Here is a 43,799-nt window from a genome sequence, read left to right on the forward strand (position 1 = left end):
GGCACCTGCGTCGCCTTCACCAGCAGCGCGGCAAAGCCAAGGCCGCAACCCGCCGCAATCGTGCCGTCCAGCAGAATCTGCTTCAGCGGCCGGTGATCCGACGGCGTCAGGTTGAGCCGCGTCATGACCAGCGTCAGGATGACGACCGACAGGGTTTCAACCATGAACTGGGTGAAAGACAGATCCGGCGCGCCGAACAGCAGGAACATCACCGCCAGCGAGAAGCCCTGAATACCCAGTGAGACGATCGCCGTCAGCCGGTTATGGGCCAGGATGACAGCCGCCAGACCGACAACGGCAATCAGGAAGATCGCCCAGTCACGCAGGCGGTAGATATGCGGCAGTTCCGGAATATGCGGCCACTCGCCAAAGGCAATCAGCGGCACCAGAAGCGCAATCGCAATCGCGATGAAGGTCGCTGTCAGATAAAATTCCAGCCGCCCCGGCTGTATCATGACGCTGACGCGATGCGACAGGCGCACAAGCCCGCGCATCAGGCTGTCAAACCAGGTGTCGGGGCCAGGGCCAAGAATGCCAAGCAACCGGCTCATCAGCGCACGTTCCGTATCCAGGCGCCAGTAGAACAGGAGCGCCAGCACGATGGTCAGTACCGAAAGCGCCAGCGGCACGGAAATATGCGGAATGAGCGAGATGTGAACGGCAACCGCCTCGCCTTCGATGGCGCTGGCCATCGGGCTTGAGATCAGGCTGTTGAAAACCGGGGAAAACAGCGCAGAGATGAGCGCAGTGGCGCCAAGCATGATCGGCCCCAGCCACATCAGGGCCGGTGCCTCATGGGCGTGTTTTGGCGTTTCCTTCGCCGCCCCGATAAAGGGCTTGAGACCAACGGCAAAGCCGATGACGAACATCAGCGCATTGCAGATAACAGTGAAGGCCAGGAAGACCAGCGAGCGCGTATCCATATGCGCCAGAGAATCATAGATCTCCTCCTTCGACATGAAGCCAAGGAAGGGCGGCAGGCCACCCATGGAAATCGCCCCGGCAAGCCCCGCGGCAAAGGTGATCGGCATGGCCTTCGCCAGCCCGCCGAGGCGGGTGATATCACGGGTACCGGTCGCGTGATCGATAATGCCGGCCACCATGAAGAGGCCGCCCTTGAACAGCGCATGCGCCACCAGGTAAAGCACTGCGGCTTCGACGGCGTGGTCAACGCCAAAGCCGGTCATCATCACCATCAGACCGAGCGAGGAAACGGTCGTATAGGCCAGCATCTGTTTCAGATCGGTCTGCTTGATGGCAAGAAACGAACCGACAACCAGGGTCACGCCACCGAAAAGCGGCAGAACCGTCTCCCACAGAGCCGTATCCCCCATGACCGGGTTCAGCCGCATCAAGAGGTAGACGCCCGCCTTGACCATGGTGGCCGAATGCAGAAAGGCGGAAACCGGTGTTGGCGCCTCCATGGCGTTTGGAAGCCAGAAATGAAACGGAAACTGCGCCGACTTGGTGAAGGCGCCGAGCAGAACCAGAACCAGAACCACCGTATAAAGCGGATTGTCGCGCAACACATCGCCGCCATGGATCAATGCCGAAAGGCTGTTCATGCCAGTGATATTCTGGATCATCAGCACACCAGCCAGAAGCGCCAGGCCACCACCGCCCGTCACCACCAGCGCCTGCAAGGCCGCACGCCGCGAGGCTTCACGCTCATTGTCGAAGCCGATCAGCAGGAAGGAGGTGATGGAGGTCAGCTCCCAGAAAACGAACAGCATCAAAAGACCGTCCGAAATCACAACGCCAAGCATCGATCCCATGAAAAGGAAGATGAAGCTCATGAAACGGGCCTGAAGCGGATGCCCCTTCATATAGCCACCGGCATAAAGCACGATCAGCGTGCCGATACCGGAGATCAGCAGCGCAAAGGTCAGCGACAGGCCGTCCAGCATGAAGGAAAAGCGCAGCCCCAGCGAGGGGATCCAGTCATAACCGCCGGTCAGAACCTTGCCGGAGGAAATCAGCGGCAAAAACCGCAGGAAATTCAAAAAGGCCGCCAGAGGCAGGATCGCCAGCAACCAAGCCGCATTGTGCTTGAGGAGACGATAGACCGTCGGTGAAAGAACCGCCCCCAGAAAGGGTAAACACAGGGCCAGGAAAGTTAAGGCCGTTTGACTTGCGGTCATGACGTCTCCACAAATTCACTGATTCAGTGCGGATCGATTGCCCGCTCGTTACCCAATTACGTCAAAGAAACCGGCCCCTCAAGTCTCGCGGCACGCTTTTTGCGCAAATGCGAAAGCCAGATCTTGCCCGGCGGCAATACAGCCTGCGGACACATTGCAATTTGTCATGTGACAACGCATCTATGGCCTGCGATGCATCCGTTTCCTGCATCATTCGCCGAGGAGAACGACATTGACAGACGATAACAAGCAAAAAAAAATTCTGAGCGACGCACAATGGCGTGATGAACTGACCCCTGAGCAATTTCATATCCTGCGCCAACACGGCACCGAACGCCCCTTTACCGGCCCCTACTGGAACAGTTTTGAAACCGGAATCTATCACTGCGCGGGCTGTGATACGGCCCTTTTCGAATCAGATACCAAGTTTGACGCTGGCTGTGGCTGGCCATCCTTTTTCAAGGCGGTAAGCCCGGATGCCGTCATCGAGATCGAAGACAGGTCGCACGGCATGCTGCGCACCGAAATTCGCTGTGCGACCTGCGGCGGCCATCTTGGCCATGTCTTCCCCGACGGACCGCCCCCCACTGGCCTGCGCTATTGCATGAACGGCTATGCCATGCATTTCGTGCCTCATACGCATGAAAGCTGACCTTTGACAGGAAGACCAAGGCTGAGCCACGTAACACAAATTACATTGCATCTGCGTCTTCGCCAGACAAAAGCCGGTTGCCTCAAGTTCCAACGATGTTGAGATAGCGACAAGAGGGGCCGGCCAGCAGAATCGTAAGGCACGAGGACCCCTGCGATCTGCCAGCCGGCCAACCCCACGATCCAGGAGATGCGGCGGACCTGAACATCATGGGGCAAACCATTATATGTTTACGTTACAATTGAAGCACAAGACCACAATAATCAACTGTTTAACAAAGAATAGGACCGATTCTGTCGTTTTTATGGTTAACTTGAGAACCGGTTTCTGACATCCTCAAGCATCCGCCTGCTGGCCGAGCGAGTATTTCAGCAAATCCATAAGTAACGTATCGCCGTGCCGTCCCTCAGGCTGCAGGCTCACCCTCAGCCCGTGAATTTGTGCTGCGCGATATCCTTGACAACGACCCGAACATCCAGCACAGGCAGATCGTGACGCCGGGACGCGGCCTGACCGGCAAAATAACGCCCCTTGAGTGATTGGAAGCCCTGCAGCATATCCTGCTTCATTGCCTCCACCAGTGCCTGTGCCTCCTGGGGTTTGCGATCCGGCATCAGCACTGCAAAAATCCCCTCATCCAGACGGCTGGCAACATCGCGCCCGGCAAGATGCGTCCTGATTGCCGCAACCGTCCGCTCGACGCTGGCATGATCAAACATGCCGGAAAGCTGAAACAGGCCGAGATGCAGCGGCTCCTCGACACGCTGCACGTAACGCTGGGCGCGCTGCAGCAGATGCGCAAACGCAACCCGGTCCGACAAGCCCGTCTCGGGATCGAGCGCCTGCCCGCTTGGCACGACCTCAGACACCGAACGCTCAAGGGCGGTGAGAAAGCGCTTGCGACGCGCCTGCAGCAGCACGCGCAGCGTCAGTTCCTCGCTGCTTGCCGGCCAGATCAGGCAATCATCTGCCGTACGGCAGCTCATACGCTCGCTGAGCGGCCATGCATCACGCTCAAACAGAGCCAGAAGCGGGACAAATCGATTGGCTGGAACACAGCGCAATTGCCCGCATAGCCTGAAGGCTGCATCGGCATTGGCACCGCCATGAACAATAATCAGATCGTGATCAACGCGCGCAGCCCTGAACAGAACATCCTGAGGATTATCCGTGGCCGTTGTCGTGGCGACGGCCTGCAGGATCTGCAACAGGCTCTTTCGCGCACTGGCCTCCTCGGCAAAGATCAGCACATGCAGAGCCTCGTCCGCCCCGGTCTCGCCAAGCTGGTTCGGCGCCACCTCATCCTGCAGGACCTTGAGCCGTAAAAGCGCTGCCGTGCGGGCGCCGATCACCGCATCATCATCATCCAGCGAGAAAACATCGTCGGCACCAGCCCGCAGGGATAGCAGCCGCAAGGCACGATCCGGCATCCCTTTTGTCACAATGGCGACTGGCAATCCCGCCGTCGACGGACCGTCTTTCAACGTCGCACAGCAGGCCAGCGCCGCTTCGGCGCTGCCATCAACGGCAACCAGAATGGCACCGACTGATTCGGGAAACACGGTCGCCGCCAGCCAGTCCTCGGATGCAAACTGTTCGAATTCTTCCGCCCAGCCATCAAGAATGGCAGACAAGGCGAGGCCATCCTGCTCGCTGCCGCCAATCAGAACCACTCTGTTCAGTGCCGTTGCGCTCACGCCTTGCCAGTTCCTTTTAACCATCACCCAGATAGGATTTCACGGTTGCAATGAATTTGGGTACCGAGATCGGCTTGGACATATAGGCGTCGCAGCCTGCCTCGCGAATGCGCTCTTCATCGCCGCGCATGGCAAAGGCGGTGACCGCGACGATGGGGATCGCGGCAAGCTCGGCATCTGCCTTCAACGAACGGGCGATATCAATGCCGGAAAGCTCAGGCAGCTGGATATCCATCAGAATCAGTTCCGGGCGGAAAGCCCGCGCCAGCGTCACCGCATCACCGCCCGTTCGCGATTCGACAACTTCATAGCCGCATGATTCGATCAGATCCCGAAAAAGCTTCAGGTTCAAATCATTATCCTCGACCACCAAGACCCGCTTTGGCATAGACTGCCGCCCCTCTCGGCCGACTTGAAACCCGCTGGCCAGACGTTAAAATCTCTGAACGAGCCGCGACGCGGCATACAGGATGCCCACTCTAGGACAATTTGGTTAAGAAACGGAAATTCACTTGGCAGATTTTCTGAAAGCGTCACAAAAGACGCGCAAACATCACCCCGCCCCCGAAGAACTGGCCGTGGAAATCCTTCTCTACCTCGCCGCCGAGCCGGAGCTGCTCTCACGTTTTTCAGCCCTGACGGGCATTATGCCGCAGCAATTGCGGGCCTTTAGCGCAGAGCCGGGCTTTAGCCGCGCCATGGTCGGCTTTCTCGCCGGCCATGAACCGACACTCATCGCATTCTGTCAGGCGACCGGCACCGATCCAGACGCCGTGCTTGGCTGCTGGCAGGATCTCGAACGCCAGGACGGCGGATCAGCGGAATGAGCGTTACCGTCATTGACGCGGAAGCCGGCCTTGACGCCCTCTGCACGAAGATCGGCGCGCGGCCGCTCATCGTCTGTGATGTCGACGAGGTCGTGCTGCGCTTCGTGCTCCCATTCAAGGCCTATCTTCTCGCCAACGACCACGAATTGCGGCTTGAAAGCTTCAGCCTCAACGGCAATGTCACCTGCCTTTCCACCGGCGTGAAAGTGCCGGATGGCACTGTCGATCGCCTGCTTTCGGGCTTTTACGACCACCAGGAAGACTGGCAGGTCCCTTTCGATGATGCGCGCGACACGCTGGACCGGCTTAAAGCCTTTGCCGATGTGGTGCTGCTGACGGCAATGCCGCCCTGCCATGCCGAAATGCGCCGCCGCCTGCTTGAGCGTTTCGGCTTTGCCCTGCCGATGATCGCAACGGAGAGATCCAAGGGTGAGGTTGTCCGCCGCCTTGCCGAGGCGGGGGTGCCCGACATCGTCTTCATTGATGACATGCTCTATAACTGCCGCTCTGTCAGCGGTGCCGTGCCGCAAGCACTTGCCATCAATCTGCTGATCGACAGCGACTATCGCGCGATTGCCCCGAAAACGGCCGAGCCGGCGGTTCTGGCCACTGGCTGGCCGGATGCCGAACGTCTCGTGCGCGACCGGTTGTCCGACGGAGGCTGAAACCCGGCCCGAGCGCATCGGGCCGGAGATCGGGCGGTTGCGAAGGCCTGACGCCCCTAAAACCGAGGAATATCACGGCAGGCCGGATGGGATATTGCCCGCAACCGGGCGCAACGCTATTGTCGGCTGTTCAATTTTTGTTCCGGGTTTTCATGATCGATCAGCAGCTTGAAACCGGCTTTTGCCGGGATTGTCTTTCCGGCTTTGCCCGCCGGCCGGCGCGCTGCGCGCATTGCGGCAGCCCGCGCCTCCTCAGCCATGACGAGCTTTTCTCCCTGACGATTGCCCATATCGATTGTGATGCCTTCTACGCCTCGATCGAAAAGCGTGACGACCCGTCGCTGGCCGACAAGCCCGTCATTATCGGCGGCGGCAAGCGGGGCGTCGTGTCAACCGCCTGCTATATTGCCCGCATTCACGGCGTCCGCTCTGCCATGCCAATGTTCAAGGCACTGGAGGCCTGTCCCGAGGCCGTCGTGATTCGGCCCAATATGGAGAAATATTCAGCCGTCGGCCGCCAGGTCCGTGAAATGATGCTGGCGCTGACGCCACTGGTCGAGCCACTCTCGATTGACGAGGCCTTCCTCGATCTTTCCGGCACCGAAAGGCTGCACAAGGCGCCACCGGCCCGCATCCTTGCCGACTTTGCCAGACGCGTCGAACGCGAGGTCGGCATCACCGTTTCCGTGGGCCTGTCCTATTGCAAGTTCCTTGCCAAGATCGCCTCCGATCTCAATAAGCCAAAAGGCTTTTCGGTGATCGGACAGGCGGAGGCAACACGTTTTCTCGCCGATAAGCCGGTCGGCATGATCTGGGGTGTGGGCAAGGCCTTCGAGGCAACGCTCGCCCGCGACGGCATCACCACAATCGGCCAGATCCAGACCATGGAACAGGCCGATCTGATGCGGCGTTACGGCGTTATCGGCCAGCGGCTCTTCCATCTGGCGCGGGGCGAGGATCGCCGCCAGGTCTCGCCGTCCGGTGAGGCCAAGAGCATCTCCAATGAAACCACCTTCATGTCGGATTTTTCCGATCTGGAGCCGTTGAGTACGCATCTGCGCCGCCTGAGCGAAAAGACAGCGGCGCGCGCGAAGAAGGCAGGTGTTGCCGGTCAGACGGTCGTCCTGAAACTGAAAACCGCCGATTTCAGGATCAAGACGCGAAACCGGCGGCTTGACGATCCAACCCAGCTTGCCGACCGGATCTTTCGCACCGGGCTTTCGCTGCTCGAAAAGGAGATTGACGGGAGCAAATACCGCCTGATCGGCATCGGCATTTCAGATCTCTGTGATCCGGCAACGGCCGATCCGCCCGATCTCGTTGATCCGGCGGCAACCCGCAGAGCCGCCGCCGAAAATGCCATTGACAGCCTCAGGGCAAAATTCGGCTCATCCGCCGTGGAGACCGGATATACATTCCGGCCGGTGAGCGACAGGGACCGGAAAAGCTGAACAGGCAGCCCGGATATGGCGGGTGAGGCTGCCTCGCCTCATCAGGCGCCGGCTGACGGCGCAATATAGGATCCATGCACCCAGCCGCGCAGATCCCCTTCCCGGCCACTGCGATCTTCCGGCGCCACATAGGCCCAGCCGCGATCGCGCTTCAGGATTTTCACCCGCGTTCCCTTCAGCAGCGAACCCGGCGGTACAATCTTCTCGTAGGATGTCCCCGGTCCGCCACGCAGATTGAGCCGGCCGGCGGTCACCACCTGGCTCTCCTCCCGGTCGCTTACCTCCCCCAGCAAAGAGCGGAATCGGTCAAAGGGAAAGGCGGGTCCCGGATCAGTCTTCCAGCCACGCGTATCGATTTCTTCATGCGAAACGATGGCGCGAATCGGATAGGCCGCAATCAGTGACTGGACGATCGCGAGACCCATTTCGACCTGTGCTTCGGGAAACAGCGGCCAGGCATAGGTGCCGCCGCCGACACGCGCATGCGGGCTGAGCAGATAGCCGCCGGCCGCCTCAAGCTTTTTACGGGTCATCCGGCGCCCATAGGGATCGACGAAATCACCGAGCCCGTTTGGCTTGAGCCATCCGGGATTGACGAATTCGATCCCGACAGAAACATGGTTCAACCCCTCAATCTCGCCATAGCGCGATGGACCGGCATGCCAGGCGGTGCGATTGAACCCGGCGATCTGCCAGGCCGTGCCGTCGCGATCAATGACAACATGGGCACTGGAATTCCGGTTTTCGCTGCCACCGGCTGCCCCCATCAGCCAGTCACGGCTGGCCTTGCCGTTCCAGCCCGTCGTGTAATGCAGCACGATGACAATCGGCGGTTTCTCCCGCTCCGCACCGATATTGCTGCTCTGGCGATACCAGATCGCCGGCATTTTGTGGTTGCTGATCTTCATGCGGATCGCTCCTGTGATCGAATTAAGGAATTTAATCCTAATTCCATGTGGAGCGACGGGGATGAAAAAACGCCGATGGAAGGCTCCACCGGCGTTTTCATGTCAAAAATGATCAGGCAGATCAGGCCGTCAGCTTGGCCGCAATCTTGGCAACGTGGGCGCCCTGAAAGCGTGCACCTTCGAGTTCCACTTCGGAAGGCTGGCGCGAGCCGTCACCCTCGGTGATCGTGGAAGCGCCATAGGGCGTGCCGCCCTTTACAGCTTCAATGCCCATCTGGCCGGCAAAGGCATAGGGCAGACCAACGACGGCCATGCCGTGATGCAGAAGGGTCGGAATGAAGCCGAGAATGGTCGATTCCTGGCCGCCATGCTGGGTCGCCGACGAGGTGAAGGCCGAGCCGACCTTGCCAACCAGCTTGCCCTGGGCCCACAGACCGCCGGTCTGATCCCAGAAATTGCGCATCTGTGAAGCCATGGTGCCGAAGCGTGTGCCGGCGCCAACGATAATGGCATCATATTCTTCCAGCTCGGCCGGCGTTGCGATCGGAGCGTCCTGATCCATCTTGAAGTAGGATGCCTTGGCAACATCTTCGGGAACCAGTTCCGGGACGCGCTTGATGGTTACTTCTGCGCCAGCGGACTTCGCGCCTTCAGCAACGGCCTTGGCCATGCTTTCGATGTGGCCATAGGATGAATAGTAAAGAACCAGTACTTTTGCCATTTCCATATCTCCGGGGTTTGAGATGTTATTTGTTGGCGCCCAATATCGGCGCTTTTTAGCCCACGTCCAGACAGATAGATCGCGACGCTGCGTTCACTAATATTGAACACCAAAACCGCAAACGTTCATGAAGTTGTCAAAAATCAAGGATTCCCGGCGCTTTCAGGGCCGTAAGCCGCCATCAGTGCATCAACGAAGCTGCGCACTTTCACCGTCGGCCGCCGGGCTGCCGGATAGAGCACATGCATTGGCCGTGACATGCCCTCATAAGCTTCAAGAACCCGGACAAGCCTGCCAGCGGCAATTTCAGGCTTCAGCACATCCTCAGGCCCCAGCGTCACGCCGTAGCCCTCGATGGCGGCGTGCAGCAGCGCCTTCCAGTCATTGCTGCGCAACCGCCCCTTGACCCCGACATCTTCCGTCCGTCCGGCGCGCTCAAACATCCAGCGGCAGGACAGCGCCGTTGTGCCAATGCCGTGAACCAGGCAATCATGACGGGCCAGATCCGCCAGTGTCTGCGGCATGCCACGTTCTGCAACATAGGACGGCGCCGCACAGACGATCAACCGGTAGGGTCTGAGCGGCTGACCGGCAAGAAAGCCTTCGCTAAAGCCGCCGATGCGAATGATCACCTCATAGCCCTCCTCAAGCGGATCGACGATCCCGTCATTCAGTGTCAGATCGATCTGCATTTCGGGATAGCGGGCAAGATAGCGGGTCACGAAAGGTGCCAGACTGACCGAGCCGAATGTCACCGGCGCATTGACGCGTAGAATGCCTTTTGGTTCGGCCTTCATCTCCATGGCCACGGAATCGGCCGCTTCAGCTTCGGCCAGCACCACCCGGCAGCGCTCATAATAGGCGCGCCCGAGTTCCGAAAGGCTTTGCCGCCGGGTCGTCCGGTTCAGCAGTGTCGCCCCGAGACGCGCTTCCAGATAGGCAACATGCTTGGCAACCATTTGCGGCGACATGTTCAGAGCCTGGGCAGCTGCGGCAAAGGAGCCAGTTTCCGCCGCTCTGATAAAAACCGCCATGCTGGTCAGCCGGTCCATCATTCACCCCTATATGTTGTTACTGATCGTTTCAGAGAAGAATTTATCGCCTGTTAGTATTCAATTAAAGCCTTATCCCGAAACAACTGATCTTTTCCAACCAAGGAGACTGCCATGAAAATCGGGATTATCGGCGCCGGCTTTGTCGGGCGAACCATTGCCAAACGCGCTGTCGCCAAGGGGCATGAGGTCATGCTCAGCAATTCGCGCGGCCCCCAGTCCTTGTTCAGCCTGCCCATCATGCTTGGATGCAGCGTCGGCACGGCTGAGGAGGCAGCCCGTTTCGGTGACCTCGTCATTGTCGCCGTGCCGATGACGGCGATCGACCAGCTGCCAGTCGCAGCGCTTGAGGGCAAATTGGTGATCGACGCCAACAATTACTATCATGAACGCGATGGCCGGATATCAGCACTCGATGAAAACCGGACCACCACCAGCGAAATGCTGGCGGCGGCACTTGGCCACCGCCGCGTCGTCAAGGCCTTCAATGCCATTCCCATGACTGAACTTGAGACCGATGGCCGCCCGGATGGCGGTGCCGAACGCCGCGCCCTTCCGCTTGCCGGTGATGCTCCTGACGACAAGGCGCGGGTCGCAGCCCTTTACAATGACTTCGGCTTCACGCCGGTCGATGCGGGTGCACTGGCCGAGGGCTGGCGTTTTGAACGCGACCGCCCGGCCTATTGCAAGCGCATGGATGCCGCGACGCTGAAACGGGTCCTGTCCGAGACCAGACGCGAAGGCGGCATTGCCCCCTGATCGCCGATCGCAAAGCCTGATCCTTCGCCGCAAAGATTGCCGGGCAAAAGGTGCCAAAGGTCAAATTCGGTTTACCGGCCGGCCTGATGCGCACTAGTTTAGCCCGGCAACATTGAAGGCGACTCACCATGACCGAACCCAAAACCGTCACCGCCGCCATGCTCGCCATTGGCGACGAGCTGTTATCCGGGCGCACCAAGGACAAGAATATCGGCTTTCTGGCCGAAAACCTCACTTTGGCTGGCATCGACCTGAAACAGGTCCGGATCGTGCCGGATGAGGAGGAAGAGATTGTCGCAGCGCTCAATGCATTGCGCGCCCGCTACACCTATGTCTTCACCTCAGGCGGCATCGGCCCGACCCATGACGACATCACAGCCGATTCCATATCCGCCGCGTTCGGCCGAAAATGCATCCATAATGATGAGGCCATGGCCCGGCTTTCCGCCATGTACGCGCGCCGTGGTGTCGAATTCACCGAAGCCCGCAAGCGCATGGCCCGCATGCCCGAGGGCGCTGATCTGATCGACAATCCGGTATCGACGGCACCGGGCTTCATCGTTGAGAATGTCTATGTGATGGCAGGCGTGCCAAGTGTATTCGAAGCCATGGTCGGCAATGTTCTGCCAACGCTTGAAGGCGGCACACCGGTGGTCTCCCGCGCAATCGAATGCAGCTTCGGCGAAGGCGATATCGCCACCCCGCTCGGCGACATTCAAAAAGCCCACCCGGACACCTCGATCGGTTCTTATCCGCATTTTGCCGGGGCCGGATTTTCGACACAGCTGGTGGTGCGCGGGCGCAGTGAGAGCGCGGTCGAAAAGGCCGCTGCCGACATTGCCGCCATGCTCACATCTCTTGCAGCATCGAAAGTTTAACCCCATCTTTATTAGGGCGAAAGGCGACCTTGCCACAGCTGCATTTTGGGGCAAAACTTTACCCCGGTGACTGTGGCGTCAGGACATGCGAACAGCTGCCTCAAGCCCTGCGCGGGCAAAGAAATCTGCGCGAGAGGAGAATAAAATGACCTATAAAACAATCCTGTCCGTGATGGAAACCGCCGATCAGTCAGCCGGTTTCCTGGATCATACGATGCATTTGGCGCATCTTTTCGAAGCCCATGTCATTGGCCTCCACGCCGAATCGGTCACGGCAACACCGATCGTCGCGCCGATGGAAATCCCCGACCCGGTTTCAATCCAGGCCTTGCAGGATGCCGCAGAAAAGCGCAGCGAAACCCTCGGCGCCCTGTTTGAGGAACGCGCCCGCAAGGAAGCAATCTCCTATGAATGGCGCAAGATCATTACCTCTGTCGGCTATGCCGGTGCCTCGGTGATCGACAGTGCACGCTGTGCCGATCTGATCGTTGCCCCGCAGGCAAGCCCCGATGTCTCAGCCGATGCCAAGGCAGATTTCGAAAGCTTCCTGTTTGAAAGCGGCCGCCCGGTGCTTTTGATCCCGCATACGGCCAAAGCTGCCATGCCGTTCAAGAAGGTGCTGATTGCCTGGAACGGCTCACGCGAGGCGGCCCGCGCCACCTTTGATGCCCTGCCCTTCCTGCAGCGCGCCGACGAGGTCGAGATCTTCTCCGTCAACCCGCCCGATACGACGACTGTTTCCAGCGAGATGACCGGTGGCGAGATTGCCACGACGCTTGCCCGCCACGGCATCAACGTCACGGCCGTCAACGCCCATGCCGACAAGGCACGGGCTGCAACCCTGATCGAAAACCGCATGTCAGACAGTTCCGTCGACCTGCTGGTCATGGGGGCCTACACCCATTCCCGCCTGTGGCAGCTGTTGTTTGGCGGCGTTACCCGCACATTGCTGGAATCGATGACGGCGGCGACGTTGATGGCCCGCTGAACCCGGCCTGCAGGTAAACCATTGCGGAAAACCTGAGAAAAACCTGCCGGCGGGGGCTCATTCGTCCGGCAGGACTTGCCATATTCGCGCGAATGCGGCTAATAGCGATGGCCAACGACACCACCTGTCGGGGGCAGAGAGATTTTTCGCCGTAAGTCGCTTGCGGCGGATTTTTGATTGGCCCTTTGGCCGATCCCGAAGGTTGTGCGTCGATGCTGCTGCAAAAACCTTAGCAGCGCGAATGACCAATATGTTGACCACTGCCTTCGGAGCCCGGACATGTCTACTCTCCCTGAAAAAGCCTTTCCCGTTTCCTGGGATCAGTTCCACCGCGATGCCCGTGCGCTCGCCTGGCGTCTTGCCGGCCTCGACAAGACCTTCCACGCCATCGTCTGCGTCACCCGCGGTGGCCTTGTTCCGACCGCCATCATCTCGCGCGAATTGAACATCCGCCTGATCGAAACCGTCTGCATCGCCTCTTACCATGACTATACGACCCAGGGCGAAACCTCGCTGCTGAAAGGCATCACCGCCGATCTGCTCAAGGATGGCGGCGAAGGCGTGCTGATCGTCGACGATCTCACCGACACTGGCAACACCGCCCGTGAGGTCCGTGAAATGCTGCCCAAGGCGCATCTGGCCTGTGTCTACGCCAAACCGCAGGGTGTCCCTTGCGTCGATACTTTCATCACCGAGGTTTCGCAGGATACCTGGATCTACTTCCCGTGGGATATGGGTTTTGCCTATCAGGAGCCGATCGCCAAGGCACCGAAAGCATAAGGCATCTAATCCGGAAAACCCCGCGGGACTGGGCGGGGTTCAGACTGCTGACAAACCTTACACCTTTTTCTGAGGTCATGCCTGTGCTTGTCACAGGCATCCAGCCGACGCGCGTCCGCGCGGCGAAAGAACCCGTCTATTCAGTATTTTATGATTCTGGATCCCCGTGACAAGCACGGGGATGACGACGGAGGGAGGGGCTATTCCAGCCCGAACAGGTAATCTGAACGACGTTGTCGACAGCCTGAACCCCGCCCTACCCGGCGGGGTTTTCTTTTGGAGTTCCCCTCATTTGCCGGCCCGGACTTTTCCACAATTCAGTCCCGCGCCGACACCGATTCTCGTAGAAAATTATAGCGCCTTAAAAACACTGCATTTTTCAGACTGCCGAAACGGCAGATGACGGTCTGAGGATGTTCGACACCATGTCAGCTTTTGGTCACAAGTCACTGATCTGCAAGGCCCTCCCTCAACACGCATGACGATCGTCAAGAGGCCTGTTGCAGCCTTGATGCGGCACAGGGTCGCTTGACCGAGAGGGTCGATTCGACCGATATTCGACGGCGGTCGCAGCCGTGACCGGAGCGGTTTTGTAACGCGCCCGCCCCCACTGTTTTGATGTGCAATCCCACTTTGGCGGTGTCCTGACGGACATTGCCGAAGCAGATTTTCGTGCGCCTCGAAACGGCGGGCGCGACACAGATGCGGAATTGAATTGCAGCGCCGTTAATACTATATTTAGTGGCTCTGATTATGATAAGCACAACATATTCCGACGCGGCTCACAAACCGACCGGCGGCGGTCAAGCCAGAGAAGCGGATCGCCGAACAAGATCAATGCCTGAATACGGGCGCACATTTTTTACGAGGACGACAAGATGCGCATCGAACGTCATTTCACCACGGCTGGACAATCGGCTTATGCCGAAGTCGCATTTCGCAAGGCCAAGAGTGAGATCCGCAATCCGGACGGCTCGATCGTATTCCTGCTCGACAACATTGATGTGCCTGAACAGTTCAGCCAGGTTGCGGCCGATATTCTGGCGCAGAAATATTTCCGCAAGGCCGGCGTTCCGGCGAGGCTGAAGAAGGTTGAGGAAACCAGCGTCCCCTCCTTCCTGTGGCGTTCCGTGCCAGATGAAAAAGCGCTCGCCAAACTTCCCGAAGACGAGCGGTTCGGCTCTGAGACCGATGCGCGACAGGTCTTCGACCGGCTTGCCGGCGCCTGGACCTATTGGGGCTGGAAGGGCGGCTATTTCTCCTCGGAAGAGGATGCATCTGCCTTCCGGGACGAGCTTGCCTATATGCTGGCCACCCAGCGCGCTGCACCGAACTCGCCGCAATGGTTCAATACCGGCCTTCACTGGGCCTATGGCATTGATGGCCCCGGCCAGGGGCATTTCTACGTCGATCCCTTCACCGGCAAGCTGACGCGCTCGAAATCGGCCTATGAGCACCCGCAGCCGCATGCCTGCTTCATCCAGTCCGTCGGTGACGACCTCGTCAATGAGGGCGGCATCATGGATTTGTGGGTGCGGGAGGCGCGCCTGTTCAAATATGGCTCCGGCACCGGCTCCAATTTCTCGAATGTCCGTGCAGAGGGCGAACGTCTGTCGGGCGGCGGCAAGTCTTCCGGCCTGATGAGCTTTCTCAAGATCGGCGACCGGGCGGCCGGCGCGATCAAATCCGGCGGCACCACGCGCCGCGCCGCCAAGATGGTGGTGGTCGATATCGACCACCCGGATATCGAGGCCTATATCAACTGGAAGGTCAAGGAGGAGCAGAAGGTTGCCGCCCTCGTCACCGGCTCGAAAATCGTTGCGAAACATCTGACCGCGATCATGAAGGCCTGCGTCAACTGCACGGCCGATAATGATGCCTGTTTCGATCCGCATGAAAACCCGGCCCTGAAGCGCGAGATCCGCGCCGCCAAGAAGGATCAGGTGCCGGAAAACTACATCAAACGGGTGATCCAGTTCGCGCGTCAGGGCTATAAGGACATCACCTTCACCACCTATGACACTGACTGGGATTCGGAGGCCTATCTCACCGTTTCCGGGCAGAATTCCAATAATTCGGTGTCGATCACCGATGATTTCTTCAAGGCGGTGGAAGAGGATGCCGACTGGAACCTGACGGCGCGCATTGATGGCCGGGTGATGAAAACGCTGAAGGCGGCAGATCTGTGGGAACAGATTTCGCATGCCGCATGGGCGTCGGCCGATCCGGGCCTGCATTTCAACTCCACGATGAATGCCTGGCACACCTGCCCGGCTGAAGGCCGCATTACCGGCTCCAATCCGTGCTCGGAATATATGTTTCTCGATGACACGGCCTGCAACCTGGCTTCGCTGAACCTGATGCAGTTCAAGGATCCGCAAACCGGTCGCATCGACATCAAGGCCTATGAACACGCCGTGCGGCTCTGGACCGTGGTTCTGGAAATCTCGGTGATGATGGCGCAGTTCCCGTCCGAACGCATCGCCGAGCGCTCCTACAAATACCGCACACTCGGCCTCGGCTATGCCAATATTGGCGGGCTGCTGATGTCGTCGGGCATTCCGTACGATTCAGACGCCGCCCGCGCGCTTGCCGGCAGTCTGACGGCAATCATGACCGGTATTTCCTATGCCACCTCGGCAGAAATGGCGTCCGAACTCGGCGCCTTTGCCGGCTATGATGACAATGCCGACAATATGCTGCGGGTGATCCGCAATCACCGCCGTGCCGCCCATGGCGAGGCGACAGGCTATGAGGGCCTGACGACGCCACCGGTAGCGCTGATCCACGGCGATTGCCCGGATGACGATCTTGTGGCGCATGCCACGTCCGCCTGGGACAAGGCGCTGGAACTGGGGGAAGCCCATGGCTACCGCAATGCTCAGGTTTCGGTGATCGCGCCGACGGGTACGATCGGCCTCGTCATGGATTGTGACACGACCGGCATCGAGCCCGATTTCGCACTGGTGAAGTTCAAGAAGCTCGCCGGTGGCGGCTATTTCAAGATCATCAACCGCGCCGTGCCGGAAGCGCTCAGAACGCTCGGCTACAGCGAAAGCCAGATTGCCGAGATCGAGGCCTATGCCGTCGGCCACGGCAATCTCAACCAGGCGCCGGCGATCAACCCGTCGCGGCTGAAGGCCAAGGGCTTCACCGATGAGAAGGTCGAGGCCGTCAACGCGGCGCTCAAAAGCGCCTTCGACATCAAGTTCGCCTTCAACCAGTGGACGCTCGGCGCTGACTTCCTCAAGGACGTGCTGCAGGTTTCCGACGCCGATCTCAATGATATGAGCTTCAGCCTGCTGGAACATATCGGCTTCAGCAGGAAGGAGATCGAGGCCGCCAACACCCATATCTGCGGTGCCATGACGCTGGAAGGTGCACCGCATCTGAAAGCCGAACACCTGCCGGTCTTCGACTGCGCCAATCCCTGCGGCCGGCTCGGCAGACGCTATCTCTCCGCTGAAAGCCATATCCGCATGATGGCTGCTGCCCAGCCCTTCATTTCCGGTGCGATCTCCAAGACCATCAACATGCCGAATGATGCGACGGTCGAGGATTGCAAACACGCCTATATGCTGTCGTGGAAACTCGGACTGAAGGCCAATGCGCTTTATCGCGACGGTTCGAAACTCTCCCAGCCGCTCAACTCCGCCCTCATTGAAGATGAGGACGACGAGGAGGATCGGGTCGAGGAACTGGTGCTCGCACCGGCAACGACGCAGGCGGTGAAGGTGACCGAGAAGATCATCGAGCGCGTGGTCGAAAAGATCGTCCGCGAGCGCGAGAAACTGCCGAACCGGCGTCAGGGCTATACCCAGAAGGCGGCGATCGGCGGTCACAAGGTCTATCTCAGGACCGGCGAATATGGTGACGGCCGTCTCGGCGAGATTTTCATCGACATGCACAAGGAAGGTGCTGCCTTCCGGGCGATGATGAATAATTTCGCCATCGCGATTTCACTCGGCCTGCAATATGGCGTGCCGCTGGAAGAATATGTCGAGGCCTTCACCTTCACCAAGTTCGAGCCCGCCGGCATGGTACAGGGCAATGACGCGATCAAGAACGCGACCTCGATCCTCGATTATGTGTTCCGTGAACTGGCCGTCTCCTATCTCGGCCGCAACGATCTCGCCCATGTCGACACGTCGGATTTTTCCAACACCGCGCTCGGCAAGGGCATCAGCGAGGGCAAGACCAACCTTCTGTCGACCGGCTGGACCCGCGGCCATGGCAAGGAACTGGCAACCGCCCGGTTCAAGGCATCCGACGCCAAGGGCATGGCAGGCGAGGCCGGCAGGCCGACGCCGATTGCCGCTGTTGGCTCGGCGCTGAAGAAGGCCGAGCCCTCGGAAATCGTCTCCTTCCGTCGCGATTATGAGGAGCGTGCCGAGGAACTGGCAGAAGAAATCGCCGAGGAAGCCGATTCCGAGGCCACCGAACTCTTCTCCGACAAGGCCGCCGCCGATGCCGCAACCGCCAAGGCCGAGGCCAGGAAGCTGGAACATGAACGCCGCGCCCGCGCGATCGTTCAGGGCTATACCGGCAATATGTGCTCCGAATGCCAGAACTTCACCATGGTGAGAAACGGCACCTGCGAGAAATGCGACACCTGCGGCGCGACAAGCGGCTGCAGCTGAGGCGGGTAGCGCCGTTTTTTTTCAGCCATCCTTGCCTGCTTCCCACGTATCCGGCGCGCTTCACTGCGCGCCGCTTTACATAGGCATCCTGCCTGTCATTCGCTCCCCCCTCCATCGTCATCCCTGTGCTTGTCACAGGGATCCAGCATTGTCTGCAGGCACCGCAGGGACCCGGCTTTGCTTTACGCTCCAGCTGGATGCCTGTGACGAGCACAGGCATGACGAGGAGAGTGTTGCGATGGAAGAGACAGCGTGACCTTCAGCCGGTCTATGATAGATTGTGCCAAGGACGAAAAACAATCTTCGGGGGTAATCTGTGCGTGGCGGCTATGTCTATATTCTCGCTTCCCGCAAAAACGGTACACTCTATGTCGGGGTGACCAACGACCTTGCCCGGCGACTTCAGGAGCATCAGCTGGAAATCCACCAGAGTTTCACCAGCAGGTATGGGGTCAAGACACTCGTCTGGTTTGAGCAATTCGAGGAAATCTCGCGTGCCATCGTCCGAGAAAAGACGATCAAGAAATGGCGCCGAGCCTGGAAGATAAACCTCATCGAAGGCACAAATCCGGAATGGGCAGATATCTCACACTGGCTCCTCTAGCGTTCCTTCATGCAAAACCGCCCGGTCTTCCCATCAAGAAGACCGGGCGGCTTTCTTCAGCGCTGCCGAGGGGGAGCTAGCGCCGGCGGGGGAGCGGTCGGATACGGGGGGTAAACAGGCGGGTCAGCATGGGAAGCGCCACCCAGGCGACCAGCAGCATGAGCGGCAGCAGGAGAACCTTGGCGTTGTCCAGCACCGGGAAAGCGGTGATCACTGTTGCGGCGAGAAGAAAACCCGCGCCTTCGATCATCAGCGCGATCAATCGTGCATAGGGGGGTACGTCCTGCATAACGTTCTCCTTCGGGTTCGTGCATGGTTAACGCCCGATGAGACGCGTTGTTCCGCAATATATTGAAATCAGCTGTTGCGCTCACGCCTGAGCTTGTCCCACCAGGCGAGCCGTTTGTTGATCTCGCGTTCAAATCCGCGCTCGGGCGGCTGGTAGAATTTCTGCCGGCCCATTTCCGTCGGGAAATAATTCTGGCCCGAAAACGCATCAGGCTCATCGTGATCATAACGATAACCCTGATTATAGCCCTCTTCCTTCATCAGCTTGGTCGGGGCGTTGAGGATATGTTTCGGCGGCATCAGCGAGCCATGCCGCTTGGCGGCAGCAAGGGCGGCATGCCAGGCGACCTCGACGGAATTGGATTTGGGCGCGGTTGCCAGATAGATGCAGGCCTCAGCCAGCGCCAGCTCGCCCTCGGGAGAACCGAGAAAATCATAGGCATCCTTGGCGGCGGTGGCGATCAGCACGGCTTGCGGATCGGCAAGGCCGATATCCTCGGTTGCCATGCGCACCAGCCGGCGGCCGATATAAAGCGGGTCCTCGCCCGCATCGATCATCCGCGCCAGATAGTAAAGCGCGGCATCGGGATCGGAACCGCGCACGGATTTATGCAACGCGGAGATGAGATTGTAATGCCCGTCCTGGCCCTTGTCATAGATCGGCGCGCGACGCTGGACAACGCCGGCGAGCCCCTTCGGGTCAAGCACCTCGCCCTCCCGGGCAGCGCGCCAGATCTCCTCCGACAGGGTCAGGATCGCCCGTCCATCGCCATCGGCCATGCCGATCAGCGTTTCGCGAGCATCCTCGTCAAGCGGCAGCGCCCTGCCCTCAGCGGCTTCGGCGCGGGTCAGAAGTTCCGAAAGACTGTCATGATCATGGGCGCGGAAGGTCAGAACCCGGGCGCGCGACAAAAGCGCGGCATTGAGCTCGAAGGATGGGTTTTCCGTGGTCGCGCCCACCAGCACAATCGTGCCATCTTCCATCACAGGCAGGAAACTGTCCTGCTGCGCCCGGTTGAAGCGATGAATCTCGTCGACGAAAAGCAGTGTCTGCCGCCCGTTCATCCGCCGGGCGCGGGCAGCCTCGAACACCTTCTTCAGGTCGGCCACGCCGGAAAAGATCGCCGAAATCTGCTCGAAGGCGAGATCGGCCTCGCCCGACAGAAGCCGGGCGACAGTTGTCTTGCCCGTCCCCGGCGGTCCCCAGAAGATCATCGAGCCAAGCGAGCCGGACGCAATCATCCGGGTCAGCGCACCGTCAGGACCGGTCAGATGATCCTGACCTGTGACCTCGCTCAGATGCTGCGGACGCAGACGATCAGCCAGCGGCCGGCGCTTTTCCAGTTCTTCGGGTATCTTGGGGGCGAACAGATCACTCATCGAAACATTTGCGTTATCATCCTGCCGCCACGGTTCACCGTCAGCTTCCAGTAGCGGGGCTTGTCGGCCGCTGCCTTTTCCAGCGCCTTGGTCGTCTTGATATCGGTATCGTTGACGGAAACGATAATGTCCCCCTTGGCAAAGCCAAGCTGGTTCGCCGTCGATCCGTCAGCAATATCGGCCACAACGACACCAGCAGAGTCTTGCGGCAGACGCAACTCCTCCGATACGCGCGGCGACACATTTTCCACTGTCAGTCCGGCAAACGGGCTGTCGCCATCAATGGTGCGGCTGTCACGGGCCGGTGTTTCGGGGGCAACCGCCAGCGGCAGCGTCACATGCTCGACCTTGCCGTCCCGCTCGACACTGAGATCGGCCGTCTTGCCAAGCCCGAGCACGGTGAGGCGATAGAGCAGCGCATCGGGATGCTGCACCGGCACATCATCCACAGCGATGACGACCGAGCCGGATTTCAGACCGGCCTTGTCCGCCGGGCCGTCCGGGACGACGCTTGAGACAATGGCGCCGCGCGGCGTAGTCAGGCCAACAGCTTCGGCGATATCGGAGGAAACCGGGCCGAAGCTTGCGCCGACATAGGGGCGCTCAAAGCTTTTCTCGCCGCTTTCCGCCGCCGCCAGAAATACCTTGACCATATTGGCAGGGATGGCGAAGCCGATACCATTCGATCCACCACCCTTGGAGAAGATCGCCGTATTGATGCCGATCAGCTGCCCCTTCATGTTCAAAAGCGCGCCACCGGAATTGCCCGGATTGATCGCCGCGTCTGTTTGCAGGAAGAAGCCGAATTCGCCATCATTGACGGAATTGCGCGCCAGGCCGGAAATGATGCCGCTGGTCACCGTCTGACCGACAGCAAAGGGGTCGCCGATGGCAAGCGCGATATCGCCAACCTCGACATCATCGGAATTGCCGATATCGATCGTCGGCAGCGCTTCCTTGACGTCAATCTTCAGCACGGCGAGATCGTAGCGATCGTCCTTCAGCAAAACCGTGCAGGGGAACTCACGCCCGTCCGACAGCGCCACCTTGATCTGATCGGCCCCGGCAATCACATGGTTGTTGGTGATGATCGTTCCATCAGAGCCGACAATCACGCCGGATCCAAGCGATGTCTGTTTCTCGCTGCGCCCCGGCATCTGCTGGCCGAAGAACTGGCCGAAAAAAGGATCGGAGAACAGCGGCGACATGCGCTTCTCGACCATACGTTCGGCATAGACATTGACGACAGCCGGTGCGGTCTGCTTGACCAGCGGCGCATAGGACAGCATCACCTGCCCCTGCCCCGAAGGCACAGTGCGGGCATCATCGGCAAAGGCCGGCTGCAACGTTAAAACGAGGCCGGACATCATGGCGGCGGCGGAAAGGCGGATGAAAGGTGCGGTCATCAGTTCCCTGTCTCTTCAACGGATTCAAATTAACCCCTCGCCCAAGATCTAGGTAGAGAAATGGGCGGAACAATGTTTCACAAGTTAGAGCAGCGAAACAACGCGTTAAACGTGGTCGCTCAGATATTAAACTATCGCAATATTCAACTTTATATTGCAGTTCCACCCTAATGCTCGCAAGTTAAAGCTTTCGGCACGCGGCCGGACTGGAGACCATCGCTCATCACGCCGGCTTCACGGCGATACGCCGGTGGCAAATACCCGAAAATAGTCACAAACTCTTCAGTCATTTCCTATATCGGTGATTGAAAAGAGAAGGAGTCTACAATGCAACCATTCCATGATCGCACCCGCCTCGCTCGGACCACAGCTGGCATCGCATTTTCAGCAGCGACCCTGCTTGCAAGCTTCGCTCCGCTCACGCTTTCGGCCACGCCCGCTGCTGCAGCAAGCTTCGATTGCCATGCCAGCGGCCTCAGCGCCAATGAAAAGACCATCTGCGACAATCTTCAGCTCAATGATGATGATGTGAAGATGGCGACCATGTACACCATGCTGAAGGGCCTTTTCGCCATGGGCGTTTCGGGTGACATGGCAGATGAACAAAAGGCCTGGCTTGCCAAACGTGAGGCCTGCGGCACCGATGTCTCCTGCATCTCTGAAGCCTATCAGGAGCGTATCGACGCCCTGCAGAAACTCTATGACGGCATCGACAAGCCGATCTGAGCGGCCGCATTCCTCCCGATCAGAAAGGGCGCGGGAGATGATCCCGCGCTCAGACTGCTGACAAAGCCATTCATATTGCATGTTTGAGGCGGAATAGCCTCACCCTCCGTCGTCATCCCCGTGCTTGTCACGGGGATCCAGCTTCAAAAGGCATCGAGTAGACAAGTCTTTTCGCCGCGCAGACGCGCGTCGGCTGGATGCCTGTGGACCAAGCACAGGCATGATGTCAGTGAAGGGGGTGAGGTTTGTCAACAAACTGAGGGCGCGGGATAATCTCCCGCGCCCTTTTCAGATGAATGTCCGGACGGCTTATTCCTCGTCCGGCAGGATCCGAACAGCGCCCTTGTCGGCGCTGGAGGCGAAGGCGGCATAGGCCTTCAGTGCGCGGGTGACCTGACGGCGGCGCGGAGACGACGGCGCCCAGCCTTTTTCCTCCTGAGCCTTGCGGCGCGCTTCCAGCTCAGACGGCGAGATCCTGAGCGAAATGGTACGGCCGGGAATGTCGATATCGATCGTATCGCCGTTCTCGACCAGACCGATGGCGCCACCCTTGGCGGCTTCCGGCGAAACATGGCCGATGGAAAGGCCCGATGTACCGCCGGAGAAACGTCCATCGGTGATCAGCGCGCAGGCCTTTCCGAGCCCCTTCGACTTCAGATAGCTGGTCGGGTAGAGCATTTCCTGCATGCCGGGACCGCCCTTCGGGCCTTCATAGCGAATGACGACGACGTCGCCCGCCTTGACCTCGTTGGACAGGATACCTTTCACCGCCGCATCCTGGCTCTCGAACACGACGGCCGGGCCGGAGAATTTGAGGATGCTCTCATCGACGCCTGCCGTCTTCACGATGCAGCCATCAAGCGCGACATTGCCCCGCAAGACGGCCAGACCACCATCCTTGGAGAAAGGATGTTCGGCCGAACGGATAACACCGGACACACGGTCTGTGTCGAGTTCCGCCCAACGGCGATCCTGTGAGAAAGCGGTCTGCGACGGCACGCCACCGGGCGCGGCCATGAAGAAATTGCGAACGGTTTCGGAATTGGTGCGAACGATATCCCACTGGTCAATCGCATCGCCCAGCGTTGCGGCATGAACGGTCGGGCTTTCGCGACGGATTAGACCCGCGCGGTCAAGCTCGCCGAGAATGGCCATGATGCCGCCAGCCCGGTGAACATCTTCCATGTGAACATCATTCTTGGCCGGTGCCACCTTGCACAGGCACGGCACCTTGCGTGACAGCCGATCAATATCTTCCATGGTGAAATCAAGCTCGGCCTCATAGGCGGCCGCCAGAATATGCAGCACCGTATTGGTGGAGCCGCCCATGGCGATATCGAGCGACATGGCGTTTTCAAAAGCAGCCTTGTTGGCGATGGTGCGCGGCAGCGTCGTCTTGTCATCCTGCTCGTAGCAACGGCGGGCAAGATCGACGATCTGGTGACCTGCCTCAACAAACAGGCGGCGGCGATCGGCATGGGTGGCGAGCGTCGAGCCATTGCCCGGCAGCGACAGGCCAAGCGCTTCCGTCAGACAGTTCATCGAATTGGCGGTAAACATGCCCGAGCAGGAACCGCAGGTGGGGCAGGCTGAGCGCTCGATACTTGCCACCTCGGCATCAGTGTACTTGTCATCGGCGGCGGCAACCATGGCATCAACCAGATCAAGCGCCTGCTCCTTGCCGTTCAAGACCACCTTGCCGGCTTCCATCGGGCCGCCGGAGACGAAGATTGCCGGAATATTGAGGCGAAGCGCCGCCATCAGCATGCCGGGGGTGATCTTGTCGCAGTTGGAAATGCAGACCATGGCATCGGCACAATGGGCATTGACCATATATTCAACGCTGTCAGCAATGACTTCACGGGAAGGCAGCGAATAGAGCATGCCGTCATGGCCCATGGCGATGCCGTCATCAACCGCGATGGTGTTGAACTCCTTGGCAACACCGCCCGCAGCTTCAATTTCGCGCGCGACCAGCTGGCCGAGGTCCTTCAGATGCACATGACCGGGCACAAATTGGGTAAAGGAATTGACCACGGCAATGATGGGCTTGCCGAAATCGCCTTCTTTCATGCCGGTTGCGCGCCACAATCCACGCGCGCCGGCCATATTGCGTCCATGGGTGGTCGTTCTGGAACGATAGGCTGGCATTGGGGTTTCCTTTCTTCCCGGCAGATCCGCTCTGTCTGCCCGATGCATTCTGTTGGCCAAATGGGCCAAAACACCTTTTGCGACAGGTGGTAACGCAAATCACTATGCCTGTCACTATCGCTTGGTGGCAAAACGGTACTCTCCAGTACGCCCCTTGCCGGGACCGCCCCTGACCCTTCTCACGCCCAAAACACGAAATCGTGGTTCAAACGTTTCTTGTCGAAACGCAATCTATCGGCAATCCTCCTGCGTAAAGGAGTGTATCCCGACAAGCGAAAAAATTCCATGGGATGCCACCATGACCGACGGCATGGAAACAGAGAGCAAAGGGAGGCCCATTCATGAGCGCCTACAAACCACCGCATATTCCTGCATCCGAGATCACGCCGGAAGCGACCTGGCTCAAGCGCCGCACATTGATGGCAGGGCTTGCCGCCGGCGCGACCTTTGCCGCCTTGCCAAAAGCTGAGGCGGCGGCGCCGGGCCTGAGCGAGGGCATGGAACTGAAGACAGTCCCCGGCCCCATCCCGGCGCCGTCCGACAAGGAAACCAGCTTCGAGGATGTGACCCACTACAATAATTTTTATGAATTCGGCACGGGCAAGAGCGACCCGTTCAAATATTCCGAAGACTTCAAGCCCTACCCTTGGACCTTTGAGATCGGCGGACTGGTCAACAAGCCGCAGACCGTCGACATCGACACCCTGCTGACAAAATTCCCGCTGGAGGACCGGATCTACCGGATGCGCTGTGTTGAGGCCTGGTCCATGGTCATCCCCTGGGTCGGCATCCCGCTGTCATCGATCATAGATCTCGCCGATCCGCAGGGCTCGGCCAAATATGTGGCCTTTGAAGGTGTGGTGCGGCCGAAGGAAATGCCAGGCCAGCGTGGTTTTGCCCAGCCGATGCCATGGCCTTATCTTGAAGGCCTGCGCATGGATGAAGCCCGTCACCCGCTGACGATCATCGCCGTGGGCCTTTACGGCAAGACACTGCTGAACCAGTCCGGCGCGCCGATGCGCCTTGTCGTTCCGTGGAAATATGGTTTCAAGGGCATCAAATCGATCACCAAGATCACCCTGACCGAAGAACAGCCGCAAAACAGCTGGAACCTGCTCGCCCCGCATGAATATGGTTTCTACGCCAATGTGAACCCGGATGTGCCGCACCCGCGCTGGAGCCAGGCGACCGAACAGCGCATTGGCGAAGGCGGTGGATTGTTCGGCGGCGCCAAACGCATTCCGACAGAAATGTTCAACGGCTATGGCGATGAGGTCGCAAGCCTTTATGCTGGCATGGACCTGAAAGCAAACTATTGACCGATGCGACGATGAAAACGGTGACGCCCCCTTCCCGCAACCGCACCGGACGATGGCGTTCGGCCTCGGTCTGGGCGCTCTATGTGCTCGGGCTGATGCCAGCTGCCATCTATTTCTGGCTTGGCGCCACCAACCAGCTCGGCGTCTACCCGATCAAGACCTTCGAGCATCTGCTTGGCATATGGGCGCTTAGGTTCATTCTGGCGACCCTTGCGGTCACCCCGCTTCGCGACCTTGCCAATATCAACCTGCTGCGCTACCGCCGCGCACTCGGCCTGCTCGGCTTTTATTACGTACTGATGCATTTCCTCGTCTATCTGGTGCTCGATCAGCAAATGGATCTGCATACCGTGATCGATGACGTGATCAAGCGCCCCTTCATCACCTTCGGCATGATCGCCCTGGCGCTGCTGGTGCCGCTGGCACTGACTTCAAACAACTGGTCGATCCGCCGGCTTGGAAAAAACTGGACCTGGCTGCATCGGCTCTCCTATCTGATCCTCGCGCTTGGAACCTTGCATTTTGCCATGGCGCGCAAGGTGATCGGCCCGGAGATCATGCTCTATATCGCGCTAGCCGTGCTGCTACTTGGCTATCGTGCCATCCGCCCCCGGCTGATGGAACGCCGGCGACAGAAAAAGCGTGCGCTCCGCGAACAGCAGAAAGGCCGAAGCGTCTAGCGCTTCGGCCTCAGATTGCTGACAACCCCTAGCCCCTTCTTTAACGTCATGCCTGTGCTTGTCACAGGCATCCAGCCGACGCGCGTCCGCGCGGCCAAAGACTCCGCTTATTCAAATCTTTAAGAGTATGGATCCCCGTGACAAGCACGGGGATGACGGCGGAGGCAATGGCTATTCCACCCCAAACAGACAAGCTGAATGACTTTGTCAGCAAGCTGAGGCCGAAGCGTCTAGCGCTTCGGCCTTTAAACTGCGCATCTACGAGAGTTGTTCAGAACACCTTCTTCAGCAGACGATCCACCGAGCAGTAACCGCCACCGAATGCGGCGAAGAGGAAGGCTCCGCCAGTCCAGAACCACGAGGCAAGTTCAGCCTTGTCCTGAACCTGGCTCAGGAACTTCGCACCGCCATCGGCCAGACGATACTGTGCTGCGGCCGTAAACAAATCGGCATTGGTCTTCAGCGCCTCAATGCCCGCAGGCGTCAGGAAGGCCGCACCATAGGGGTGGCTGTAGTGGAAATAGAGCGTAATCGCCAACATCACACCATTGGCAAGCGCTGCGGCGCGGGTAAACAGCCCAAACATGATCAAGAACCCGCCGAAGAACTGCATCGCCGCCAGCAAAGGTGACCAGAACACACCAGGATAGAAGTGAAGGCTCTCAACAAATCCGACCTGTGCGAAGGGGTGGGTAATCTTCGGCCAACCTTCCAGAGCAAGAAAGCCGCCAATTGCAATACGAAAGATGACCCAGGCCATCGGCTGGGCAACCCGATCATAAAACCCGCCAAGAAACGGCAGATACAGTCTTTGTGGATCGTTCTTGAAGACTTCGTTGGTCATTGTTTTTCTCCGGAACCAAAAGTAAGTCGATGGCCCGAAATTAGGCTCATATCTGCGAATACATGTGATCAAGATCAAGAAAGGCTGTTTCATAACTTGAACAGACTGTTCACCATTTAGCGACCAACCGGGGTTGCATGACGGCAGGTTTCGGCGCCCCGCCGCCCGGATCCGCTCTGCGAGCGACCTGATCATGATCAATTTCATGGTATTAGCGATCAACGCACGTGGCCTTGCTTTCGACCTCTTTTGCGTGAAGTCTGCACTCAGCACTCTCAAAACATGCAAAAGAATGACCGCGACAAAAACACCGCAAAGCCTCTTCCGGCTCGATGGCTGGCTCACCAATGTCAAACCGCGCACAGATCTGCACGGTGTCTCCCGCTTTCTCGTTGAATTTCTGTTCTTCGGTTTGAAGGAAGCGCGCGCCTGCCTGTTTGCAGGTCTGTTCTTCCTGGCGATCTTCATCACGCCGCGATCAGGCGCGCTGGGTATTCCGCGTTACGATCTTCTGCTGATCATCGCTTTGGCGATCCAGTTCGCGATGATCAGGCTCGGTCTGGAAACCGTCACTGAATTCAAGGCCATATGCCTGTTTCACCTTGTCGGCTTCGCCCTTGAAGTGTTCAAGACATCCGGCTCGATCCAATCCTGGGCCTATCCGGATTTTGCATGGACGAAACTGATGGGCGTGCCACTCTTTTCAGGCTTCATGTATGCAGCTGTCGGCAGCTATATCATTCAGGCTTGGCGCCTTTTCGACATCCGCATCCAGCACCACCCGCCCTACTGGATGTCGACGCTGCTCGCGCTTGCAATCTACGCGAACTTTTTCACCCATCATTATATCGGCGACTATCGCTGGTATATCGCGGCGCTCGCCATCGGGCTTTACGCGCGCGCCACCGTGGTGTTTCGCCCCTATGACCGCGATCGCAAAATGCCGATTATCCTGTCTTTCATCCTGATCGGCTTCTTTATCTGGCTGGCCGAGAATGTCTCAACCTTCTTCGCGATCTGGCACTATCCCAACCAGATCGCCATCTGGTCGAGCGTCCATATCGGCAAATGGAGTTCATGGACGCTGATGGTGGCCATGACCTTCACTATTGTCGCTTCGCTGAAACATATCCGCGCGACGATCCACATTCCGAATTGAAACCCGTCGCAAATGAAAAGGCCGGGCGCTGAAACAGCACCCGGCCCTTATAAAATCTGACGATGTCAGAACTGCCTCAGGCAGCTTCCATCTCAGCTTCAGCCTCAACGCGGGCCTTGTCGGCTGCGCCCTTGGCATTGACGTCGCGATCAACGAATTCGATGACTGCGAGGTCGGCATTGTCGCCGTAGCGGAAACCAGCCTTCATGATCCGGCAGTAGCCGCCCTTGCGTTCTGCGTAGCGCGGGCCAAGAACATCGAACAGCTTGCGGACTGCATCGAGGTCCTTGATCTGTGCGATCGCCTGACGACGGGCGTGCAGATCACCGCGCTTGCCGAGCGTGATGAGCTTCTCGACGATCGGGCGGATTTCCTTTGCCTTCGGCAGTGTCGTGACAATCTGCTCATGGGTGATGAGCGAGGCTGCCATGTTTGCAAACATTGCCTTGCGATGGCTTGCGGTTCTGTTGAGCTTGCGGCCTGCATTCTGATGGCGCATTGCTTCTCTCCTTCACTTGCAGGCGAGCCGCCCGCAGTATGACGTTAGTACTGATCCTCGTAACGCTTTGCGAGGTCTTCGATATTTTCCGGCGGCCAGGCCGGGACTTCCATGCCCAGGTGCAGGCCCATGGAAGCGAGTACTTCCTTGATCTCGTTCAGCGACTTGCGACCAAAATTCGGCGTACGCAGCATTTCGGCTTCGGTCTTCTGGATGAGATCGCCGATATAGACGATATTGTCGTTCTTCAGGCAGTTGGCCGAACGGACGGAAAGTTCCAGTTCGTCGACCTTCTTCAAGAGTGCCGGGTTGAAGGCGAGCTCGGTGACGTCTTCTTCTTCGGATTCCTTCTGGGGCTCCTCGAAGTTGACGAAGACCGAAAGCTGGTCCTGAAGAATGCGGGCTGCAAAAGCAACTGCATCTTCACCGCCGACGGAACCATCAGTCTCGATGGTCATGGTCAGCTTGTCATAGTCGAGAACCTGGCCCTCACGGGTGTTTTCGACCTTGTAGGACACCTTGCGGATCGGCGAATAAAGGCTGTCGACCGGAATGAGACCGATCGGAGCATCTTCCGAACGGTTCCGTTCTGCCGGAACGTAACCCTTACCGTTGTTGACGGTGAATTCCATGCGGATTTCAGCGCCTTCATCCAGCGTGCAGAGCACGAGACCCGGATTAAGGATCTCGATATCGCCAACCGTCTGAATATCACCAGCGGTGACAACGCCCGGGCCCTGCTTGCGCACGACCATACGCTTTGCCTCGTCGCCTTCCATCTTGATGGCGATTTCCTTGATGTTCAGGATGATGTCGGTGACATCTTCACGAACACCCGGGATCGAGGAAAATTCGTGCAGCACGCCGTCGATCTGCACAGCCGTGACAGCTGCACCACGAAGCGACGACAGCAGAATGCGACGAAGCGCATTGCCAAGCGTCAGACCAAAGCCGCGCTCAAGCGGTTCAGCGACCAGGGTCGCCTTCTTCGCGCTCGAAGAGGTGAATTCCACCTTGCTGGGCTTGATCAGTTCCTGCCAGTTTTTCTGAATCATGTTTCTACCTTCCGTTCGCCGCACCATCCAATCGTGACGGCCGAATTTCGTAGAACCGGCGCGCCCTCAATGAGAACAGCGCCGGAGCGATTGACAGCGATGATCAGACGCGGCGCTTCTTGCGCGGGCGGCAGCCATTGTGCGGGATCGGCGTCACGTCGCGAATCGAAGTGATGACGAAGCCGGCAGCCTGCAGGGCACGCAGGGCCGACTCACGACCCGAACCGGGGCCGCAGACTTCGACTTCAAGCGACTTCATGCCGTGTTCCTGAGCCTTCTTGGCGCAGTCCTCAGCAGCGATCTGGGCAGCGAACGGGGTCGACTTGCGCGAACCCTTGAAGCCCTTGGCACCGGCAGACGACCAGGCAATAGCATTGCCCTGTGCATCCGTGATGGTGATCATCGTGTTGTTGAACGTCGAGTTGACGTGGGCAACGCCCGACGAAATATTTTTACGCTCGCGACGGCGAACGCGCGTGGCTTCCTTGGCCATGGGTATTCCTTTCGTTGATCTCTTCACCGCCGTAATACCAGCGGCTCCACCGACGGGGCCTTGGCCCAGTCAATCACGCAGAAAGCCGGCGGACGCCGCCGGCTTGTTCGGTTCGCAAATGGAACCGGGATTACTTCTTCTTACCGGCAATCGCCTTGGCCGGACCCTTACGGGTGCGGGCATTGGTGTGCGTGCGCTGGCCGCGGACCGGAAGGCCACGACGATGACGCAGGCCACGGTAGCAGCCGAGGTCCATAAGACGCTTGATGTTCATCGAGTTTTCGCGACGCAGGTCGCCTTCTACGATGTAGTCACGGTCAATGGTTTCACGGATCTGCAGGACTTCAGCGTCCGTCAGTTCGTGAACACGGCGTTCAGCCGGAATGGAAACCTTCTCGCAGATTTCCTGAGCGAATTTCGGTCCGATCCCGTGAATGTACTGAAGCGCAATAACGACGCGCTTTGCAGTCGGGATGTTGACGCCAGCAATACGAGCCACGCCGTTTCTCCTTAGCATTATCGGTTGGGCAGTCTTTTATCTCAGAGAGAAACTGCCGATTTCGTCCAGCGCGTTTCCACGCCGTTTGCCCTTCTGCGACAACAAGGACCGACCGCAACCATTCCGCTTCCGCTTTGAGAAGAGGAATCGCACCGATCAGCCCCATGCCACGAGTTGGAGCGCTCTTTACCGGAAACAGCCATCAAATGCAACCGTTTCCGAAATATTAATAGCGAGAGGCTCTTGCGAGAGCCCCTGCCCTTCAAGCTTTCCGGCAACACAAAGCTGCCGGAGCCGCAAGATCAGATCTTTTCCAGGATGGCCTCGATCGACGCCGTCACCGTGTCCATATCGGCCATACCGTCCACCGACTGCAGCTTGCCCTTGGCGTAGTAGTAGCCAAGCAGCGGCGCGGTTTCCTTGTAATAAGCCTGCAGGCGCGTCACGACGGTATCGCGATTGTCATCGGGCCGGCGCTTGAATTCCGTGGATCCACAGGTATCACAGACACCATCGACCTTCGGCTTATGGAAGCTGTCGTGATAGCCAGCGCCACACTTGGCGCAGGTATAGCGCCCGGCGATACGGTCGGCCAACACACTGTCATCAACCTTGATCTCGATGACGACGTCCAGATCGATCCCCTTGGCCGAAAGCATTTTCTCGGTCGCATCGGCCTGAACCAGCGTGCGCGGGAAGCCATCAAGGATGAAGCCGTTATTGCAATCATCCTGATCGATCCGCTCCGACACAATCGCAATCACGATATCGTCGGAAACCAGCCCACCGGCATCCATCACGGCCTTGGCCTTGATGCCGACCTCGGTCTTGGCCGCAACAGCTGCACGAAGCATGTCGCCGGTCGACAGCTGCGGAATTCCATGCTTGGCAACTATCCGCTGCGCCTGCGTACCCTTGCCGGCGCCCGGCGGTCCCAGAAGAATGAGTCTCATCGTCCCCTCTTTCCACCCCTCAATTTCGATTTCTTCATCAGCCCTTCGTATTGCTGCGCGATCAGGTGTCCCTGAACCTGCGATACGGTATCCAGTGTTACGCTGACAATAATCAAAAGCGAAGTACCACCAAGGGACAATGGAATGCCCGTACGCGATACAAGGATCTCAGGCAGGATGCAGACGAAGACCAGATAGACCGCGCCGATCACCGTAATACGTGTCAGCACGTAATCGATATATTCAGCCGTCCGCTCGCCGGGCCGGATACCGGGAATGAAGCCGCCATGACGCTTCAGATTATCCGCGGTTTCCTTCGGATTGAAGACGATGGCCGTGTAGAAGAAGGCGAAGAAGGCGATCAGTCCGGCGTAGAAGATCATGTAAAGCAGCTGCCCATGACCGAGCGACGCGATGATCGCGGTGGCCCAACCGGGAAGGTCCTTCGACGTGAAGCCCGCAAGCGTCGCCGGCAGTAGCAGCAGCGACGATGCGAAAATCGCCGGGATAACACCCGAAGTATTCAGCTTCAGCGGCAGGTGCGAGGTGTCGCCCTGGAACATGCGATTGCCGACCTGGCGCTTCGGGTACTGGATCAGCAACCGGCGCTGCGCGCGCTCGACAAACACGATCAGCGCAATGACGCCGATGGCGACAACCAGAACGGCAACCACCAGACCACCCGAAAGCGCACCGGTGCGGCCCAGTTCAAGCATATTGCCGATCGCATTCGGCAGACCGGCGACGATACCGGAGAAGATGATCAGCGAGATGCCGTTACCGATACCGCGCGAGGTGATCTGCTCGCCGAGCCACATCAGGAACATCGTGCCGCCGACAAGTGTAATCACCGTCGAGATACGGAAGAACCAGCCCGGATCGGCCACAAGATTGCTGCCAGCCTCAAGACCGATGGCAATGCCATAGGCCTGTGCCGTTGCCAGAACCACCGTGCCGTAACGCGTATACTGATTCATGATCTTGCGACCCTGCTCGCCTTCCTTCTTGAGCGCCTCAAGAGAAGGAACCACAGCGGTCAGAAGCTGAACGATGATCGAAGCGGAGATGTAGGGCATGATGCCAAGCGCGAAGATTGCCATGCGCTGCACGGCGCCGCCCGAAAACATGTTGAACATGCCGAGAATGCCGCCTGCCTGGCCCTGGAAGACCTGGGCATAGGCATCAAGATTGATGCCCGGAAGCGGGATATGCGTGCCGAGGCGGTACACGAGCAGCGCAAGAAGCGTAAACCAAAGTCGCTTCTTGAGGTCGGTCGCCTTGGCGAAAGTCGAAAAATTCAGATTGGAAGCGAGTTGTTCCGCTGCAGATGCCATGCTGATCTCCGCATCACCGCCCGGTCGCGGTCGACTGCGGCCGGTGCATTGAATTGCCATACCGCCAGCTGACACGCCGCATCAAGAAACGTGGATCAGTTCCGACGATTGCCGTCCGGAAGGCCTCGATTGGGCCTGACGGCATTCGAGGCAAACATATGGGCGAAAAATCGCCCGGTGTGAAGCACTCCGGGCGATCATTTCAGTTAAATTCGAACTTATTCTGCGCTTTCGGCAGCGTTGAGAAGCTTGATGGAGGCGCCTGCCTTCTCAATCTTCTCGATGGCAGCCTTGGAAGCACCGGCAACTTCGAGGGAAAGCTTGGCCTTCAGTTCGCCATCGGAGAGAATGCGCACGCCATCCTTGACGCGGCGAATCACGCCAGCTTCCTTCAGAACTTCCGCCGTAACGGTGACCTTGGCGTCGATCTTGCCGGCATCAACGGCAGCCTGAAGCTTGGCCAGCGACACTTCGGAAAATTCCTTGGCGAAGATATTGACGAAGCCGCGCTTCGGCAGACGACGGTAGATCGGCATCTGACCGCCTTCGAAGCCGTTGATAGCAACGCCCGAACGCGACTTCTGACCCTTGACACCACGGCCACCGGTCTTGCCGAGGCCCGAACCGATTCCGCGGCCAACGCGCTTGCGCGACGATGTGGCGCCTTCGACGTCCTTGATTTCGTTGAGTTTCATCGTTCTTTCCCCTCTCACTTCTCGTCGACGACGCGTACGAGATGGGATACCTTGTTGATCATGCCACGCACGGCAGGCGTATCTTCCAGCGTGCGAACGCGATGCATCTTGTTGAGACCGAGCCCGATCAGCGTCTGGCGCTGAACGGCGGGGCGACGGATCGGGCTACCGATCTGTTCGACGGTGACCGTCTTCTTTTCAGTGGTCTTGGCCATCTTTGTCTCTCCCATCAATCGTCAACGCTGACGCCAGCAGCCTGACGGCGAGCCTGGAGCGTTGCATATTTCAGACCGCGCTGGGCAGCGATGTCCTTGGGGTGAACCTGATGCTTCAGGGCGTCAAACGTGGCGCGAACCATGTTGTAAGGGTTCGACGAACCGGTCGACTTACAAACAACGTCAGCAACGCCGAGCGTTTCGAAAACAGCACGCATCGGGCCACCGGCGATGATACCGGTACCGGCCTTGGCGGAGCGAAGGAGAACCTTGCCGGCGCCGTGACGGCCATTGACATCGTGGTGCAGCGTACGGCCATCGCGCAGCGGTACGAAAATCATGTCGCGCTTGGCGCTTTCGGTTGCCTTGCGGATCGCTTCCGGCACTTCGCGTGCCTTGCCGTGACCAAAGCCAACGCGGCCCTTCTGGTCACCAACAACGACGAGCGCTGCAAAACCGAAACGACGTCCGCCCTTGACCACCTTGGCCACGCGGTTGATAGCGACGAGCTTGTCAACGAACTCGCTGTCGCGCTCTTCCCTGTTGTTCTGGCGATCGTCGCGCGATCCCCGTCTTTCCTGTGCCATTGTCCTGTTCCTTTTTCTTTTCCGGGTGCAATCGGCATATCGAAAAGCCGCTCAGCATCTCTGCATGATTGAGCGGCCGATGTAACGGACATCAGTCCGACATTGTAGCCGGCGCTCCGTAAAGAGCACCGGCTAAACTGAACTCAGAAGGTCAGGCCGCCTTCACGGGCACCATCGGCAAGCGCCTTGATGCGACCGTGGAAGATGAAGGCGCCACGGTCGAATACGACCTCATTGACGCCAGCCTTGACGGCGCGCTCGGCGATCAGCTTGCCAACAGCGGCAGCTGCATCCTTGTCGGCGCCGGTCTTCAGCGAGGTGCGCAGACCGGTGTCGAGCGTCGAAGCGGCGGCCAGCGTGCGGCCAGCTGCATCATCGATAACCTGAGCGTAGATGTTCTTCGAGGAACGGTGGACCGACAGACGCGGGCGACCATTCGCTACCTTCTTGAGCTGACGGCGCACGCGTGCGGCGCGGCGCCCAAGGGCTTCTTTCCTGCTAGCCATATCGCGTACTCCTTACTTCTTCTTGCCTTCCTTGCGGACGATGCGCTCTTCCGCGTATTTCACGCCCTTGCCCTTGTAGGGCTCGGGACCGCGATATTCGCGAATGTTTGCAGCGGCCTGGCCGACAATCTGCTTGTCGATACCGGTGACGACGATTTCCGTCGGCTTCGGGCAAGCAAGCGAGATGCCTTCCGGCGGGGTGTAGATCACTTCGTGGCTGAAGCCGAGCGACAGCTGCAGGTTCTTGCCCTGCATGGCCGCACGATAGCCGACGCCGTTGATTTCAAGCTTGCGCTCGTAACCATCCTTGACGCCCTTGAAGATGTTCTCGACCATGGTGCGCGACATGCCCCACTTGGAGCGTGCGTCCTTGGTCTGGTTAACCGGAGTAACAACGATCGCGTTGTCTTCCAGTGCTACGCTGACTTCGTCATTTGCAACGAAGCTCAGTTCACCCTTCGGGCCCTTGGCGGTAACCTTCTGGCCATCTACGGCCGCAGTAACACCAGCCGGAACCGGAACGGGCTTTTTACCGATACGAGACATTTTTTTTACCTGTCTGTTTCGCTAGGGAGGACCTGCATCAGCCTTAGAAGACCGAGCAGAGAACCTCGCCACCAACATTCTGTTCGCGAGCCTGGTGATCAGCCATTACACCCTTCGGGGTCGAAAGGATGGTGATGCCAAGGCCGTTTGCGACCTGCGGAATGGACTTGACCGAGGCATAGACCCGGCGGCCCGGCTTGGAAACGCGGGCGATCTCGCGGATCACCGAAGCGTTCTCGTAGTACTTCAGCTCGATTTCGAACTCGGACTTGCCGTTTTCAAATTCGGTCTGGGTATAACCGCGGATGTAGCCTTCGGCCTGAAGAACGTCCAGAACACGGCCGCGCAGCTTGGAAGCCGGCGTCGATACGGAGTTCTTGCGGCGCGCTGCACCGTTGCGGATGCGGGTGAGCATATCACCCAGGGGATCAGACATTGCCATGGGGAAGCTCCTTACCAGCTCGACTTGACGACGCCCGGCACCTTGCCGGTGTTGCCCAGATCACGAAGCGCAATACGGGACATGCCCAGCTTGCGGTAATAACCGCGCGGACGGCCAGATACTTCGCAACGATTGCGGATGCGGGTCTTCGAACCATCGCGGGAGAGGCTTGCAAGCTTCAGAGAAGCCCGGAAGCGATCCTCGATGGGGAGCTCCTGGTTCATGATGATCGCCTTCAGCGCGGCGCGCTTGTCGGCGTCGCGGGCGACCGTCTTGCGGCGGCGCTTGTTCTTTTCGACTGCGCTTACTTTCGCCATGTCGGTTTTCCTTTTCTACGCTCGTCGTTACGGTTACTGGCGGAACGGGAAGTTGAACGCTTTCAGAAGCGTCCGGGCTTCGTCATCCGTCTTAGCCGTCGTGCAAACGATGATATCCATGCCCCACATCTGATCGACCTTGTCGTAGTCGATTTCAGGGAACACGATGTGTTCCTTGATGCCCATGGCGAAGTTGCCACGGCCGTCAAAGCTCTTCGGATTGAGACCACGGAAGTCGCGGACGCGCGGCAGCGCGATCGTGACCAGGCGATCAAGGAATTCATACATGCGAACGCCGCGCAGGGTTACCTTGGCGCCAATCGGCATGTGCTCACGCACCTTGAAACCAGCAATCGAGTTGCGGGCATGCGTGATGATGGCCTTCTGGCCGGCAATCGCACTCAGATCAGCGGCAGCCGTCGCGGGCTTCTTCGAATCAGCCGTAGCTTCACCGACACCCATATTGATGACAACCTTGTCGATCTTCGGGATCTGCATTTCGTTGGCGTAGCTGAACGCCTCCTGCATGTCCTTGCGGATGCTTTCGAGGTACAGCGCCTTGAAACGCGGTACGTAGTTAACCTCAGCCATCGATCACATCTCCCGAGCGCTTTGCGTAACGAACCTTCTTATCACCCTCAAGCTTGATACCGACGCGGGTCGGCTTGCCATCCTTGGGATCGGCAACAGCGAGGTTGGAAAGATGGATCGCAGCTTCCTTGGTGATGATGCCGGCTTCAGTCGTCTGTGTCTGACGCTGATGACGGCGCACCATGTTGATGCCAGAAACGACGGCGCGGTCTTCCTTCGGGAAAACCGACAGAACTTCGCCTGAACGGCCCTTGTCCTTGCCAGCGATAACGACGACCTTGTCGCCCTTTTTGATCTTCTGCATTGTTCCGCGCTCCCTTACAGAACTTCAGGAGCGAGCGAGATGATCTTCATATGGCTCTTCGCGCGGAGCTCGCGCGGAACTGGCCCGAAGATACGCGTACCGATCGGCTCTTTGTTATTGTTGATCAGGACAGCTGCATTGCTGTCAAAACGGATGACGGAACCGTCAGCGCGGCGAATGTCCTTCGCGGTGCGCACGACTACGGCCTTCATCACATCGCCCTTCTTGACGCGACCGCGCGGAATAGCCTCCTTGACCGAAACGACGATAATATCGCCGATCGAGGCATACTTACGCTTGGAGCCGCCCAGAACCTTGATGCACATGACACGACGTGCGCCGGAATTATCCGCCACGTCGAGGTTTGTTTGCATCTGAATCATATCAGGTCGCCTTCTTGTTGTTACCGGACCGGTTGGGCACCTCACGCCCCCTAGCCCAGCTTATGGACATGTCTCAAAGGAAAAGGCCGCCCATTGCTGGACGCCCTTTGCACTTTAGTCCGTGCTACATACAGATATTTCGCAACAACGCAAGAGCGCGTGGCGAAATACCCGCATAATTTGCCTTAAGCCTGGGCGGAAACCACCGTCCAGCGCTTGTCCTTGGAGATCGGTGCGCATTCTTCGATGAATACCGTGTCCCCAATCTTGTACTGGTTCTCGGCGTCGTGGGCCTTATACTTCTTCGAACGGCGAACCGTCTTCTGAAGAAGCGGATGGGCAAAACGACGCTCAACCCGGACTACAACCGTTTTATCGTTCTTGTCGCTAACGACAACGCCTTGCAGAATGCGTTTCGGCATTTTCTTGTCGGTCCTTTAGGCCTTGGCTGATCCCGCCTTCTGGCGGGCAATGGTCTTCACACGCGCGATGTCACGACGCACTTCCTTGATGCGCGCCGTCTTTTCCAGCTGACCCGTCGCCTTCTGGAAGCGCAGGTTGAACTGCTCTTTCTTCAGCTTTACGAGCTCATCCTTGAGCTGGTCTTCAGTCATCGCGTGAACGTCAGAGGTCTTCATCTCATTCACTCCTTATTCGGCGATGCGCTGAACAAAACGCGTCTTTACCGAAAGCTTGGCTGCGCCGAGACGCAGAGCTTCACGCGCGATTTCTTCGCTGACGCCGTCGATTTCGAACATCATCCGGCCGGGCTTGACCTTGCAGGCCCAGTATTCGATGCCGCCCTTACCTTTACCCATACGAACTTCGGTCGGCTTCTTGGTGACCGGAACGTCGGGGAAAATGCGGATCCAAACACGACCGGCACGCTTCATGTGACGGGTGATCGCGCGGCGGGCCGCTTCAATCTCACGTGCATTGACGCGATTCGGTTCCTGCGCCTTCAGCCCATACTCACCGAAAGCCAGCTCCGCACCGCCCTTGGCGACGCCCTTGATGCGTCCCTTGAACTGTTTGCGGAACTTTGTACGCTTTGGCTGCAACATTTTTATCTATCTCCGAACTTGGCGGACGCCTGAAATGAATCAGGCGTTCTCGCGGCGGCGATGCTGGTTGCCGCTGTTACCCTTGTTGTCGCCTTCCAGCGCGCGACGCTCGGAGGCCATGGGATCATGCTCAAGGATTTCACCCTTGAAGATCCAGACCTTAATGCCGCAGACACCATAAGCGGTTTCGGCTTCGGCCGTACCGTAATCGATGTCGGCGCGCAGCGTGTGAAGCGGAACGCGGCCTTCGCGGTACCACTCCGTGCGGGCAATTTCTGCACCGCCAAGACGGCCGCCGCAGGTGATCTTGATGCCTTCGGCGCCAAGACGGATGGCCGACTGCACGGCGCGCTTCATGGCGCGACGGAATGCAACGCGGCGTTCCAGCTGCTGGGCGATCGACTGTGCAACCAGGGTCGCATCGGTTTCGGGCTTGCGAACTTCAACAATGTTGAGGTGCATTTCCGAATCCGTCATCGTCGACAGCTTGCGGCGCAGCTTTTCGATGTCTGCGCCCTTCTTGCCGATGATGAGGCCCGGGCGGGCCGAGTGGATCGTGACGCGGCACTTCTTGTGCGGGCGCTCGATAACCACCTTGGCGATACCGGCCTGCTTGAGTTCCTTGACCAGGTAGGCCCGGATCTTCAAGTCTTCATGCAGCAGCTTGCCATATTCATGGTTGTCGGCGAACCAACGGCTGTCCCAGGTACGGTTGATGCCGAGACGGAAACCGATCGGATTAATCTTCTGACCCATCAGGCGGCCTCCTCTTCGACTTCACGAACAACGATCGTCAGGTGTGAGAAAGGCTTCTCAACACGCGATGCGCGGCCGCGGCCACGAGCGTGGAAGCGCTTCATCACCATCGACTTGCCGACATAGGCTTCGGCGACGACCAGCTGGTCAACGTCGAGATCGTGGTTGTTTTCAGCGTTCGCAATGGCCGATTCAAGAGTCTTCTTGACGGTCTCTGCGATGCGCTTGCGCGAGAATTCCAGATCGGCCAGAGCCCGGTCAACCTTCTTACCGCGGATCAAAGCGGCGACGAGGTTGAGCTTCTGGGGGCTGATGCGGATCGAACGCGCAACAGCCTGAGCTTCATTTTCCTTGAGCCGGCGTTCGGCTTTTGCCTTGCCCATTATTACTTCCTCTTCGCCTTCTTGTCGGCGCCGTGACCGTAATAGGTCCGGGTCGGCGCGAATTCGCCGAACTTGTGACCGACCATCTCTTCCGATACGGATACCGGAATATGCTTGCTGCCATTATAGACACCAAAGGTCAGGCCGACGAACTGCGGCATGATCGTGGAGCGACGGCTCCAGATCTTGATGACCTCATGGCGACCGCCTTCGCGAACCTTCTCAGCCTTCTTGAGAAGATAGCCGTCGACGAACGGTCCTTTCCACACTGAACGAGCCATTTCAGACTACCTCTCTTACTTCTTCTTCTGGTGACGCGAACGCATGATGAACTTGTCTGTCGACTTGTTCGAACGGGTCCGCTTGCCCTTGGTTGGCTTGCCCCACGGCGAAACCGGATGGCGACCACCGGAAGTACGGCCTTCACCACCACCATGCGGGTGGTCGATCGGGTTCATAACAACGCCGCGAACATGCGGGCGCTTACCGCGCCAGCGCGAACGGCCGGCCTTGCCGTCATTCGTGTTCGAGTGGTCGGGGTTCGATACAGCACCGATCGATGCAAGGCAAGAGCCCGGCACCAGGCGCTGTTCGCCCGAGTTCAGGCGCAGGATCGCCATGCCCTGGTCGCGACCGACCAACTGAGCATAGGTGCCTGCGGAGCGAGCGATCTGGCCACCCTTGCCCGGCTTCATTTCCACATTGTGGACGATGGAGCCGACCGGGATGAACTGCAGCGGCATCGCATTGCCCGGCTTGACGTCAACAGCGCTTTCAGACGCGATGACCTTGTCGCCGACGGCGAGGCGCTGCGGCGCCAGGATGTAGGAAAGCTCACCGTCGCCATAGCTGACAAGTGCGATGAAGGCGGAGCGATTCGGATCATATTCCAGACGCTCGACGGTGCCTTCAACTTCGAACTTGCGACGCTTGAAGTCGATGATGCGATAGGTCCGCTTGTGACCGCCGCCCTGGAAGCGAGCCGTCACACGACCATGGTTGTTGCGGCCGCCCTTGGACGATAGACCCTGGGTCAGGGCCTTGACCGGCTTGCCCTTGTAAAGCTCCGAACGCTCGACAATAACCAGCTGGCGCTGGCTCGGCGTTGTCGGATTGAAATGTTTCAATGCCATCTTTTCATTCCCTATTGGGTTTCTACCCTACCGGGCCTGGTTCAAACGCCGGTCGATACGTCGATGCTCTGACCTTCGGCCAGGGTGACGATCGCCTTCTTGACGTCCTTCTGCTTGCCGGTGAAACCCCGGAAGCGCTTGATCTTGCCCTTGCGCAGCAGCGTGTTAACAGCCTTCACCTTGACACCAAAGAGCGCTTCGACAGCGGCCTTGATCTCGGGCTTGCTAGCCGTCTTCGCAACGTTGAAGACAACCTGGTTATTATCCGAAACCAGAGTCGACTTCTCGGTAATGACCGGCGAAACGATCACGTCGTAATGGCGGATATCGCTCATTTGAACCGCTCCTCCAGAGCTTCTACCGCAGCCTTGGAAAGAACGAGCTTGCCACGGCGCAGGATGTCGTAAACGTTGATGCCCTGAACCGGCAGAACATCGACATTCGGGATGTTGCGTGCTGCAAGGGCGAAGTTGCCATCGAGCTCGGCGCCACCGATGATCAGGGCGTTGTCGAGGCCGAGAGCGGCGAACTTGCCGGAAAGCAGCTTGGTCTTGGCTTCGGCGGCGACCAGATCGTCAACAACGATCAGGCTTTCCGTCTTGGCCTTGGACGACAGAGCGTGCTTCAGGGCGAGAGCGCGGATCTTCTTCGGCAGATCATGCGAATGATCACGCGAAACCGGACCATGTGCTGCACCACCGCCGCGGAACTGCGGCGCACGTGCCGAATGGTGACGTGCGTTACCAGTGCCCTTCTGGCGGTACATCTTTGCACCGGTGCGGGCGATATCGGCGCGGCCCTTGGCCTGGTGGGTACCCTGGCGCTTGGCGGCCAGCTGGTAGCGAACCATACGGGCAAGGATGTCTTCGCGCACTTCAAGGCCGAAGATCTCGTCCTTCAGGCTGACCGTACCGGCGTCCTTGCCTTCAAGTGTCTTAATAGTGAGATCCATTATTCGGCTCCATTCGTTTCAGCGGCACGCAGGCCGGCCGGACGCGGGGCGTTTTCCGGAATGCCGGACTTGACGGCATCGCGGACTACGATCCAGGCACCCTTCGAACCGGGAACGGCGCCCTTGACCAGGATCAGACCGCGCTCGACATCCGTGCGGACGACTTCGAGGTTCTGCGTGGTGACGCGCGTCTGGCCCATGTGACCAGCCATCTTCTTGTTCTTGAAAACCTTGCCCGGGTCCTGGTTGGAACCGGTCGAACCATGCGAACGGTGCGAAACGGAAACACCGTGGGTCGCACGCAGACCACCAAAGTTGTGGCGCTTCATCGCACCGGCAAAGCCCTTACCAATCGTGGTGCCGGTTACGTCAACCAGCTGGCCCGACACGAAATGGTCAGCCGTCAGCTCGGAACCGACATCCAGAAGAAAATCTTCCGAAACGCGGAATTCAACAAGCTTGGCCTTGGGTTCAACGGAAGCCTGCGCGAACTGACCGCGCTGCGCCTTCGTCGTGTTCTTCACCTTCGAACGACCTGCACCGAGCTGAACTGCGGTGTAGCCATTCTTATCCTTGGTACGCGTTGCGACGACCTGGCAGCCGTCCATTCGCAAAACTGTTACAGGGATGTGCTCTCCTGCGTCATTGAAGACGCGGGTCATTCCCACTTTCTGTGCTATCACACCTGAACGCATCGGTTCATTCCTTATGGAGTTCCGGCGGGGGCTGAAAACCCTCGCGTGCCTCTCTTTGGGACATCATGTACGCCGCTTTGCTGCGCCTGAAGATTGGTCCCGTTCAATTGTCTCTAACTCTGAAGAATCAGAGCCTGATTTCTACGTCCACGCCAGCTGCGAGATCCAGCTTCATCAGCGCGTCGACCGTCTGCGGGGTCGGATCGACAATGTCAAGAAGACGCTTGTGCGTGCGCATTTCAAACTGCTCACGGCTCTTCTTGTCGATATGCGGACCACGGTTCACGGTGAATTTCTCGATCCGGGTGGGAAGCGGAACCGGTCCGCGAACATTCGCGCCCGTACGCTTGGCCGTCGATACAATCTCACGCGTAGAGGCATCGAGGATCCGGTGATCAAACGCCTTCAGGCGGATGCGGATGTTCTGGCCCTTCATGCGACTCGTCCTTGTTTGTTTTCGCGCCCTGTCATTCCTGGACAAGGCGCTTCGATTATTATTCCGACCCGGCTCTGCCGATTTTCAAAAATCTGTAGGGACATGAAAAACCCATGTCCCTACCATTCTCAAACGGCGCCTTGCGGTCTGCCGTATTACTTGATGATCGAGGCGACGATGCCGGCGCCGACGGTGCGGCCGCCTTCGCGGATCGCGAAGCGCAGCTTTTCTTCCATCGCGATCGG

The 43,799-nt window shown here is 58.6% G+C and carries 53 protein-coding genes (1 of these 53 running past the window's edge); 14 read left to right on the top strand and 39 right to left on the bottom strand.

Annotated elements, in window-relative coordinates; all coding sequences use genetic code 11:
• Positions 1-2,141: the 5' portion of a putative monovalent cation/H+ antiporter subunit A gene (locus tag FJU08_RS14155; protein ID WP_141149667.1), read on the bottom strand. The gene continues 229 nt to the left of window position 1, outside the view; the window shows 2,141 of its 2,370 coding nt (coding positions 1-2,141); it begins with the start codon at positions 2,139-2,141; its stop codon lies beyond the left edge, outside the window.
• Between the two features lie 232 nt (positions 2,142-2,373).
• On the opposite strand from FJU08_RS14155, the gene msrB reads away from it, so the two are divergent.
• Positions 2,374-2,793, top strand: a complete 420-nt coding sequence (msrB, locus tag FJU08_RS14160; protein WP_141149668.1) for a peptide-methionine (R)-S-oxide reductase MsrB — start codon at positions 2,374-2,376, stop codon at positions 2,791-2,793.
• A 425-nt stretch (positions 2,794-3,218) separates the two neighbouring features.
• Here msrB and FJU08_RS14165 read toward each other — a convergent pair whose 3' ends face one another.
• Together FJU08_RS14165 and FJU08_RS14170 are read right to left on the bottom strand one after the other, a co-directional pair.
• Entirely contained in the window at positions 3,219-4,490 is a 1,272-nt protein-coding gene (locus tag FJU08_RS14165; protein ID WP_141149669.1) for a PleD family two-component system response regulator, read from the bottom strand.
• Between the two features lie 16 nt (positions 4,491-4,506).
• Positions 4,507-4,878, bottom strand: a complete 372-nt coding sequence (locus tag FJU08_RS14170) for a response regulator (protein WP_141149670.1) — start codon at positions 4,876-4,878, stop codon at positions 4,507-4,509.
• Between the two features lie 124 nt (positions 4,879-5,002).
• On the opposite strand from FJU08_RS14170, the gene FJU08_RS14175 reads away from it, so the two are divergent.
• The 3 genes from FJU08_RS14175 to FJU08_RS14185 all read left to right on the top strand — a co-directional run bounded on the left by FJU08_RS14175 (position 5,003) and on the right by FJU08_RS14185 (position 7,433).
• Complete coding sequence (locus tag FJU08_RS14175; RefSeq protein ID WP_235890716.1) at positions 5,003-5,317, top strand: DUF3572 domain-containing protein; 315 nt, start codon at positions 5,003-5,005, stop codon at positions 5,315-5,317.
• A complete protein-coding gene (locus tag FJU08_RS14180; protein ID WP_141149671.1) occupies positions 5,314-5,982 on the top strand; it encodes an HAD family hydrolase in 669 nt (222 codons plus the stop codon). Before FJU08_RS14175 ends, FJU08_RS14180 begins: the two co-directional genes overlap by 4 nt.
• 152 nt (positions 5,983-6,134) lie before the next feature.
• Entirely contained in the window at positions 6,135-7,433 is a 1,299-nt protein-coding gene (locus FJU08_RS14185) for a DNA polymerase IV (RefSeq protein WP_141149672.1), read from the top strand.
• A 41-nt stretch (positions 7,434-7,474) separates the two neighbouring features.
• Here FJU08_RS14185 and FJU08_RS14190 read toward each other — a convergent pair whose 3' ends face one another.
• The 3 genes from FJU08_RS14190 to FJU08_RS14200 form a co-directional block, all read right to left on the bottom strand.
• On the bottom strand, positions 7,475-8,341 hold the full coding sequence (locus tag FJU08_RS14190; RefSeq protein WP_141149673.1) for an N-acetylmuramoyl-L-alanine amidase: 867 nt from the start codon (positions 8,339-8,341) through the stop codon (positions 7,475-7,477).
• Between the two features lie 121 nt (positions 8,342-8,462).
• Positions 8,463-9,062 (bottom strand): NAD(P)H:quinone oxidoreductase type IV, encoded by a 600-nt coding sequence (gene wrbA, locus FJU08_RS14195; RefSeq protein WP_141149674.1) that lies wholly within the window; start codon positions 9,060-9,062, stop codon positions 8,463-8,465.
• A 143-nt stretch (positions 9,063-9,205) separates the two neighbouring features.
• Positions 9,206-10,114 (bottom strand): LysR family transcriptional regulator, encoded by a 909-nt coding sequence (locus FJU08_RS14200; protein WP_141149675.1) that lies wholly within the window; start codon positions 10,112-10,114, stop codon positions 9,206-9,208.
• A gap of 114 nt (positions 10,115-10,228) precedes the next feature.
• Between FJU08_RS14200 and FJU08_RS14205 the strand changes: the two genes are divergently transcribed.
• From FJU08_RS14205 to FJU08_RS14235, 6 genes are all read left to right on the top strand, one after another.
• Complete coding sequence (locus tag FJU08_RS14205) at positions 10,229-10,873, top strand: NADPH-dependent F420 reductase (RefSeq protein ID WP_141149676.1); 645 nt, start codon at positions 10,229-10,231, stop codon at positions 10,871-10,873.
• A 128-nt stretch (positions 10,874-11,001) separates the two neighbouring features.
• Positions 11,002-11,751 carry a competence/damage-inducible protein A gene (locus FJU08_RS14210; RefSeq protein ID WP_141149677.1) on the top strand — a complete coding sequence of 250 codons (750 nt, stop codon included), beginning with the start codon at positions 11,002-11,004 and terminating at the stop codon, positions 11,749-11,751.
• Between the two features lie 145 nt (positions 11,752-11,896).
• On the top strand, positions 11,897-12,739 hold the full coding sequence (locus tag FJU08_RS14215; protein WP_141149678.1) for a universal stress protein: 843 nt from the start codon (positions 11,897-11,899) through the stop codon (positions 12,737-12,739).
• Positions 12,740-13,018: 279 nt separating this feature from the next.
• Positions 13,019-13,519 (top strand): xanthine phosphoribosyltransferase, encoded by a 501-nt coding sequence (gpt, locus tag FJU08_RS14220; RefSeq protein WP_141149679.1) that lies wholly within the window; start codon positions 13,019-13,021, stop codon positions 13,517-13,519.
• 878 nt (positions 13,520-14,397) lie between these two features.
• Entirely contained in the window at positions 14,398-18,159 is a 3,762-nt protein-coding gene (locus FJU08_RS14225; protein WP_141149680.1) for a vitamin B12-dependent ribonucleotide reductase, read from the top strand.
• A gap of 316 nt (positions 18,160-18,475) precedes the next feature.
• Positions 18,476-18,763 (top strand): GIY-YIG nuclease family protein, encoded by a 288-nt coding sequence (locus FJU08_RS14235; RefSeq protein ID WP_141149682.1) that lies wholly within the window; start codon positions 18,476-18,478, stop codon positions 18,761-18,763.
• Positions 18,764-18,839: 76 nt separating this feature from the next.
• On the opposite strand, the gene FJU08_RS14240 is transcribed toward FJU08_RS14235, so the two are convergent.
• From FJU08_RS14240 to FJU08_RS14250, 3 genes are all read right to left on the bottom strand, one after another.
• Positions 18,840-19,052: a hypothetical protein gene (locus FJU08_RS14240; protein WP_141149683.1), complete on the bottom strand. Its 213-nt coding sequence runs from the start codon at positions 19,050-19,052 to the stop codon at positions 18,840-18,842.
• A gap of 68 nt (positions 19,053-19,120) precedes the next feature.
• A complete protein-coding gene (locus tag FJU08_RS14245) occupies positions 19,121-20,431 on the bottom strand; it encodes a replication-associated recombination protein A (protein ID WP_141149684.1) in 1,311 nt (436 codons plus the stop codon).
• Positions 20,428-21,837 carry a DegQ family serine endoprotease gene (locus FJU08_RS14250; RefSeq protein ID WP_141149685.1) on the bottom strand — a complete coding sequence of 470 codons (1,410 nt, stop codon included), beginning with the start codon at positions 21,835-21,837 and terminating at the stop codon, positions 20,428-20,430. Before FJU08_RS14250 ends, FJU08_RS14245 begins: the two co-directional genes overlap by 4 nt.
• 327 nt (positions 21,838-22,164) lie before the next feature.
• Between FJU08_RS14250 and FJU08_RS14255 the strand changes: the two genes are divergently transcribed.
• On the top strand, positions 22,165-22,563 hold the full coding sequence (locus tag FJU08_RS14255; RefSeq protein WP_235890719.1) for a lysozyme inhibitor LprI family protein: 399 nt from the start codon (positions 22,165-22,167) through the stop codon (positions 22,561-22,563).
• Positions 22,564-22,872: 309 nt separating this feature from the next.
• Here the strand turns inward: FJU08_RS14255 and ilvD are convergent, their stop codons facing one another.
• Positions 22,873-24,714 (bottom strand): dihydroxy-acid dehydratase, encoded by a 1,842-nt coding sequence (ilvD, locus tag FJU08_RS14260; protein ID WP_141149686.1) that lies wholly within the window; start codon positions 24,712-24,714, stop codon positions 22,873-22,875.
• Between the two features lie 341 nt (positions 24,715-25,055).
• On the opposite strand from ilvD, the gene msrP reads away from it, so the two are divergent.
• Complete coding sequence (gene msrP, locus FJU08_RS14265) at positions 25,056-26,033, top strand: protein-methionine-sulfoxide reductase catalytic subunit MsrP (protein WP_141149687.1); 978 nt, start codon at positions 25,056-25,058, stop codon at positions 26,031-26,033.
• Positions 26,034-26,044: 11 nt separating this feature from the next.
• A complete protein-coding gene (msrQ, locus tag FJU08_RS14270; RefSeq protein ID WP_141149728.1) occupies positions 26,045-26,713 on the top strand; it encodes a protein-methionine-sulfoxide reductase heme-binding subunit MsrQ in 669 nt (222 codons plus the stop codon).
• Between the two features lie 271 nt (positions 26,714-26,984).
• Here msrQ and FJU08_RS14275 read toward each other — a convergent pair whose 3' ends face one another.
• The gene (locus FJU08_RS14275) at positions 26,985-27,557 is read right to left on the bottom strand and encodes a DoxX family protein (RefSeq protein ID WP_141149688.1); all 573 of its coding nucleotides are present in this window, start codon (positions 27,555-27,557) and stop codon (positions 26,985-26,987) included.
• A gap of 292 nt (positions 27,558-27,849) precedes the next feature.
• Between FJU08_RS14275 and FJU08_RS14280 the strand changes: the two genes are divergently transcribed.
• Entirely contained in the window at positions 27,850-28,716 is an 867-nt protein-coding gene (locus FJU08_RS14280; RefSeq protein ID WP_141149689.1) for a DUF817 domain-containing protein, read from the top strand.
• A gap of 76 nt (positions 28,717-28,792) precedes the next feature.
• Here the strand turns inward: FJU08_RS14280 and rplQ are convergent, their stop codons facing one another.
• The 28 genes from rplQ to FJU08_RS14420 all read right to left on the bottom strand — a co-directional run.
• Positions 28,793-29,215 carry a 50S ribosomal protein L17 gene (gene rplQ, locus FJU08_RS14285; protein WP_141149690.1) on the bottom strand — a complete coding sequence of 141 codons (423 nt, stop codon included), beginning with the start codon at positions 29,213-29,215 and terminating at the stop codon, positions 28,793-28,795.
• Positions 29,216-29,259: 44 nt separating this feature from the next.
• Entirely contained in the window at positions 29,260-30,270 is a 1,011-nt protein-coding gene (locus tag FJU08_RS14290) for a DNA-directed RNA polymerase subunit alpha (RefSeq protein WP_141149691.1), read from the bottom strand.
• 103 nt (positions 30,271-30,373) lie between these two features.
• The gene (rpsK, locus tag FJU08_RS14295; RefSeq protein ID WP_141149692.1) at positions 30,374-30,763 is read right to left on the bottom strand and encodes a 30S ribosomal protein S11; all 390 of its coding nucleotides are present in this window, start codon (positions 30,761-30,763) and stop codon (positions 30,374-30,376) included.
• Between the two features lie 130 nt (positions 30,764-30,893).
• Positions 30,894-31,262 carry a 30S ribosomal protein S13 gene (gene rpsM, locus FJU08_RS14300; protein ID WP_141149693.1) on the bottom strand — a complete coding sequence of 123 codons (369 nt, stop codon included), beginning with the start codon at positions 31,260-31,262 and terminating at the stop codon, positions 30,894-30,896.
• 302 nt (positions 31,263-31,564) lie between these two features.
• Positions 31,565-32,215 carry an adenylate kinase gene (locus FJU08_RS14305; RefSeq protein WP_141149694.1) on the bottom strand — a complete coding sequence of 217 codons (651 nt, stop codon included), beginning with the start codon at positions 32,213-32,215 and terminating at the stop codon, positions 31,565-31,567.
• A complete protein-coding gene (secY, locus tag FJU08_RS14310; RefSeq protein ID WP_141149695.1) occupies positions 32,212-33,549 on the bottom strand; it encodes a preprotein translocase subunit SecY in 1,338 nt (445 codons plus the stop codon). Before secY ends, FJU08_RS14305 begins: the two co-directional genes overlap by 4 nt.
• Before the next feature lie 218 nt (positions 33,550-33,767).
• The gene (gene rplO / locus FJU08_RS14315) at positions 33,768-34,244 is read right to left on the bottom strand and encodes a 50S ribosomal protein L15 (protein ID WP_141149696.1); all 477 of its coding nucleotides are present in this window, start codon (positions 34,242-34,244) and stop codon (positions 33,768-33,770) included.
• Positions 34,245-34,258: 14 nt separating this feature from the next.
• Positions 34,259-34,459, bottom strand: coding sequence for a 50S ribosomal protein L30 (gene rpmD, locus FJU08_RS14320; protein WP_141149697.1), 201 nt, complete (start codon positions 34,457-34,459; stop codon positions 34,259-34,261).
• 14 nt (positions 34,460-34,473) lie between these two features.
• Positions 34,474-35,046: a 30S ribosomal protein S5 gene (gene rpsE / locus FJU08_RS14325; RefSeq protein ID WP_141149698.1), complete on the bottom strand. Its 573-nt coding sequence runs from the start codon at positions 35,044-35,046 to the stop codon at positions 34,474-34,476.
• A 143-nt stretch (positions 35,047-35,189) separates the two neighbouring features.
• A complete protein-coding gene (gene rplR, locus FJU08_RS14330; RefSeq protein ID WP_141149699.1) occupies positions 35,190-35,552 on the bottom strand; it encodes a 50S ribosomal protein L18 in 363 nt (120 codons plus the stop codon).
• A 12-nt stretch (positions 35,553-35,564) separates the two neighbouring features.
• Positions 35,565-36,098, bottom strand: coding sequence for a 50S ribosomal protein L6 (gene rplF, locus FJU08_RS14335; protein WP_141149700.1), 534 nt, complete (start codon positions 36,096-36,098; stop codon positions 35,565-35,567).
• A 43-nt stretch (positions 36,099-36,141) separates the two neighbouring features.
• On the bottom strand, positions 36,142-36,540 hold the full coding sequence (gene rpsH, locus FJU08_RS14340) for a 30S ribosomal protein S8 (RefSeq protein WP_141149701.1): 399 nt from the start codon (positions 36,538-36,540) through the stop codon (positions 36,142-36,144).
• 11 nt (positions 36,541-36,551) lie between these two features.
• Entirely contained in the window at positions 36,552-36,857 is a 306-nt protein-coding gene (gene rpsN / locus FJU08_RS14345; protein ID WP_141149702.1) for a 30S ribosomal protein S14, read from the bottom strand.
• Positions 36,858-36,890: 33 nt separating this feature from the next.
• Positions 36,891-37,448, bottom strand: coding sequence for a 50S ribosomal protein L5 (rplE, locus tag FJU08_RS14350; protein WP_141149703.1), 558 nt, complete (start codon positions 37,446-37,448; stop codon positions 36,891-36,893).
• Positions 37,441-37,752, bottom strand: coding sequence for a 50S ribosomal protein L24 (gene rplX, locus FJU08_RS14355; protein WP_141149704.1), 312 nt, complete (start codon positions 37,750-37,752; stop codon positions 37,441-37,443). Before rplX ends, rplE begins: the two co-directional genes overlap by 8 nt.
• Positions 37,753-37,766: 14 nt before the next feature.
• Positions 37,767-38,135: a 50S ribosomal protein L14 gene (gene rplN, locus FJU08_RS14360; RefSeq protein WP_141149705.1), complete on the bottom strand. Its 369-nt coding sequence runs from the start codon at positions 38,133-38,135 to the stop codon at positions 37,767-37,769.
• Between the two features lie 185 nt (positions 38,136-38,320).
• The gene (gene rpsQ / locus FJU08_RS14365) at positions 38,321-38,557 is read right to left on the bottom strand and encodes a 30S ribosomal protein S17 (protein ID WP_045683794.1); all 237 of its coding nucleotides are present in this window, start codon (positions 38,555-38,557) and stop codon (positions 38,321-38,323) included.
• A 15-nt stretch (positions 38,558-38,572) separates the two neighbouring features.
• Positions 38,573-38,773, bottom strand: a complete 201-nt coding sequence (gene rpmC, locus FJU08_RS14370; protein WP_141149706.1) for a 50S ribosomal protein L29 — start codon at positions 38,771-38,773, stop codon at positions 38,573-38,575.
• Positions 38,774-38,785: 12 nt separating this feature from the next.
• Positions 38,786-39,199 carry a 50S ribosomal protein L16 gene (gene rplP, locus FJU08_RS14375; RefSeq protein ID WP_141149707.1) on the bottom strand — a complete coding sequence of 138 codons (414 nt, stop codon included), beginning with the start codon at positions 39,197-39,199 and terminating at the stop codon, positions 38,786-38,788.
• 39 nt (positions 39,200-39,238) lie between these two features.
• Positions 39,239-39,955 (bottom strand): 30S ribosomal protein S3, encoded by a 717-nt coding sequence (rpsC, locus tag FJU08_RS14380; RefSeq protein WP_141149708.1) that lies wholly within the window; start codon positions 39,953-39,955, stop codon positions 39,239-39,241.
• Positions 39,955-40,338 (bottom strand): 50S ribosomal protein L22, encoded by a 384-nt coding sequence (gene rplV / locus FJU08_RS14385; protein ID WP_141149709.1) that lies wholly within the window; start codon positions 40,336-40,338, stop codon positions 39,955-39,957. The genes rpsC and rplV overlap by 1 nt, the downstream gene beginning before the upstream one ends.
• A 2-nt stretch (positions 40,339-40,340) precedes the next feature.
• Complete coding sequence (gene rpsS / locus FJU08_RS14390) at positions 40,341-40,619, bottom strand: 30S ribosomal protein S19 (protein WP_024708105.1); 279 nt, start codon at positions 40,617-40,619, stop codon at positions 40,341-40,343.
• Between the two features lie 15 nt (positions 40,620-40,634).
• The gene (rplB, locus tag FJU08_RS14395) at positions 40,635-41,471 is read right to left on the bottom strand and encodes a 50S ribosomal protein L2 (RefSeq protein WP_141149710.1); all 837 of its coding nucleotides are present in this window, start codon (positions 41,469-41,471) and stop codon (positions 40,635-40,637) included.
• 41 nt (positions 41,472-41,512) lie between these two features.
• Positions 41,513-41,806, bottom strand: coding sequence for a 50S ribosomal protein L23 (locus tag FJU08_RS14400; RefSeq protein WP_141149711.1), 294 nt, complete (start codon positions 41,804-41,806; stop codon positions 41,513-41,515).
• Complete coding sequence (gene rplD, locus FJU08_RS14405) at positions 41,803-42,423, bottom strand: 50S ribosomal protein L4 (RefSeq protein WP_141149712.1); 621 nt, start codon at positions 42,421-42,423, stop codon at positions 41,803-41,805. The genes FJU08_RS14400 and rplD overlap by 4 nt, the downstream gene beginning before the upstream one ends.
• The gene (rplC, locus tag FJU08_RS14410) at positions 42,423-43,118 is read right to left on the bottom strand and encodes a 50S ribosomal protein L3 (RefSeq protein WP_141149713.1); all 696 of its coding nucleotides are present in this window, start codon (positions 43,116-43,118) and stop codon (positions 42,423-42,425) included. The genes rplD and rplC overlap by 1 nt, the downstream gene beginning before the upstream one ends.
• Positions 43,119-43,245: 127 nt before the next feature.
• Positions 43,246-43,554, bottom strand: a complete 309-nt coding sequence (gene rpsJ / locus FJU08_RS14415) for a 30S ribosomal protein S10 (RefSeq protein WP_141149714.1) — start codon at positions 43,552-43,554, stop codon at positions 43,246-43,248.
• 155 nt (positions 43,555-43,709) lie between these two features.
• The coding region (locus FJU08_RS14420) for an EF-Tu C-terminal domain-related protein (protein WP_141147572.1) at positions 43,710-43,799 on the bottom strand (90 nt) is incomplete at its 5' end.

It is taken from the genome of Martelella alba (assembly GCF_006516955.1).
In the GTDB taxonomy this organism is placed as follows: domain Bacteria; phylum Pseudomonadota; class Alphaproteobacteria; order Rhizobiales; family Rhizobiaceae; genus Martelella; species Martelella alba.

Excerpts from the sequence above, each read along its gene's own strand:
- FJU08_RS14240 (WP_141149683.1), bottom strand. The coding sequence starts at position 19,052 with ATGCAGGACGTACCCCCCTATGCACGATTGATCGCGCTGATGATCGAA.
- secY (WP_141149695.1), bottom strand. The coding sequence starts at position 33,549 with ATGGCATCTGCAGCGGAACAACTCGCTTCCAATCTGAATTTTTCGACT.
- rpsS (WP_024708105.1), bottom strand. The coding sequence starts at position 40,619 with ATGGCTCGTTCAGTGTGGAAAGGACCGTTCGTCGACGGCTATCTTCTC.
- rplC (WP_141149713.1), bottom strand. The coding sequence starts at position 43,118 with ATGCGTTCAGGTGTGATAGCACAGAAAGTGGGAATGACCCGCGTCTTC.
- FJU08_RS14200 (WP_141149675.1), bottom strand. The coding sequence starts at position 10,114 with ATGGACCGGCTGACCAGCATGGCGGTTTTTATCAGAGCGGCGGAAACT.
- rplB (WP_141149710.1), bottom strand. The coding sequence starts at position 41,471 with ATGGCATTGAAACATTTCAATCCGACAACGCCGAGCCAGCGCCAGCTG.
- rpsE (WP_141149698.1), bottom strand. The coding sequence starts at position 35,046 with ATGGCACAGGAAAGACGGGGATCGCGCGACGATCGCCAGAACAACAGG.
- rplN (WP_141149705.1), bottom strand. The coding sequence starts at position 38,135 with ATGATTCAGATGCAAACAAACCTCGACGTGGCGGATAATTCCGGCGCA.
- rplP (WP_141149707.1), bottom strand. The coding sequence starts at position 39,199 with ATGTTGCAGCCAAAGCGTACAAAGTTCCGCAAACAGTTCAAGGGACGC.
- FJU08_RS14245 (WP_141149684.1), bottom strand. The coding sequence starts at position 20,431 with ATGAGTGATCTGTTCGCCCCCAAGATACCCGAAGAACTGGAAAAGCGC.
- rpsK (WP_141149692.1), bottom strand. The coding sequence starts at position 30,763 with ATGGCCAAGGAAGCCACGCGCGTTCGCCGTCGCGAGCGTAAAAATATT.
- FJU08_RS14180 (WP_141149671.1), top strand. The coding sequence starts at position 5,314 with ATGAGCGTTACCGTCATTGACGCGGAAGCCGGCCTTGACGCCCTCTGC.
- FJU08_RS14205 (WP_141149676.1), top strand. The coding sequence starts at position 10,229 with ATGAAAATCGGGATTATCGGCGCCGGCTTTGTCGGGCGAACCATTGCC.
- rplQ (WP_141149690.1), bottom strand. The coding sequence starts at position 29,215 with ATGCGCCATCAGAATGCAGGCCGCAAGCTCAACAGAACCGCAAGCCAT.
- FJU08_RS14170 (WP_141149670.1), bottom strand. The coding sequence starts at position 4,878 with ATGCCAAAGCGGGTCTTGGTGGTCGAGGATAATGATTTGAACCTGAAG.
- FJU08_RS14255 (WP_235890719.1), top strand. The coding sequence starts at position 22,165 with ATGCAACCATTCCATGATCGCACCCGCCTCGCTCGGACCACAGCTGGC.
- FJU08_RS14275 (WP_141149688.1), bottom strand. The coding sequence starts at position 27,557 with ATGACCAACGAAGTCTTCAAGAACGATCCACAAAGACTGTATCTGCCG.
- rplE (WP_141149703.1), bottom strand. The coding sequence starts at position 37,448 with ATGGCTGAGGTTAACTACGTACCGCGTTTCAAGGCGCTGTACCTCGAA.
- FJU08_RS14400 (WP_141149711.1), bottom strand. The coding sequence starts at position 41,806 with ATGAGCGATATCCGCCATTACGACGTGATCGTTTCGCCGGTCATTACC.
- wrbA (WP_141149674.1), bottom strand. The coding sequence starts at position 9,062 with ATGGCAAAAGTACTGGTTCTTTACTATTCATCCTATGGCCACATCGAA.
- FJU08_RS14250 (WP_141149685.1), bottom strand. The coding sequence starts at position 21,837 with ATGACCGCACCTTTCATCCGCCTTTCCGCCGCCGCCATGATGTCCGGC.
- FJU08_RS14225 (WP_141149680.1), top strand. The coding sequence starts at position 14,398 with ATGCGCATCGAACGTCATTTCACCACGGCTGGACAATCGGCTTATGCC.
- rplX (WP_141149704.1), bottom strand. The coding sequence starts at position 37,752 with ATGCAGAAGATCAAAAAGGGCGACAAGGTCGTCGTTATCGCTGGCAAG.
- rpmD (WP_141149697.1), bottom strand. The coding sequence starts at position 34,459 with ATGGCCAAGACCACTGAAAAGAAGACGGTCACCGTCGAACAGATCGGT.
- FJU08_RS14185 (WP_141149672.1), top strand. The coding sequence starts at position 6,135 with ATGATCGATCAGCAGCTTGAAACCGGCTTTTGCCGGGATTGTCTTTCC.
- rpmC (WP_141149706.1), bottom strand. The coding sequence starts at position 38,773 with ATGAAGACCTCTGACGTTCACGCGATGACTGAAGACCAGCTCAAGGAT.
- FJU08_RS14210 (WP_141149677.1), top strand. The coding sequence starts at position 11,002 with ATGACCGAACCCAAAACCGTCACCGCCGCCATGCTCGCCATTGGCGAC.
- rplO (WP_141149696.1), bottom strand. The coding sequence starts at position 34,244 with ATGAAACTCAACGAAATCAAGGACGTCGAAGGCGCCACATCGTCGCGC.
- rpsJ (WP_141149714.1), bottom strand. The coding sequence starts at position 43,554 with ATGAAGGGCCAGAACATCCGCATCCGCCTGAAGGCGTTTGATCACCGG.
- rpsC (WP_141149708.1), bottom strand. The coding sequence starts at position 39,955 with ATGGGTCAGAAGATTAATCCGATCGGTTTCCGTCTCGGCATCAACCGT.
- rpsH (WP_141149701.1), bottom strand. The coding sequence starts at position 36,540 with ATGGCAATGTCTGATCCCCTGGGTGATATGCTCACCCGCATCCGCAAC.
- rpsQ (WP_045683794.1), bottom strand. The coding sequence starts at position 38,557 with ATGCCGAAACGCATTCTGCAAGGCGTTGTCGTTAGCGACAAGAACGAT.
- FJU08_RS14190 (WP_141149673.1), bottom strand. The coding sequence starts at position 8,341 with ATGAAGATCAGCAACCACAAAATGCCGGCGATCTGGTATCGCCAGAGC.
- msrP (WP_141149687.1), top strand. The coding sequence starts at position 25,056 with ATGAGCGCCTACAAACCACCGCATATTCCTGCATCCGAGATCACGCCG.
- FJU08_RS14305 (WP_141149694.1), bottom strand. The coding sequence starts at position 32,215 with ATGAGACTCATTCTTCTGGGACCGCCGGGCGCCGGCAAGGGTACGCAG.
- FJU08_RS14215 (WP_141149678.1), top strand. The coding sequence starts at position 11,897 with ATGACCTATAAAACAATCCTGTCCGTGATGGAAACCGCCGATCAGTCA.
- rpsN (WP_141149702.1), bottom strand. The coding sequence starts at position 36,857 with ATGGCGAAAGTAAGCGCAGTCGAAAAGAACAAGCGCCGCCGCAAGACG.
- rplR (WP_141149699.1), bottom strand. The coding sequence starts at position 35,552 with ATGGCTAGCAGGAAAGAAGCCCTTGGGCGCCGCGCCGCACGCGTGCGC.
- gpt (WP_141149679.1), top strand. The coding sequence starts at position 13,019 with ATGTCTACTCTCCCTGAAAAAGCCTTTCCCGTTTCCTGGGATCAGTTC.
- FJU08_RS14280 (WP_141149689.1), top strand. The coding sequence starts at position 27,850 with ATGACCGCGACAAAAACACCGCAAAGCCTCTTCCGGCTCGATGGCTGG.
- rplF (WP_141149700.1), bottom strand. The coding sequence starts at position 36,098 with ATGTCTCGTATCGGTAAAAAGCCCGTTCCGGTTCCGGCTGGTGTTACT.
- rplV (WP_141149709.1), bottom strand. The coding sequence starts at position 40,338 with ATGGGCAAGGCAAAAGCCGAACGCCGGCTCAAGGAAAATGAAGCTCAG.
- ilvD (WP_141149686.1), bottom strand. The coding sequence starts at position 24,714 with ATGCCAGCCTATCGTTCCAGAACGACCACCCATGGACGCAATATGGCC.
- rplD (WP_141149712.1), bottom strand. The coding sequence starts at position 42,423 with ATGGATCTCACTATTAAGACACTTGAAGGCAAGGACGCCGGTACGGTC.
- msrQ (WP_141149728.1), top strand. The coding sequence starts at position 26,045 with ATGAAAACGGTGACGCCCCCTTCCCGCAACCGCACCGGACGATGGCGT.
- FJU08_RS14290 (WP_141149691.1), bottom strand. The coding sequence starts at position 30,270 with ATGATTCAGAAAAACTGGCAGGAACTGATCAAGCCCAGCAAGGTGGAA.